This window comes from Streptomyces sp. NPDC060027, assembly GCF_042737005.1.
Lineage (GTDB): Bacteria > Actinomycetota > Actinomycetes > Streptomycetales > Streptomycetaceae > Streptomyces.
Genome location: NZ_JBHWVI010000059.1, coordinates 1 through 41,035, shown reverse-complemented (window position 1 = coordinate 41,035; position 41,035 = coordinate 1). Strand labels below are relative to the sequence as shown.

Sequence of the window (41,035 nt, the reverse complement as noted above, 5' to 3'; positions counted from 1 at the left end):
GCGTTACGATCACGAACGTGACGTGCCCTTCTCCGTGGGCGACCGGATCGCCCGCGGACAGCGGTGTGGTGCGTGTGATGGATCCGATGCGTGACGGTCGCGCCGGGCGAAGTACTCCGAGGGGAGCCGTTCGTGACCACGGCAAGGGACTTGTTCATCGTCACGATGGACAAGGAGCCGGACCGTTCTGTGGGGCAGGGCGACCTGTCGCTCGCCCTCGCCGGAGCCGAGGTGATCGATCTCCTCGCCGACGAGGTCCTCAGGCTGGACGGCGACCGGATGGTGCCGACGCGGCAGCCGACGACGGACGACCGTCTTCTGGGTGAGGCGGCGTCCGCGGTCGTGCGGCAGATCCCGTTCGAGCGGGTCGAGGACTGGCTGTGGCGCAGGGGCCGAGACCTGTCGGCGGCCTATCAGGCCGACCTAGAACAGGCGGGCCAGCTCATCCGGCAGCGGCGTGGCCGGCTGCCCTTCGGCGGCAACCGTATGGAGTTGGTGGACTCACCTGCCCGCAGTCGCGCGATGCACCGCTGGGCGGCGGACGAGCCCGTCCTCGCCGCCCTCGCCGCGGTCGTCGGGATTCCCGCCGAGCAGACCGAGGACACCCCGGCCGTCGACGACGAGGCGGTCACGACCGTCCTGGTCGCCGTGCACGACGCGGTGATGGAGCTGGAAGCCGTCCGCCAGCGCCGGGCCATCGAGAACGCGGCGTTCGCCAACATCTGGCGGGGCGCCTGAGGGAACCCGCGCGAGGGACGGGCCCGGACCGTACGCGGTGATCACCCGGACGACTCGCGGGCCCGCTCCTCGCTCTCGCGTGCCGCCTGGAGGGTGTCGACGCGTGGCGCGCGCCGGGGCAGCAGCGAGTCGGTGACGCGCTGAAGGGTCTTCGTCAGGGGGTGCTTGTCCGGTCCCGGGGCGGAGCCCCGTACGGCGGACGCCGCGTCGCGGTACTCGGCCATGTCGGCGAGCGCCGCGTGGGCGAGTTCGGTCGCCTCGCGGTACAGGTCGCGTGACTTGGTCATGGCGTCGAGGGCTTCGGAGTACGAGGCCACCAGGGCGCGCGCGTGGGCGAGTTCCTCTTCGAGGGTCAGCAGACGCCAGTCCTGCCGGAGCGCGGTGAGGGCCGCCGCCGCCTCGTCGGGCAGCGGCCAGGGCAGTGCCGCGAACTGGACGACCTTGTCCAGGAGTTCCGTCGGTTCGGAGCCGTCGAGGAAGACGCTGCGGACCCTGAAGGCCTGCTCGTCGTACCCGATGCGGGCGGGGGTGCCGGACAGGATGACGGCTCCGCCGCGTGGCACGGACGTCCCGAGGTCGCCGAGCGCCCAGTTGACCGCGTGGAACTGCTCGGGCGTGGCCCGGTGTTCCACGACGCGGTGCCGCAGTGCGGGCGGCAGCAGGCGGGTCAGCGGGAGGCGCCCTTCGGGTTCGGGGGTCATCGCCTCGTGCACGACGACGTTGATGCTCCAGCTGTGCCGTGCGATGTCCTTGACCATACGGCGCAGCGCGGCGTCGTCCTTGGGGAGCGGATTGACGTCCTGGAGCCGCAGCCCGGCCACGCCGTCACGGTCCCAGGAGATGTCGCTCTTCTCCGGCCAGAACATGGTGGCGGGGGAGGGCCACGAGAGGTCCCAGGGCCGTTCCGCCTCCGCCGCCAGCGTCCAGCGCCGCTCGGCGTCCACCTGGTCACGCACGTCGGTGACGAGCCGCGCCCGCACCGTGACGTCGTCGTCGACGAGCCAGCGCGCCTCGAAGACGTGACTGCCCGGCGTCGAGGTGTTCTCGGGCTCCAGGAAGCCCTGGATCGTTTCGCTGTTCTTCAGTTCCCGCAGGTGCTCCCGGAGCACCTGCTGCGGGGCGGGGCCGGTATGGCGTCCGGCGGCCAGCCAGACTGTTTCCGGGGCGGTGGGACGGTCTGTGGAGGACTTCGGCATGAGTCACTTTGCTGGTGGGGTGCGGTGTGCTCTCCCAGTATGGTCGCCTTGGGCCACGAGCCGGGAGGCGAGGCCCCCCGGGATCACGGACCTCCGCCATCGAGTGACTATGGGCATTTCGTTGACGGTCGGGTCGATCGGGGGCATCGCGAGGGATGCGGCTGGTGCGCCGATGGCCGGGACGGTCCGGAATGCCGGGTTTCCCCACGCGCGTGTCGCGGCCGTGAACAGGGGCGCGCCACCGGCCGGGTGACGGCGCGGACCTGCGAGGACGCGGAGTGGATCGGGCCGGCCGGGACCTCCGGTACGGCGTGGGCGCCGGTAGGGTTGCGGTCGGAGAAGGGGCGGACGCGGATGCGGCAGCGGGTGACCATGAGCGATGTGGCGCGGGCCGCGGGTGTCTCGTCCGCGACCGTCTCGTACGTTCTGAGCGGCAAGCGGCCCGTCACCGAGGAAACGCGCAAGTCGGTCGAATCGGCCATCGAGCGTCTCGGGTTCAGTCTCAACCCCGTCGCCCGCAGCCTTCGTACGGGCAAGTCCACGATGGTCGCCCTCGTCGTGCCCGACATCTCCAACCCGTTCTACGCGCTCCTCGCGCGTTCGATCCAGGACGAGCTGCGCGGCCGGGGCTACCACGTGCTGGTGAGCAGTACGGGGGCGCGGCGGGACGAGGAGGAGGCGCTGCTGCGCGAGGCGGTGCAACAGCGGTTCGCCGGTGTGGTGATGACGCCGTTCCGGCTGGCCACCGACGCCTTCGACGTGCTGCGGAGTGCGGCGATCCCGGCGGTGGTGAGCGCGGACGTCTCGTTCGGCGACGTCGATCTGGTGACTCCCGACGCCGACGCCGCGGTCCGCGAGGCGCTGGCGCATGTGGCGGCCACCGGCCGTCGGCGCATCGGCGTGATCGCCGGGCCGCAGGATGCCGCGGGCGGCGATCCACGGCTGGAACGGGTCCGGAAGCACGCGGCCGAGGCGGGGCTGCGCGTCGCGCGGGAGCACATCGTCCACGGCGAGCACACGCGCGAGGCGGGAGCGGAGGGCTTCGAGCGCCTGATGCGCTCCGGGCGCCGGCCCGAAGCGGTGCTGTGCGGCAACGACATCACGGCTGTCGGCGCGATGGACACGGCCGAGCGTCTCGGGCTCGACATCCCCGGCGACGTGTCTCTGGTGGGGCACGACGACATCGAGTTCGCCTCGCTGGTCCGGCCGCGCCTGACGACCATCCGCTACCCGGCGCGCGAAGTCGGCCGCGTCGCGGCCGGGCTCCTCCTGGAGCAGATCGACGGCCGGACGCGGCGGAGGACCGTGCGGGTCGCCGCGGACTTCGTGGCGCGGGCTTCCGTCTGATCTCGGACTGACGTCGCTCCCGTTCCGCCGTCCGTCGGGGGACGCCGTTCCGGAACCCTTTTTCCGTCTCCGCTCTTTGCCGGATCGATGTCGAGGGACCGTAGCGTAATCGATTACGTTGCGCGAGACTGGGCGGCGGGCGAACGCCTGACAGGGGTGGGCGGCCGCGTGAACCGTCAGGACATCTAGGGCATTTGGCATGAAAGAGTCGTGATGTCGGTTTGGGCTGCCTGTAAACACGATCCATCAGCGACTGTTGGCTTTTGGTCATCACTGTTGCAAAATTCGACACCAGTCATGGCGACGGTCCGGCCCGCTTCGGACCGCTCGGTGGCCCGCCCGAAGTGGTGGCGTCGACGGCTCGTGAGAGGCCGCTCCGCCCCTGCCCGTCACCCGTGGGGGGTCGTGAGACCCAGTATCGACCCTTCCTCTGGGCTGCCCAAAACCCCTCTGCGGTACTCGATATGGACGCTGACCTGTGCCCTGGAGGCCGTCGGCGCCCGTGGTGGTGGTCCCTGTGTACGGCCGGCCCCTCGATGTGGCTGGCGTCGCCCCGTGTCGTGTCGGTCACGTTTCGGGTACGTGAGACGTGAGGTCTTGACGTCACGGCGACATCCGGCTGTCATTACGCCCACGTTGTTCGGTCGAGTTGGTTTCTGATCGATTTCCGGCCTCCCCGCCGTCCATCGCTGACCGAACCCTGCCTTCAGGAGCCGTCATGCACCTTCCCCTCTCGGGTCTGTCCGCCCCGACGCCCAGCCGCCGCACCCTGCTTCGCGGAATCGGCGGCGCGGCCGCGCTCGGCGCGGGCATACCCCTGCTGAGCGCCTGCGGCGGCAGTGGCAGCGCCGCGGACCCCAAGACGGTCACCCTCGGCTCCAACGCGTCCGACGCCGTGCCGAAGAAGGCCTTCGTCGACATCTACGCGGCGTTCAAGAAGCAGAACGGCATCGCGGTCGATGTCAACACCAAGGACCACAACACCTTCCAGGAGCAGATCAACTCCTACCTCCAGGGCACGCCCGACGACGTGTTCAACTGGTTCGCGGGCTACCGCATGCAGTTCTTCGCGGCCAAGAAGCTCGCCACCCCGATCGACGACGTGTGGAAGACGATCGGCGGCAACTTCCCCGACGCGATGAAGGCGCTCAGCAAGGGCGAGGACGGCAAGTACTACTTCGTGCCGCTCTACACGTACCCCTGGGCGCTCTTCTACCGGAAGAGCGTCTTCCAGCAGCACGGCTACGAAGTCCCCACCACCTGGTCCCAGTTCATCGCTCTGTGCAAGCAGATGAAGAAGGACAAGCTGGTCCCGATCGCCTTCGGCGACAAGGACGCCTGGCCCGCCCTCGGCACCTTCGACCAGATCAACTTCCGTACCAACGGCTACGACTTCCACGTCGAGCTGATGGCGGGCAAGGCGTCCTGGACCGACGCCAAGGTGCGCGCGGCCTTCGACAACTGGGCCGAGATCCTTCCCTACCACCAGGACGGCGCCGTCGGCCGCACCTGGCAGGACGCGGCGCAGACCCTGGCGTCGAAGAAGGCCGGCATGTATCTGCTGGGCACCTTCGTGGGACAGCAGTTCACCGACGAGGCCGACCGCGAGGACCTCGACTTCTTCGCCTTCCCGGAGATCGACCCCTCGTACGGTCAGGACACCGTCGAGGCCCCCACCGACGGCTTCATGCTCTCCAAGGCCCCGAAGAACCACTCCGGAGCCGTCAAGCTCCTGGAGTACCTCGGCAGTCCGGCCGCCGAGCAGATCTACCTCAAGTCCGACCCGAACGTCGTCGCCGCCTCCACCAAGGCCGACACCTCCTCGTACAGCGCCCTGCAGAAGAAGGCGTACGAGATGATCAGCGGCGCCAAGCACCTCACCCAGTTCATGGACCGCGACAGCCGGCCCGACTTCACCTCGACGGTGATGCAGCCCGCGCTGCAGAAGTTCATCCGCGACCCCAAGGGCATCGACGGTCTCCTGTCGTCCATCGAGCGCCAGAAGAAGACGATCTTCGCCTCCTCATGAGCACCGAGACCACGACCACGAATCCGGAGGCGGCCGTCGTGCCGCCTCCGGGCCCCGCATCGGTCGACAGCCATGTGCCGCACGGGCACAAGCGCCTGTTGACCCGGCGTGACCGGATCACGCTCGGTCTGATGGCGGGCCTGCCCACCATCCTGCACATCGCGCTCGTCTGGGTCACCGCGCTCGCCTCGATCGCGCTGGCCTTCACCACCTGGGACGGCATCGGCTTCGACGCCATCCAATGGGTCGGGCTCCAGAACTTCCGTGAACTCTTCACCCAGAACCCGCAGTTCTGGCCCGCCGTCCAGCACAACATCGTCTGGTTCGTCGTGCTGATCCTCGTCCCGACGCCGCTCGGCCTGTTCCTGGCCGTGCAGTTGGACAAGAAGATCCGCTTCAGCCGGCTCTACCAGACCGCGTTCTTCCTGCCCGTCGTCCTGTCCATGGCGGTCATCGGGTTCGTCTGGCAACTGGTCTACAACCCCGACACCGGCCTCATCAACAGTGTCATCGGGGCCAACACGCCCGGCCACTACATCGACTGGATCGGCGACCCCGACCTCAACCTGTGGGCGATCCTCATCGCCGCCTCCTGGCGCCACACCGGCTACATGATGATCCTCTACCTGGCCGGCCTGAAAGGCGTCGACCCCTCGCTGCGCGAGGCCTCGTCGCTGGACGGCGCCAACGAGTGGCAGACGTTCAAGAACGTCATCTTCCCCGTCCTGCGACCGACCAACACGATCGTCCTGGTCGTCACGATCATCGAGGCGTTGCGCGCCTTCGACCTGGTGTACGTCTTCAACGGCGGTGCCGAGGGAACCGAGTTGCTGTCCATCCTGGTGACCAACAACATCATCGGGGAGTCGAGCCGCATCGGCTACGGATCGGCGATCGCGGTCGTCCTGCTGGTCATCTCGCTCGTCGTGATCGTTCCCTACCTGGTGACCACCTTCCGGAAGGAGCGGCGATCGTGAGCGCCTCCACCCTCGCGCTCAAGAAGCGCGCGCCACTGCGCCCGGCCCGGCTCCTGCTCCACCTCTTCCTCGCCGGGGCGTCCCTTGCCTGGCTCGCGCCGCTGCTCTGGGCGGTCTACGCCGCCCTGCGCCCGTACGGCGAGACCAGCACCAAGGGATATGTGTCCTGGCCCGACAAGCTGAGCCTGGACAACTTCACCGACGCGTTCCAGCAGTCGGACATGACGCACTACTTCGGCAACACCCTGCTCGTCGCGATCCCGGCCGTCCTGCTGACCCTGTTCCTGTCCTCCTGCGTCGCCTTCTACGTCAGCCGCTTCGACTTCCGCGTCAACCTGGCGCTGCTGCTCGTCTTCACGGCGGGCAACCTGCTGCCCCAGCAGGTCATCATCACGCCGCTGTACCGCCTGTACCTCCTGGTCGACCTGCCCGGCATCACCGTCAGCGGCAAGCTGTACGACTCCGCGCTGGGCCTGGTCCTCATCCATGTGGCGTTCCAGTCCGGCTTCTGCGCCTTCGTCCTGAGCAACTACATGCGCTCGCTGCCCCACGAACTCACCGAGGCCGCGCTCGTCGACGGCGCCTCCGCGTGGCGCCTGTACTGGCAGATAACGCTGCCGCTGTGCCGGCCGGCGATGGCCGCGCTCGCGACCCTGCTGTCCATCTGGATCTACAACGACTTCTTCTGGGCCCTGGTGCTGATCTCGACCGGCGAGAACATGCCCGTCACCTCCGCACTGAAGAACCTGTCAGGGCAGTACTTCACCGACCCCAACCTGGTGGCCGCCGGAGCGCTGCTCACCGCGATCCCGACACTGATCGTGTACTTCGTGCTCCAGCGCCAGTTCGTCAGCGGTCTGACCCTCGGCGCCAACAAGGGCTGAGACGGCTCCCCTCGAAAGAGTCAGGCGGCTCCACGTGAAAGAGAACGACGTGCCCCAATACTTCACCACCGTGGCCGGCGTGCCCGTGGACCCGCGCACCGCACGGGTCCACGAGGAGGGCTGGCAGTCCTGGAGCCCCAGCGGCTCCTACGCCCTCGACGACCACACCCATCGCCCGGCCGACACCAACTGGGCGACCGTCTGCTACCGGCCCGGCCGTACCGTGCCCCCCGCCACCTTCCAGGGCGAGGGACTGCTCGCGCTGGACGCGGGCGACGGCTCCCCGGTCCGGCTGTGGGCGGCCACGGACCCGACCACCTCGGTCCCGTCGATCCGGCTGACCGTCCGGGACGGCCGCGCCGAGATCTCCGCCGACGGCCCCGTCACGGAATCGACCCACGCCGGGCCGGACGGCATCCAGGGCGCCCTCGCCGCCTGGGCCGACGGGCTCGCGCTGCCCGCCCCACGGCCCGCGCCGACGGTCTGGTGCTCCTGGTACGAGTACTTCACCGCCGTCACCGAGGACGACATCCACGAGAACCTCCGCGCGATGGACACCCTCGATCTGCCCGTCGACGTCGTCCAGATCGACGACGGCTACCAGAGCGCGCTCGGCGACTGGCTCACCCTCTCCGGCCGCTTCCGCTCCCGCGCCGCCATCGCCGACGCCATCCGCGCCCGCGGTCGGCGGGCGGGCATCTGGACGGCACCGTTCCTCGTCGCCCCGCACAGCGAACTCGCGGCACGGCACCCCGACTGGCTGGTCCGCGACTCCGACGGCGCGCCTCTGCACGCCGGCCACAACTGGGACCACGACCTGTACACGCTCGACACCACTCACCCCGAGGCCGCCGCCCACCTGACCGACGTCTTCGCCACCCTGCGCGCCGAGGGATACGACTACTTCAAGACCGACTTCCTCTACGCGGGCGCCCTGGACGGCGTACGGCACTCGGGAGCCGACGCGCTGACCGCCTACCGCGCCGGTGTCGCCCTGATCCGCGAGGCCATCGGCGCCGACGCCTACCTGCTCGGCTGCGGCGCGCCGGTCCTCCCCTCCATCGGCCTGTTCGACGCGATGCGGGTCAGCCCCGACACGGCGCCGCACCGGCGCCCCGAGGCCGACGACTACAGCCAACCCGGCCAGGATGCCGCCGAGTTCACCGGTTCGGGCCGTCAATGGCAGCACCGGCGCCTATGGATCAACGATCCCGACTGTCTGGTCGCCCGCCCCGCCGTGGAGACCCGCGAGCGCTGGGCGGCGCACGTGGAGGCCACCGGCGGACTGATGGCCTCCAGCGACCGCCTGCTCTCCCTCGACGCCTGGGGCGTGGCCACCACCCGCCGCCTGCTGTCCTCCGGAGGGGCCGCATGACCGCCGACCGCACGCTCTCCGTCCCCGGCATCGTCTACGGCGGCGACTACAACCCCGAGCAGTGGCCCGAGGAGGTCTGGGCCGAGGACATGCGCCTGATGCGCGAGGCCGGCGTGACCATGGTCAGCGTCGGCATTTTCTCCTGGGCGCTTCTGGAACCGTCCGCGGGGCGTTACGACTTCTCGCGCATGGACCGCCTGCTGGACCTCCTGCACGAGAACGGCATCGCCGCCGACCTGGCCACCCCGACGGCCGCGCCGCCCGCGTGGTTCTTCCGGGCGCACCCGGAAGCGCTCCCCGTGGACCGGGACGGGCGTCGGCTGACGTACGGAAGCCGGCAGACGTTCTGCCCGAGCAGCCCCGCCTACCGTGAGGCCGCTGTGCGCATCGCGGGCGCCCTCGCCGAGCGGTACGCCGCTCACCCGGCCGTGGTGATGTGGCACGTCCACAACGAGTACGGCTGCCACAACGCGGCCTGCTACTGCGACACCAGCGCCCGGTCCTTCCGGCGCTGGCTCCGCGAGCGGTACGACGACCTCGCGGCCCTCAACCACGCCTGGGGCACCACCTTCTGGAGCCAGTGGTACTACGACTGGGACGAGATCCTGCCGCCCCGCGCCACCGGCGCCGTCCCCAACCCCACGCACCAGCTCGACTGGCGCCGCTTCTGCTCCGACGAGCTGCTCTCGCTGTACACGGCGGAACGGGACGTGCTGCGGGCCGCCTCCCCGTCGACACCGGCCACCACCAACTTCATGGTGATGCACACCTTCGACGCGCTGGACTACTGGCGGTGGGCCCCGGAGCTGGACGTCGTCTCCAACGACCACTACCTGATGTCCGCCGACCCGGCCTCGGAGATCGACATCGCGCTCTGCGGCGACCTGACGCGGTCGTTGGCGGGCGGACCCTGGCTGCTCATGGAGCACTCCACCGGCGCCGTGAACTGGCAGCCCGTCAACCGGGCCAAGAGCCCTGGCGAGATGCGCCGCAACGCCCTGGCACATGTGGCCCACGGCGCCGACGGCATCGCCTACTTCCAGTGGCGGGCCGCGAAGGCGGGCGCCGAACAGTGGCACTCGGCGATGCTCCCGCACGCGGGCACGGACAGCCGCATCTGGCAGGACGTGGTCCGCCTCGGCGCCGACCTGAGGGCGCTCGCCGAGGTGCGCGGCAGCACCGGCACGGCAGAGGTCGCCATCGTCTGGGACTGGAACGCCCGCTGGGCCCTGGAACTGCCTTCCCAGCCGAGCGGCGAACTCCGGTACCAGGATCTGGTCCGCGCCTGGTACGAGCCACTGTGGCGGTCGGGCGTGGCCGTCGACTTCGTACGCCCCGACGCGGATCTCTCCGCCTACCGTCTGGTGCTGGCCCCGAGCCTCTATCTGGTCGACGAGACGGGCGCGGCGAACCTCGCCGGCCACGTCGAGCGCGGCGGCACCCTCGCGATCGGCTTCCACAGCGGCGCGGTCGACGAGAACTGCCATGTCAGGCTGGGCGGTTACCCGGGGGCGTTCCGGGAGACCCTCGGTGTCCGCAGCGACGAGCTCTTCCCGCTCCTGCCCGGCGAGTCGGCCGGGCTGACCGGCCGGGTGCCCTCCGGCGCCACGGCCACCCTGTGGTCGGAGCGGGTCCGCCTGAACGGCGCCGAGGCGGTCGCCTCGTACACGGACGGGCCGCTGGCCGGTGTCCCGGCGGTGACGAGGAACGGCCACGGGGCGGGCACCGCCTGGTACTTGGCGACGCTCCCCGACCCGGACACCCTCGCCGAGCTGCTGGACCGCATCCGAGCCGAGGCCGGAGTCGCCGCCGCCCGGCACGTGCCACCGGGTGTCGAGGCCGTCCGGCGACGAGGCCGCGACGCCGACTACGTGTTCCTCATCGACCACGCGGGCGAGGGGGCCGAGATACCCGTTCCGGCCGGTGCCACCGAACTCCTGACCGGCAAGACCCTGTCGGGCTCGGTCACGGTCGCGCCCGGGGACATCGCGGTGGTGCGGGAACCGCGGGCGGCGGATTCCTGAGCCGCCGCGGTGGCGGTGCGGATAGTTGACTCTCTCTCAAATACCGTTGTTAGAAAGGGCGTTGACTGCCGTACTCGGGCAGTGAAAGGGCACACACGTTCCTTCCTGCGGTGTAGCTTCTACCCGTCAGTAGGGGCTTGAGCAAGGGTGGGTGTGTGGCTGCCTCTCCGCAAACCGAAAAGTTCGCCGTCTGCCTTCGGAGGCTGAAGGACCGCAGCGGCCGGGGCTACGACCGCCTCGGCAAGGAGGCGGGTGTCAGCGGCTCCAGTCTGCATCGGTACTGCTCCGGCCTCAGCGTCCCGACGGACTACCGGGTGGTGCACTCCTTCGCCAAGGTGTGCGGCGCCAGCACGGAGGAGCTCCGTGAACTCCACCGGCTGTGGGCGCTCGCGGACACCGACCGTGACATACCGGCCGTGACGGCGGAGGATGTCCCGGAACCGGAACCGGAACCGAGGCCGGGACCAGAACCGAGGCCGGAGCCGGAGCCGGACGGTGCCGCCGTGTCCGCGCGGGCGAGCTCCGGACCCGACGACGCCGTTCCGCCGGAGATCACCCCCGACGAGGCCGGGAAGCCGCGGCGGTCCCGGGTGTCCGAGAAGCTGTCCTCCCGCTTCGCGATGCTGGCCGTCGTCGCCGTGGTGGTGCTGGTGGCCGGCTTCGTGTGGATGCCCGCAGACGCCGCGCCGCCGGACGACGACAGACTGCTGTACTCCGCCGCGTGCAAGTCGGTGAGCATGGGACAGCACGACGAGTGCGTGCGTGAGGTCCAGAAACTGCTGGTGCGGGCGAAGGGCAGGCTCGCCGTCGACGGGGACTTCGGGCCGGAGACCCTGCGCAGACTGACCGCGTTCCAGGTGCTGGCGGGAATGCCGGCCAACAACGTGGTCGACGGGCCCACCAAGAAGGCGCTCTACGCGCAGAAGGTGAGCATGGCGACCTGGGCACCGGACCGGGTGGCGAAGCGGATCCGTGAGGTGTTCGCCGAGGATCCCCGCACCGCCGTGGCCATCGCCCACTGCGCCTCGTTCCTCGACCCGCTGTGGACGCTGCCCAACACCAACGGCAGCCGCAACTGGGGCGTGTTCCAGATCTCCGACACCCGCCTGCGGGAACTCGGCGGTACACCGCGGCGGGCGTTCGACCCGGAGTGGAACATCCAGGCGGCCCACCGGCTGTGGAGCGTCCGGCACGACTTCCACGACTGGCCCTCCTGCGAGGCGGCACTGAAGAACGCGCCGAAGAGCTGAAGCCCGGAAGCCCCGGGTACCGCCGCCGCGGTACCCGGGACTTCCGGCCCGGGACTCACCCGGGGCGGCGTCAGACCGTGCCGCTCTCCCACCACCAGTCGCGGCCGAGGTCGGCCCGGCTGTCGACGTGCTGGTGGTCGACGGTGTACCGCTCCAGGCCGGAGAACCCGCAGGTCTCCGCCTTCTGGTAGACGGTCTTGGTGGCCACGCCGGGAACGTCGAGATCCGCCGCGGTGCCGTACAGGTGCATGCTGTCGCTGGCCCCGCCTATGTCGGCGTTGTGCGCGATGCTGCGGAAGCCGGAGTTGACCGTGATCGGCTTGTCGCCGAGCTTCTTGCGCAGTGCCTCCAGTTTGTACATGCAGCGCCGGGCGTTCTCCTTGGCGGCCGCCGCGCTCACCTTGCCGCCGTTGAAGTTGCCGTTCGACTGGTCGACGAACTCGCTCCAGTTGAAGTGGGTCGTGGAGCCGTCCGACTGCTCCAGCGCGTTGAGCTTCGCATGGGTGTTGGGACCGGCGATCCCGTCGTCGTCGAGACCGTACGCCGCCTGGAACCGCTTGACGGCCGCGGCCGTGCCGGGGCCGAAGTCACCGTCGAGGCCGACCCGGGTGTGACTGGCGCTGTCGGCCGCCCAGCCCGCGACCCGGATCTGCAGCTCCAGCACGTCGGCACCGCTGTCGCCCTGCTTCATGGTGCGCGACCACGAGTAGGCCTGCGCGGTACCGGAGAGCAGCAGCGGGCCGAACGCCAGGCCGGCGCCGACAGCCAGCGTGCCGCGCAGCATGCTGCGGCGGTCGAGCGGGCGGCTGCCGACGGAGCGGCCGCCGGCGGAACGGAAGAGGAAGGTCATCGTCGTCCTTTCGGAACGGTGGTGCGAGAAGGAGCGGAAAGAGGTCAGTAGGCGAGCTGGAAGTCCACGTTCTGCGCGTCGGTGTCATAGGGGCCGACGCGCAGGACGAAGCGGGTGCCGTCCTTGACGTCGGTGGCGACGGTCGCCCACGGGGTGCCGTGGAGGGAGTACTTGTTGTCGTGGTTGCACTTGTCGGTGTGGTCGACGAACACCACACAGGCGTACAGGAACCCCCCGTCGTCCGTGGTGAGCCGCATGTTGATGTCACCGCACCGCGAGGACGTGGTGAAGGGGCCGTACTCCTTGGGTCCCACCTGGTAGCGATAGTTCAGGTTCTTCGCGCCGCCGTAGCAGCTGGTCGCCGCGGCCGAGGACTGTGCGGCGGCGGGCGCGGCACCCGCTCCCAGCAATGCGGCCACGGTGACGAGAGCCGAGGCGAGCGCCCTGGTCTTGATCATGGTGGTCTCCGTTCGGTGAGGTGGGTGAGAGGGTCAGAAGGCGATCTGGATGGTGGCGGAACTGCCTTCCAGGTCCACGCCGTTGGGCACCGTGAACTTGGTGCCGTTCAGGACGTCGGTGGCGATGGTCGTCCAGCTCCAGCCGACCTTGGTCCAGCGGTTGCAGACGCCGGTCTTCTCGAACTGCACACAGGCCCAGACGAAGTCCGCGTCGCCGCCGATGACGCGCATGTTGATGTCGGTGCAGCGGCTCGTGGTCCGGTACGGGCCGAAGTCGCGCACCTCCCCGTAGTGCACCGTGACCGCCCCGCCGTAACAGCTCGTGGCGGCGGCGCGGGCCGGTGCGGCCGAGGCGGGCGCCGGAACGGTGAAGCCCAGGGCGACGAGCAGCGCGACCAGGGACGCGCGGGCGAATCGGCCGGTCATGGGGGTCCTCCTCGATACGTACGGGGTCACCGGTTGGCCAGCCGGTCCAGATCGGCCTGGGTGCCGTTGAACACGTCCCCGGTCGCCGGCGCCCGGACGCCCGGGAAGATCGCGGCGTCGGTGTACTGCCACATCGCCCAGGTCGTCGAGCCGTTCGGCAGCGGCGGCTGGGTGATCGACTGGCGGTAGTCCGCGAGTTGCAGCGGATACCGGGCGAAGGCGGTGGTCGAACCCAGACAGTCGTCCAGGAAGGACTTCTGGGTGTAGATCATCGGGACCCGGCCGAAGGCGCTCTCCACCCGGTCGAGCCAGGCCTTGGCGTCGTTCACCGTGCCGTAGGTGGGACAACGCCCGCTGCCGTCGTCCATGCGCTCCAGGTCGAAGATCGGCGGCAGGTCGCCCGCCCGCTTCCCGGTGTAACCGGTCGCCCGCACGGCGGCGATGAACCGGTCGGCCTGCGCGGCACCCGTGTCGGCCGCCGTGCCCGTGTAGAAGTGGTACGGCGCCACGGCCAGCCCCGCCGCCCTGGCCCCCTGAAGGTCGGTGGCGAGGTATTCGTCGGTGACGTTCAGGCCCCGGGTGGCCTTGACCGTCGCGAACTCGGCACCCGAGGCCCGTACGGCCTTCCAGTCGATCGGCGCGCCGCCGGGGTGCTGGTACTTGGCCGTGTCCAGGCCGTCGATCGGGTGGCCGGCGGGGTGGGGTGGAATGCAGTACGTGTTACGGCTGGACCAGTCCACCAGCTTCGCCCAGGTGTTCGGGCCCACGGTGCCGTCGGCACTGAGGTTGGCACAGTGCTGGAGCTCGATGACCCGGTCCTCGGTGCCGCCCCCGAAGTCGCCGTCGATCGTCAGCGGCGGATAGTGGAACGGCTCCATGGCGAGGTTCAGCCGGCACTGCACCTCCTTGACCTCATCGCTCTTCGCACCCTTCTTGAGGGTCGGGCGCGCGTCGGTGTGGCCGCACACGGTCGCCTGCGCCGCGCCCGCCGTGCCCTGGGTCGCGCAGGTGTGCGGCTGCGCGGCCCAGGAGTTCAGCGCCGCCCAGGTCTGCGGGCCGAGCACGCCGTCCGCGTTGAGCCCGGCGCACCGCTGGAACTCCTTGACCCGCGTCTCCGTCCCCGATCCGAACGAGCCGTCCGCCGCGATCGGCGTGTACCGGCTCGGCTTCGTCGCCAGGTCGAGTTCGCACTGCGCCTCGACCGTCGCGTCCCCCGTCGATCCCTGTTGCAGCGTGGGCTGCGCGCTCGTGTGCCCGCAGACCGCGACCGCGGCGGCCGTGACGGGCGCCGCCTGCACCGCCGCGGGCCCGTACAGGGGCAGGGCCGCTGCCACGGCGAGGGTCAGACCCCGCAGAAGCGTCCTTAGTCCCATCTGGTGTTCCCCCTCTGATGAGTGGGCCGGGAACCCCCCGGCCGCTGGTCATCCTGGCAGCGGTTGTTCCGGCACGGATCCTCCTGCTCCGGATCGGGACGCTGGGACAGTCCCGCGCCTTTGACCTGCGAAGACGCGTCACCGCTGGGACGAAAATGGGATACGGACGGTGGAGCCGGAGCTCGACGAGGAGGCCGGCGGGCACACGAGTGCGCGGCGCGAGCTGCCGGTACGGGAGTGGCCCTCGCGGCGGGAAACGGCCCTCTATCGCGGCCTCTTCAGGGACCCGCGCCGCGAACTGACCGCCGCGGGGCGTGAACCCATGACGCAGGCGGCGATCTTCCCGGTCCTGTCCGATCACTCACCGGCGAGACCTGCCCTGCCCCACGCCCCTTACGGCTCCAGCGGGCCCTGGAACCGCCGTGGTTCCGGGGTGCGCGCCCATGGGCGGGTCCTCGGGACGGGCCATCATGCCGACGGCAGTGGCAAAGTCGTGGGGGTCTCGGAGCCGCCAGGACCGTCCGAAGACGTCTCCATCAGCTGAAGCTGTACGGGGGCAGCGGTCCGTCGAGCCGGAAGTCGAAGCCCTCGCCCATCTGGTGGGCGAGACTCAACTCCGTGGTGAGGAACAGCTCGTCCTGTTCGTCGCTCACGAGGAAGGCGACGTCGAGGAAGTCCGTCCCGCCGGGCTGATTGGCGTCGGTCTTCCGGGCGAACGGGCGGAGCGCCTCGATCACTCCTGACGCCAGGGCCTCCTGACGGGCCCGTGTTTCCTGGGCGACCAACTCGCCCAGCCGCGGGGCCGCGTCGGGGTCCGCGGTGCCGTCGTGGATCTTGTCGTTGAGTCGCCGGGCCATCGCCGACTCCGAGAGGATCTCGCGCAGCAGCATCTCCTCGTCCTGAGACGCCAGAAGGCGGTACTCGGCGCAGCCCTCCAACTGGCGCAGCCGGTAGGCGTAGTCGTCCGCGCGCTCCTCCAGCGCGCAGCGGACCGCTTCGTCGTCCGGGGCGGTGCAGCCGAACCGCAGGGGCAGAACGGTACCGTCCGCCATCAGGCGTCGCTGGACCTCCTGATGGGCGTCGATGTCCCCCTGTTCGGGGCGCAGTTCCGCCGGTGCGTCACTCACCACCGCGCAGAGGGGGCCGGCGGTCACCGTGCGCAGTCGGGAGGGCGATGCTCCTACTCCGTCGAGACCGTCCAGCCGTAGCGGATGGTCCTTCGACGTGATCGAGTAGATGTATACGGCCATGGCTCATTTCTCCGCGTGAGACGCGCTTCTCTCCCACCGGGAGGAGTGTCACGCCGCACTCGTACACAAAAGTGCAATACCATCATATAAGGGTACTTGACCTAAGTGGTAAGGATGAGCTGCCCATGAGGTCGCCACCGGTCTCCCGGATCTAGGTCTTGTCCTCCATGCGGATCACCTTCCTGAGATCCTCGTGCGCCTTTCCGGACGCGCCTTCCTGCGCTTCCAGCATCGCCGCGGCGATGGCGTCCAGCTTGCGCTGGACGGCACGCTCCGACCGCAGTTCGGAATTCTTCAACAGGGCGAGAAGCAGCAGCGTCACCGCGGCCATCGCGTCCCCGGCGAGAAGGAGCCACTTCATGCCGGGGTCGGCGATGTGCAGGGCGACGGTGAGCGAGACCAGCCCCACGCAGAACGCGAAGAAGAGCGGCGAGCTGGTGAACCTCGACGCCGATTCGGCGAACCGCTCGAACCTGCCGCGTTCGTCACCACCGCGGTCGGCGGGATGCTGAAGAGTCATGGTCAGTGCTTGGTCCACTGGCGCACGCGGGCCGAGGCCGACTCCGTCATCTCCTGTGCCTTGCCGCGCAGTTGTTCACGGCGCCCCGCCCGCTGGACCGAACTGTCGCCCAGCGCCTTTCCGACGGACTCCTTCACCTTGCCCTTGATCTGTTTCGCCTTCGCGTTGCCCTTGAACTTCATCGTTGCCGTCCTCTCAGGGGCGCCCCGCGCCGCGAACGTGGCCGGTAACCGCCCTCTTTCTCACCGTGTGGCCTCGCGGGCGGCACCGCAAACCGGCGCCGGCGTGTTCGTCCGCGACCGACACCTCGTGGCGTACGGCCGGGTTTCTCCGCGCCACTGAGGGGGACCCGATGCTGACAGCCCGGAGTCGCAGGGACAGCCGGTGCCGACCGGGACCGTACACACAAGGAACCGGGGCCGAAGACAGAAGGAAGTTGAAGAGCCGTGACCGCGGACATCAGTACCAGGACCACCATGCGAACCGAGACGGGATGGGCGAAGGCGCGCCGTCCGCGGAAGAGCGGTCCGCGGACCTGTGTCCCGGCGACGGCCGACCGAACGGCACGCCAGGACCCGTCCGCCCCCGAGTGGAACATCGTCAGGGGCGAGGACTGACCTTCCGTCACCTCGCATCCGCCCGAGTCCGGAGACTCGGTGCGTACGGACGCGAAGAGTCGGTCCGTACGATCCGTACGCGTTCGAGCAGTCGGTCCGTGCGCGTTCGAGGACTCGGTACAGCCGGGTCCGCGCACCGACCGCTAGGGCGCGGCGTCCGTCTCGGAGCGCAGCCGGCGGACCACGTCCTCCGGGGGGCGGCGGACGTCGTCGTCCGGCAGCCGCTCGGGCACCTCGTCCGGAAACAGGTGGACGGCGGCCTCCTCCGCGGACGAGGAGGTGGCACCGTCGATGCCGAGCTCCTCGGCGAGCATGTCGTGCTCGGCGTCCAGATGGGCCCCCTCGTCGAGGGCGCCGGGCCGGTCCGTGCGTTCCGCCCCCTCGTCGTCCAGGGGCTCGTCGTCCTGCCCGTCCTCCAGAGCGCCCTCGCCGTCGTCGGGCTCCTCCAGCGCCGGATCCGTCCGCTCCTCGGCCAGCTTCTCGTCCAGGGTCTCGCCTTCGCGCTGCTCACGCGGCGTGGTTCCCCGATGGTCCACGGCGAGCGGACGCTCGGGCGGCGACCACCCTTCGTCGAAGGGATCCGAGCCCCGGTCCTCCAGGGTGTCCTCCGGGTCGAGGATGCCCTCGTCCTCGCGGACATCAGGGCCTTCCGACTGGTAGACCTCATCACCCATGGCGTCGTCCTCGCTCCGGCTGCCCATGATGTGCGCGACCCTCCAAACGGATCGAACTGTCACGGGCCCATGTATCCAGGCTGGCCCAGCCCATCCATTCCGGCACGCCGGAATGGCGCGGGACCACGGAGAGTGACCGGCCGGCCGGATGTCGATCGGTGATCTTCACGTTTGGCACGGGCGTGAGGGGTCACTCGTCGGTACATCACCCGAAGTCGAGCCTGATGAGGAAGTGAGCAGTCGTGGCTGGAGACCAGAAGGCCAAGGCCAAGATGGAGCAGGCCAAGGGCAAGACGAAGGAAGCGGCCGGGCGCGCGGTGGGCAACGAGCGGATGGCCGCCGAGGGCCGGGCCGAGAAGGCGAAGGGCGACGCGCGGCAGGCCAAGGAGAAGACGAAGGACGTCTTCAAGCCTTGACGGCTCAGGTGCAGGTAGTCGGCGCGGCCGCCCGGCCGAGCCACGTGGGGCCCGTTCTCCGGAACGGGCCCCACGGCTCTGCGCCCACAGCTCCGCGCCTGCGGGTCTGCGCCCAGCTCTCCGCGCCCGCGGCTCCGCGCTCACGGTCCGTCCCGGCGCCCCGCTGCGCGGGGCGAACCGCAGGGTGAAGGCCGGTCCCGTTCCCTCCGGCAGAGCCTGACCACGTTGTCGTGTTGCCGGATGCCGGTACGGGCCGAAGATGGTGGGGGAGCGGTGGAGAGGAGCCCCCGGCGTGGGACGGGACACGCAGGCAGACGGACGTGACGGCAGTACGCGGGGGGCGGCCGAGGGAGCCGATCCGCGACGCTGGCGCGCCCTGTGGGTCACCCTGGCGGCCGGGTTCATGAGCCTGCTCGACGTCACCATCGTCGCGGTGGCCCTGCCCTCCATGCAGCGGGAACTGCACGCCTCCGCACCGTCCATCCAGTGGGTCGTCTCCGGCTACGCGCTCACCTTCGCGCTGGTTCTCGTGACCGCCGGACGGCTGGGCGACGCGATCGGCCGACGGCGGATCTTCCTGCTCGCGCTCGCCGGTTTCGTCCTGTGCAGCGCGGCGGCGGGCGCCGCACCGACCATCACGTTCCTCATCGTGGCCCGACTGGCGCAGGGCGTGGCCGCGGGCTGCCTCGCACCGCAGAACTCCGCCCTCATCCAGCAGATGTTCCGGGGAGCCGAGCGAGGGCGCGCCTTCGGGCTCTTCGGCGCCACCGTCGGCATCTCCAGCGCGGTGGGCCCCGTCGTCGGCGGACTGATCCTGATGCTCGCCGACGGGCCCCAGGGCTGGCGCTGGATCTTCTACGTGAACGTCCCGGTCGGAGCCGTCGCGTTCCTGCTGGGCGTGCGCCTGCTGCCCAAGGTCGCACCGGGCCGCCGGGAGCGACTCGACCTGCGGGGCGTTCTGCTGCTCGGCAGCGGGGTGCTCGCGATGATGCTTCCGCTGGTTCTCGCGGAGTCCGGCGGCGTACGGAAGCTGTGGTGGCTCTTCCCGGTCGGGCTGGGTCTCCTCGTGGCGTTCGCGCGGTGGGAACGGCACCTGGCGGCGGCCGGAGGCCGGCCCCTTCTGGATCCTCGCCTGGTGACGAGCACGCGAGGGTATGCCGCCGGAGCGGTCATCGCCGCCTTGTACTTCGTGGGGTTCAGCGGGGTGTGGCTGGTGTTCGCCCTCTACTACCAGAACGGTCAGGGCTTCTCCCCCCTGCGCTCGGGGCTCGCGGTGACCCCCTTCGCGATCGGTTCGGCCGCGGCCGCCGTGGTGGCCGGGCGGCTGGTGGAGCGGCTCGGCCGACTGCTGACCGTCTGCGGGCTCACCGCCGTCGCCCTCGGTCTGGGCGGAGCCGCGCTGATCCTGAGGCTCGCTCCGGGGGACAGCGCGGTGTGGTTCGCGGCTCCGGCCCTGTTCGTCGGAGGCCTGGGCAGCGGCTGCGTCATCTCGCCCAACGTCACGATGACCCTGCGGGACGTGCCGGTGCGGATGGCGGGTGCGGCCGGTGGCGCGCTGCAGACGGCTCAACGGCTGGGCGGAGCCGTCGGTACGGCCGCGCTGCCGGGGCTGTTCTACGTGGTGCTCGGCACCGGCCGCCACGACTACCGCTCCGCCGTGGCGATCGCCGTCGGCTCCGGGGTCGTGCCCATCCTCTGCGCCCTCGGCCTCGCGGTCCGCGACTGGCTGCGCGACCGCAAGCCCCGGACACCGCCCTGCCTGCCGGAACTGTCCCACGGCCACACCCACGCGAGTCAGCTCTGAGAGGAGAGCCCGCGACGGCCGGGTTCAGGAGAGCGTGCTCCGAAGGCCGCCCACCGGACGTCCGAGCTCAGAGGCCGAGCACGCTTCTCCGCCAGAACGTGTCCCGGAGTCGAACCGGGCGCGTCGACGGTGGCAGCCGTGCTCACAGCCACCTCACTGCGGCCGAAAAGGCCTGACGGAAATGATGAACTCGCTGTAGGCAATGATCAGTTCAAGCCTTTGTCTTGTCGTCTCCATGACAAGACCGCCGGGGTGGTGTCACTCTGCTTTCGAACGTTCACGCTTCGTTCACACCACCCCCGGCGCCCCCCGCGCCCCTCACCCCCCGCCGGGCCCCCGCCCCCTCACGATCCATGCGCCGCCGAGTCCGCGAGCGCGTTCGTGCGGCACTTCGTGCGGTGCTCCTTCCCGCCCCAGCCTCCGCGGACCGGCCGTACCCCGCCGGTCCGGTCGCCCGGACCTCTCCCGGGCCAACCCCCCCGCAGAAGGAGATGACCTTGAACCGGCAACCCCGTTCCGCCCGTCGGCGCAGACACGCCGCTGCCCTCGCCCTCACCACCGCGAGTTCGTTACTGGTCCTCGCTGTCCAGCCGGGCTCCGCGTCCGCCGCGCCCGCGGACCCCGTTCCCGCCAAGACCGTCGCCGAGCCCCGGGCCGGTGCGGCCCAGGTCCCGCTGTCGCCCGCCAAGCGCACCGCCCTCGTCAAGAGCGCCGGAGCGGCGGTGGGCGCCACCGCGAAGCGACTCGGCCTCGGAGCGCGCGAGAAGCTCGTCGTCAAGGACGTCGCCCAGGACGTGGACGGCACGACCCACACGCGGTACGAGCGCACCTACGCGGGGCTTCCGGTGCTCGGTGGCGACCTGGTCGTCCACCTGAAGAACGGCCGGAGCACCGTGTCCGAGGCCGGTCGGGCCACCATCGCGGTCGCGACCACCAAGCCGAGGATCACCGCCGCCGACGCCGCGGCGAAGGCCCTCGGGGTGGGCAAGAAGGCGGCCGTCGAGCGATCCGAGGTCGACGGTGCGCCCCGGCTCGTCGTCTGGGCCGGCGCGGGCACCCGCCCGGTCCTGGCCTGGGAGTCGGTGATCGAGGGCTTCCAGCGCGACGGCACACCGAGCGAGCTGCACGTCGTGACCGACGCGGCCTCGGGCAAGGTCGCCTCCCGGTACGAGGACGTGCACACCGGCACGGGCACGGGCCAGTACAGCGGCACGGTGCAGCTCGGCACCACGCCGTCCGGATCGGCGTACCAACTGGTCGACGGGGACCGCGCGGGCCACCGCACCTACGACCTCAACCAGGGAACGTCCGGCACCGGGACCCTCTTTGCGGATGACAACGATGTCTGGGGCGACGGCACCCAGAGCAACCGGCAGACCGCCGGCGTCGACGTCGCCTACGGCGCTGCCGCGACCTGGGACTACTACAAGGACGTTTTCGGCCGCAACGGCATCCGCAACGACGGCGTGGCCGCCTACAGCCGGGCCCACTACGGAAACAGCTACGTGAACGCCTTCTGGTCCGACAGCTGCTTCTGCATGACCTACGGCGACGGCGCGAGCAACGCCAAGCCGCTGACGGCGCTGGACGTGGCGGCCCACGAGATGAGCCACGGCGTCACCAGCGCCACCGCGAACCTCACGTACTCGGGAGAGTCCGGCGGCCTCAACGAAGCGACGTCGGACATCTTCGCCGCGGCGGTGGAGTTCCACTCCGACCTCGCGGCCGACGTCCCCGACTATCTCGTCGGCGAGAAGATCGACATCCGCGGCAACGGCACGCCCCTGCGCTACATGGACAAGCCCTCCAGGGACGGATCCTCCCGCGACTACTGGGACTCCTCGCTGGGCGGCATAGACGTCCACTACTCCTCGGGGCCCGCGAACCACTTCTTCTACCTGCTCTCCGAGGGGAGCGGCCCCAAGACCGTCAACGGCGTGTCGTACGACAGCCCGACCCATGACGGCCTGGCCGTGACGGGCATCGGCATCGAGAACGCCGCCCGGATCTGGTACCGCGCGCTGACGACGTACATGACGTCCACGACCAACTACGCCGGTGCCAGGGTCGCGACCCTCCAGGCCGCGGCCGATCTCTTCGGGGCCTACAGCGCCACCTACCTCGCCGTCGCGGACGCCTGGGCGGGCATCAACGTCGGCGACCGTATCGCCCTGGGTGTCAACATCGCCCCGGTCGCCGACCAGACCTCCGGGGTCGGCCAGGAAGTATCCCTCCAGGTGAACGCGTACACCACCAACACCGACGCGACCCTGGCCTACGCGGCCACCGGCCTGCCGGACGGCCTGGCCATCAGCGACACGGGCCTGATCTCCGGGGTCCCGACCACCACCGGGACCAGCGACACGACGGTCACGGTGACCGACAGCACCGGCGCGGCCGTGTCGGTGGCCTTCCAGTGGCGGGTCGCGTACGTCTACGCCAACAGCACCCGCGTCGACATCCCCGACGTCGGCGCGGCGGTCGAGTCACCCATCACCATCACGGGCCGGAGCGGCAACGCCTCGGCGACCACCGAGGTCTACGTCAACATCGTCCACACCTACCGGGGTGATCTGACGGTCGATCTGGTCGGCCCCGACGGCACCGCGTACTCGCTGCTGAACCGCGGCGGGGGTTCGGCCGACAACGTGGACCAGACGTTCACGTTGGACGCCTCGGCACAGCCGGTCGACGGCACCTGGAAGCTCCGTGTCAGGGACCTCGCCTCGATCGACGTGGGCTACATCCAGCAGTGGCGGATCACGCCCTGACCCCGCTCTGATCTCGCTCTGATCCGGATTCGACCCGGATCCGACCCGCCCGTCCGGACCGCCGTCGCGGACCGGACGGGCGAGTCGTCGGCTCCGTGATTCCGTGGACGCCCGCCGTTCCGGCGGCGGGTGCCCCTCGGATGCTCGACGATGGAGGGGACAGCACGTGCCCGGTGCGGCGCGTCCACCTCTGGAGCCAGGCGGGACCGGGTCGTTGGCGCCGCCGGGCCGGCCGAAGCGTGCGGGAGAACGGTATGGACTACTACGACCTCGGCACCCACGGCCGCCCCGTGACGACGTCCTCCGCAGAGGCCCAGCTGTGGTTCGACCGCGGTCTTGTCTGGTCGTACGCCTTCCACCACGAGGAGGCCGTCGCCTGTTTCGAGGCCGCCGCAGCGGCCGATCCCGACTGCGCCATGGCGTACTGGGGCATCGCCTACGCCCTGGGCCCCAACTACAACAAGCCCTGGGAGTTCTTCGACGGCGAGGACCTGGCCCGCACGGTCGAGCGCACGCACGCCGCGGTGCGGCTCGCGGGCGAGAAGGCGGCTGCCGCGACCCCGGTCGAACAGGCCCTGATCGGTGCGCTCGCATCCCGGTACCCGCGGGCGGAACCGGTCGAGGACTGCTCGGTGTGGAACGCGCCCTACGCGGACAGCATGCGCACCGCCTACGAACTCGCCCCCGACGACCTCGACCTCGCCGCCCTCTACGCCGACGCGCTGATGAACCTCACCCCGTGGCAGCTGTGGGACCTGCGGTCCGGTGAACCGGCCGAGGGCGCCCGGACACGGGAGGCGCGGGCCGTCCTGGAGCGGGCGCTCGCCGGCGAGGCGGGGGAGCGGCATCCCGGGGTCCTGCACCTGTACATCCACCTGATGGAGATGTCTCCCACCCCCGAGACCGCCCTGCCCGTCGCGGACCGGCTGCGCGGTCTGGTGCCCGACGCCGGGCACCTCCAGCACATGCCCACGCATCTGGACGTGCTGTGCGGCGACTACCGGCGCGTGGTGGCGGACAACAGTGCCGCGATCGTCGCCGACGAGAAGGTCCGCGCGCGGTCGGGCGCGATGAACTTCTACACGCTGTACCGGTCGCACGACTTCCACTTCAAGATCTACGGGGCCATGTTCCTCGGGCAGGCGAAGACCGCGCTGGACACCGCCGCGCAGCTGGAGGCGTCCATCCCCGAGGAACTGCTGCGGGTGCAGAGTCCGCCCATGGCGGACTGGCTGGAGAGCTTCCTCGCGATGCGGGTCCATGTGCTGATCCGCTTCGGACGCTGGGCCGACATCCTGCGACTGCCGCTGCCCGCCGACCCGCGGCTGTACTGCGTGACGACCGCGATGCTCCACTACGCCCGCGGTGTCGCCCTCTCCGCGACCGGCCGGACGGCCGAGGCCGAGGTGGAGCGCGGGCGGTTCCTCGAGGCGGTGTCCCGGGTCCCGGAGACCCGCATGCTGTTCAACAACACCTGCGCCGACATCCTCGCGATCGCGTCGGCGATGCTGGACGGCGAGCTGGAGTACCGCAAGGGCAACCACGACATCGCCTTCGCCGCGCTGGAGCGGTCGATCGCGCTGGACGACGGCCTTCCCTACGACGAGCCGTGGGGATGGATGCAGCCCACCCGCCACGCCTACGGGGCACTGCTCCTGGAACAGGGGCGCGTGGCGGAGGCGGAGGCCGTCTACCGTGCCGACCTCGGACTCGACGACACGCTGCCGCGGGCCTCGCAGCACCCCGGCAACGTCTGGTCCCTGCACGGCTTCCACGAGTGCCTGCTCCGACTCGGCAGGGAGGGAGAGGCGCGGATCGTGGCCCAGCAGCTGAGGATCGCGCTCGCGGTGGCGGACGTACCGATCGAGGCGTCCTGCTACTGCCGTCTCGTCACCGCCGTCGATCCGGCCGCCGGTCCCGCGGAGCGGGTCTGCTGTGACGGTGACGGTCAGTAGCTGACGGAGTGTCACGAGTGGCTGAGAGCCATTGATCCGGCGCTTCGGCTCATGACTCCGTGAGGGTCGGCCGGGGCGACCCGCGCTCTCCCGTGCCTTCAAGCCTTGACGGTTCCGTGCGGTGTCCCGCCCGCCGGCGCCCGCTTCCGTCCAGGTCACACCCCCTGGAGCGGTCCGCCGACTCGCCTCCCCCGCACACGAGTTGAAGAAATCCGCGTCACGGGACTTGCCACCCTGATGGTTCATTACTTAAATCAAATCGTGAACTAAGAGTGCCGTAAGGCCAGTTCACGCCCCTCCCTCACATGGCACAGCTGTTTCCTCAGCTCCGAACCCCAGTGTGTCCGCTCCGCTCGTCACCCCACCCGCATGGAGTAACGGCATGAAACTCAGAACCCTGGGTGTCGCGCTGGCCGCCATGGCCGCGCTCATCACCCTGCCCTTGCAAAGACCGGCCGCCGCGGCAGACCTGCCGCTGTCCCAGGGCAAGACGGCCACGTCCTCGTCGGACGAGAACGGGGGCACTCCCGCCGCCAACGCGGTCGACGGCAACACCGCCACCCGGTGGTCCTCGGCCGCCCTGGACACCCAGTGGCTCCAGGTCGACCTCGGCACCTCGGCCACGGTCACCAAGGTCGTCCTCAACTGGGAGGCGGCGTACGGCAGCGACTACCGCATCCAGACGTCCCCGGACGGGAGCAACTGGACCGACATCAAGACGGTGACCGGCGGCGACGGGGGCACCGACACCCTCGACGTCTCGGGCCAGGGCCGCTACGTACGGATGTACGGCGTCCACCGCGGCACCCAGTACGGCTACTCCCTCTGGGAGTTCCAGGTGTTCGGCACCGGCGGGACGACCCCGCCCGCGACCTGTGACTCGGCCAACGCCGCGCAGGGCAAGACGGCCACCGCCTCCTCCACCGAGAACGCGGGAACCCCGGCCTCGGCCGCCTTCGACGGCAACACCGGCACCCGCTGGTCCAGCGCGGCCTCCGACCCGCAGTGGGTCCAGGTCGACCTGGGAGCCACCCGCGACCTCTGCGGGATCGACCTCAACTGGGAGGCGGCGTACGGCAAGTCCTTCCAGATCCAGGCCTCCGCGGACGGCCAGAGCTGGACCACGCTCAAGACCGTCACCGACGGCACCGGGGGCAAGGCCTCCTACGACGTCTCCGGCCAGGGCCGCTACGTCCGGATCAACGGGACGACCCGCGCCACCGTGTACGGGTACTCCCTGTGGGAGGTCGCCGTTCACACCGGTTCAGGAGGCACCCCGCCCGTGGAGGGCGGCGGCGACCTCGGGCCCAATGTCATCGTCGTGGACCCCTCGACGCCCAATCTGCAGCAGAAGTTCGACCAGGTCTTCGCCCAGCAGGAGTCGAACCAGTTCGGCGCCGGCCGCTACCAGTTCCTCATGAAGCCCGGCACCTACAACGGCATCAACGCCCAACTCGGCTTCTACACCTCGGTCTCGGGCCTCGGCCTCAACCCCGACGACGTCCACATCAACGGTGACATCACCGTGGACGCGGGCTGGTTCAACGGCAACGCCACGCAGAACTTCTGGCGTTCGGCGGAGAACCTGTCGATCACTCCCTCCAACGGCACCGACCGCTGGGCGGTGGCACAGGCGGCCCCCTTCCGCCGTATCCACGTACAGGGCGGCCTCAACCTCGCCCCGAACGGCTACGGTTGGGCGTCCGGCGGCTACATCGCCGACTCCAAGATCGACGGCACGGTCGGCCCGTACTCCCAGCAGCAGTGGTACACCCGGGACAGCTCCGTCGGAGGCTGGACCAACGGTGTGTGGAACATGACCTTCACCGGCGTCCAGGGAGCGCCGGCGACGAACTTCGACTCCGGCCCGTACACCACCTTGGACACCACCCCGGTCTCCCGCGAGAAGCCCTTCCTCTACCTGGACGGCAGCGCGTACAAGGTGTTCGTGCCCGCCAAGCGCACCAACGCCCGCGGTGTCTCGTGGCCCAACACGGCCGGTACGTCGATCCCGCTCGACCAGTTCTACGTCGTCAAGCCCGGCGCGACCGCGGCGACCATCAACGCGGCCCTCGCCCAGGGCCTCAACCTGCTGTTCACCCCGGGCGTCTACCACCTGGACCAGACGATCAACGTGACCCGGGCCAACACCGTCGTCCTCGGACTCGGGCTCGCGACCGTCGTGCCGGACAGCGGCATCGACGCGATGCACGTGGCGGACGTGGTCAGGCTCGCCGGATTCCTCATCGACGCCGGCCGCTCCAAGTCCGACACCCTGCTGCAGATCGGTCCGTCGGGCGCCTCGGCCGATCACTCCGCCAACCCGACCACCATGCAGGACGTGTTCGTGCGGATCGGCGGCGCGGGCCCCGGCCTCGCCACCAACTCGGTCGTGGTCAACAGCGACGACGTCGTGATCGACCACACTTGGCTCTGGCGGGCCGACCACGGTGAAGGGGTCGGCTGGGACACCAACCGCGCCGACTACGGCCTCGTGGTCAACGGCGACGACGTCCTGGCGACCGGTCTGTTCGTGGAGCACTTCAACAAGTACGACGTGCTGTGGAACGGCGAGAACGGGCGCACGATCTTCTTCCAGAACGAGAAGGCGTACGACGTGCCCAACTCCGCCGCCGTCACCCACGACGGCATCGTCGGATACGCGGCCTACAAGGTCGCCGACTCCGTGGCCGTGCACGAGGCATGGGGTCTGGGAAGCTACTGCAACTTCACGTCCGACCCGTCGATCGTGCAGGCCCACGGCTTCCAGGTCCCGGTGAAGACGGGGATCAAGTTGCACGACATCCTGGTGATCTCCCTGGGCGGCAAGGGCCAGTACGCCCACGTCGTCAACAACACCGGCGCACCCACATCGGGGACGGACACCGTCCCGTCGAAGGTCACCCAGTTCCCGTGACCCTGAGAGGAACCGACTGACAGGCACGTGGGTGCCGGTGCTCCCCGAAGAGGCGGAGCACCAGCACCCACGAGCCGTTCGCGCCGGGCCGGACTCCGCCGCCGTCACGTTCTCAGGCGGGGCGGTGTCCTGACCGGGGGCTCATCACGGCCCACTCACGTTCCCATTGCCTGTCGCGGCTCCTGTCCAGCCGGACGCGCACGACCCAGCGGGCCCCGAGCACCACCGCGGCGGTGCCGCCCGCGGCAATGGTGCCGAAGAGGACGCCCTGTGCCACGGCCTCGGCGGCCGTGGCCGGTGCTTCGTGCATCGCGCCGCGCCAGTCCTGCCAGACGGTGGCCGTGGCTCCCGCCTCGGTACCGGCCCGCACGAGCGCCGTACCGGTACGGGGCGACCCGTCGGGAGCCGTCCAGCGCACGGCCGCCCGCACATCCGCGTAGACGCTGCGCGGGGCGTCCACGACCAGCACGGCGGTGGCCCTCTGCCAGTCCTGGCCGTGCCGCAGCGCCGCGTCGTGCACGCTCAGCCCGACGGCCGCACCGACCGCCGGAGCACCCGTGGCCAGCAGTAGGAAGGTGCCGAGCACCACCCACGCCTCGGTCACGTCGGAGCGCCGCCGCAGCGGGTTGCGTCGCCAGCGCCAGAACCTGATCCTCGTACCCATCGCACGCCCCCTTCGCTCACCGGTACACCGACCGTGGCACGCGGGGCGCCGCCGTTGTCAGGGCCGGCCGGGCCGTCGCGCACGGGACGACCGGACCCGGTCCGGCACTTCGTGGCCCGTGCGGGACCCGCGTGGATCGCGTGCGTGACCGGCCGTCAGTGCTCCGGCTTCCCGGAAGCGGGCCGAACCATGCCCCGCGCCGGCCAGGACATCAACCGGCGCCGAGCCACAACCGCCGCCTCCGTCACTCGAGTTGCCCCACGCACCGGCCGGTCGGGTCCGAGAGGCCGGGGGGTGAGCAGGCGAGTAGGTGGGGAGGCGACCATGCGAGGAGTGCGGGCCGATGATGTCGCCGCACCGGGACGGCCGCGGGCAGGTCGGCCCGGTGCGGCGCCGGGTCCTTCAGCGGGAGGTGTCCGCTCGCGTTCCCGCCCGTATACCCGGACGCGTCGTGTCGACGTGTGCGTCGTGAGCGCGGGGTGCTTCCCGGTCGGGCGGCCCCGCCGGTTCCACCAGGGCGGCGTGGGCGAGGAGGCGACGGGCCAGTTCACGTGCCTCGGCGGGAGTGAGGGAGGCCCACACGCCGTGTTCGTCGCCCTGGTCGGGGCCCACGTCCAGGGTGACGCGGCCGATCGGCCGGTCCCGTGTGGCCAGCCGCAGTTCCTTCACGGCGATCCTGCGACCGCAGGACGTCACCAGGGGCAACTCGCCCGCCCCGGACTCCTGTAGCCGCCGCTGTCCGGACGCCATCATCGCTCTCACGCCTCTCCACGAGCAGATCCGCCGGACCGTCCACCGGGCGAGGGGACACCCCGTGCCCCGGTATCTGCCGGGCTATTCAAATCAGCATCACCCGGCTCGGGTTTGTTCCCGGCCTCCCCTTGGCACGCGCCCCCGAGAGCGGTCGCCCCATCGGTGACGGGGGCTCACACGGGCCCCCGTCCGAGCGGCGAGGGATCACGACGGCCCCTGGCCAGGGGCAGCGGTCCGGGAACGAATCGCGGACCGGAGACCATGCGCGCCGTGCGTCGCCTGGGAGGCCGCGGCCCTGCCGCGCTGCTTCCCGCCCTCGTCACCGGGCGCACCGGGCGCACGACGGGTCGCCCGGCACCGGTCAGCGGTGGGTGGAACCCTTGGTGCGCAGGGCGCCGAGACGCTCCAGGAGCAGGCCCTCCCGGGTGGACCAGGGGGAGATTTCGACACTGGTGGCCCGGCAGGCCTCCATCAGGGCTTCCGCGACCAGCGCCCCGGCCAGCGACTGCCCGGCCCGGTGCCGTGAGATACCGGGCAGACGGCCACGCTCCGCGGGCCCGCGCTCGGCCAGCACGCCCACCGCGGCCCGTACCTCTTCGATGGTCAGGCGCTGCGTCTTGCGGGAGCGGCGGCCGCCGGCGGTGGTGTAGCGGGCGAGCTGGGTGAAGGTCTTGGAACAGGCCAGCACGCGCCCGTCCGGCTCGGCCCGCGGCAGGTCGGCCACCTCGGCCAGGCGGTCGCCCAGATGGTCGCGTACCTCGGCCAGTCGCCGTTTCGAGGACACGGCCTCGCCGAGTCTCCAGTCGCGGGTGATCGTGCGGGCGCCCAGCGGCAGGGAGAGGGCGGTTCGGGGCTGCTTGGCCGTGCCGGACGCGATCTCCACGGTCCCGCCCCCGATGTCGAGCACCAGCAGGGAACCGGCCCGCTCGCCCGCCCAACGGCGTGCGGCCACATAGGCCAGGCGGGCCTCCTCCTCACCGGACAGGACCCGCAGCCGGGTGCCGGTGGCGCGCGCCACCTGGGCGAGGACCTCCTCGCGATTGGGCGCGTCGCGGATCACCGACGTGGCGAACGCGTAGACCTCCGGCAGGCACTCCTGGTCGTCGGCGAGCGTCTCGGCCACGGCGAGCTGGACGCTGCGTACACCGGATTTGCCCAGTCGTCCCGTGGCATCGAGTGTCTCGTGCAACTGGAGCCGCACCTTGCGGGACAGCACCTGCTCCATGTCGACCCCGGCGCGCCGGCGCGCCACGGTCAGCAATGCGCTGTGGCACCCGACGTCAAGTACACCTGCCTGCTGCACGGTGTTAACCCCCCGTTTCCCCGGTCGGATGAGACCTGCGAGCTCTCCATTGTCCCGCAAGCCGACCGCGGTGAGGCCACCCGATTTCGTTTCGCCTATTCAGACGCCCCTCGGCAAGATCACGGGGGCTCGGTGTCCGGTCAGGCGAGGGGGTGGGGCACCTCGCCGTCCGGGGTGTCGGCCAGCGTCACCACAGCGGTGATCCGTTTGCCGACGGGTTCCCGGCGGACCTCGAAGGCATGGCAGACGGCCATGACGATCTCCAGCCCGTGCTGTCCGACCCTGCCCGCGTCGGCGGCACGGGCCACCGGAAGGGTCGGGTCGGAATCCCACACGGTGGCCTTCACGGCGCCCTGGTCCACCTCCAGGGACAACAGGCAGGGGCCGCCCGCGTACTTGACCGCGTTGGTCACGAGTTCGCTGACGACCAGGGGCACCATGCCCATCACCCGTCCGGAGACGGGCAGCCCGGCGACCGCCTGCACCCGCGTCAGGAAATCACGGGTGAACGCCCGCGCCTGCGCTATGCACGCGGAGTCACCGTCGTACGCGACGGACGCCTCGATGAGTGCACCCCGCTGTTCCTGCTGTTCTGCTTCGCTCACCGGTTGGCCCATACGATCCGTCCCGCATTCACCGTCTCCGACTTTCCGCGTCTGCCCCGGAAATCTCGCTTCACTCCACCCGGCCGCGCAGGAGTTGCGCGGCACTCGACCGGGGTCGGCGCGGTCACGCGTCGGCCACCGTCGCGGTGACGTGCGTACCGATCTCGACCGTCCGGCTGACCGTGCAGAGCCGGTCGTGGGAGGTCTTGACCGCCCGGGGGAGGATGGCGCGGGCTCGGTCGCCGGGTTCGCCGTCCGGGAACGCCACCGAGAAGGTGACGGCGAGGTCGGTCATCCGGTTTCCGTGCTCGTCGCTGATCTTGTTGCCGGTCACGGTCACGGTGAACCGATCGGGCTCCGCGTGGCGACTGGTAGCGACATCGACATCGGCCGCGCTGCAGCCGCCGATGGCGGCGAGCAGCAACTCGACCGGGGTGAACGTGTCGCCCCCGTCGGGATCGGAACCGGTGCCGAAGGCGATCGTCCCGCCGCGCGCGTTCGTCGCGGTGAAGTGTCCGGTACCGGTCCGCTCCACGGTGACGAGGCGCAGGTTGTTGTCGGTCATACCGCCGACCCTAATGTCGTGCCGCGCCGCCCGCCTCAGGTGCTATCGGCCCGCGCGGGATACGCATCCCTGGGCCGGAGGGGGATCAGCCGCACGGCGTCCCGTGCGGGACCTCCGGCAGTGGCGCGGAGACGGCCCAGTCCTCGTCGAGCTTCTCCGCCAGCGCCGTGGCTGTCGCGGACGGAACGTGCGTCGCGGCCCAGCGGCCGACGCCGACCAGGAAGACGGCCAGATCCTCCCGGACGGAGCCCAGGAGCCGAGGGAACTGCGTCCGGGGAATGTCGATGGAGCGCCCCGTGCCCCGATCCTCGTCGGGCCAGAGCCTGACGATCCCCCCGGCGTGCTCGACCAGTGGCGTGGGATCGTGGCCGAGCCAGGGCTCCTCACCGTTCGCCAGCCCGAGCCAGTCCCGCCAGTCCTCCAGGCCGGCGCAGCATCCGGGCGCCGCCGTGACGCCGGTCGCGGTGTCCGTGAGTCTGAGGCCACCGGGAGCGATGACCCGCTCGGTGGCCGCGAGCCGGCGGATCAGCTCCCCACCGTCCTCGGGATCCGGGGCTCTCCGTCGGCGTTCCCCTTTGTTGTACGTGGCGAGAACCGCCATCGCCGTACCGGTCTCGGACGGGGACAGGCGTCCGGACAGCGGCAGGAGTCCGTCCGCGGGCGGGGCAGCGGTGGGCCAGCGGGTGAAGTCTCCGGCCGCGTAGGTCTCCACGACGGCATCCATGATCAGCACGCCGTCAGTGTGCCTGCCCGGGGGAGTGTGAGGAAGCCCGGCCACCCGCGCCGCCGACCGGGAAGCGTCGATGTCGGGTCCCGCCCTTCGGGTCGTTATCATCCGATAGAACAGTTTTTTTTAATACTTCTTTCATGATGCGGCTTTTCACCCGGGGTGGTCGATGTCCCGCAAGCCCCCGACGGGCGACGACGACGAGCTGCTCGCCAGGCTCGGGTCGCTGACCGCTCAGGCACGTGAACGCGCGGAGTTCCAGCGCTCGCAGGTCGAGCTGGCCATCGCGCTGCAACGCGGCATGCTTCCGGGTGACTTGCCGTCCGCCCCCGGGTTCGACGTCGCCGTCCAGTACGCGCCGGCCTGCTACGGCCTCAACGTGGGCGGGGACTGGTACGACGCCTTCAAGCTGCCCGACGAGCGCATCGGCCTGTCCATAGGTGACGTACAGGGCCACAACATAGAGGCCGCCGCGTTCATGGGGCAGGTCAGGGTCGGCCTGCGGGCACTCGCCTCCGTCACGAGCGATCCGGGAGAACTGCTCGCGCGGACGAACGACCTCATCCTGTCCATCGGCTCCGACCTCTTCGCGACCTGCACCTTCATGCGCCTCGACCCGGCCACCGGCGTCCTGGAGAGCGCACGGGCCGGGCACATACCCTGCGTCTGGGCGACGGCGGACGGGAAGTCCGGCATCGCCGAGGACGAAGGAGGGCCGCCGCTCGGCGTCGAGGCCGGGATGCGGTACCCGGTGACCCGGCACCGGCTCACCATCGGCGGACACTTCGTCCTGCTGACCGACGGTGTCGTCGAGGGCCCGTCGATGAACGTGGACGAGGGGCTGGACCAGGTCGTACGGCTCGCCGGAATCGCCGCCGTCGCGGGCATGTCGGCCGCTTCCCTGGCCGCCGCGGTGATCAGGGGAGCGGAACGCGTGGGACACGAGGACGACGCGGCCGTACTCGTGGTCGGCCACGGCGCGCACACCTTCCGGCCGTAGGGCGGGACGCCCGCCCGCCTCGCCGGACAGGTCCCGGATGCCCACCGGCCCCGTCGGCACGGCCCGAACGCCCGCTCGCCTCGCCGACAGGGCCTCGGCGGTGTCTGATTGCTCCTGTGGTGGGTACACACGAGCTGCCCCGACGAGCCGTCGTCGCTCTTCAGACGCTGGCGGTCGCCGCCTGCTACTACGGGGCAGGCCTGCTGGGACTTCTGCGGCAGCTCTCCGTCGAGGGGGCCGTCTTCACCCCCATCTGGCCACCCACCGGCGTGGCCGTCGCCGCCCTGGTGCTGCTGGGGATCAGCTCGTGGCTCGGTATCGCGCTCGGGGCCCTGCTGGTCGTGCTGTCCCTGTCCTCGTTCTCCTCCTTCCAGCCCTCGGTGATCGGCATCGTCGCGGGCAACACCATCGCGCCGGTCGTCGCGTACCTCCTGCTGCGCCGGGTGCGCTTCCGCCCCGATCTCAGCCGCTTGCGCGACGGCCTCGCGCTGGTCTTCCTGGCCGCCCTGGGCAGCATGATGATCAGCGCGACGGTGGATGTCGGCCTTCTGGTCCTCCAGGACAAACTCGCCGCGGAGGGCTTCTGGGCGGTCTGGCTCGCGTGGTGGGTGGGCGACGCGATGGGAGTCCTCATCGTCACCCCCATCATTCTGATGCTGTACGCCGTACGCGCGCCGGTGGGCCTGTCGCGGTGGAAGGAGGCCGCCGTCCTCCTGGCCGCGGCCTGTGTCATCGTGCCCCTCGCCACGCGCAGTCACATCAGCATGCTGTTCCTCGTCTATCCGCTGCTGATCTGGGCGGCGCTGCGTTTCGAGCTCCCGGGCAGCCTGGTGTGTGCCCTCTTCGCCTCCGTCATGGCCACCGTCGCGGCGACGGACGAGGTCGGTCCGTTCGACGAGCTGAGTCATACCGCGGGCATGATCAAACTCCAGGCGTTCAACGGCTCCATGGCTCTGACCGCACTGCTCCTGTCCGCCGTGATCACCGAGCAGCGCAACACCAGACGCTCCGTGGAGCTGGCCTGCCAGGAACTGGTGCAGGTGCTGGAACACCTGACCGCCGGGAGCTCCCCGCCCAGACCGCCCCCTGCGCAGAACAACGGCCGGGGGTGACAGCGGACGACGGCCGCGACCGGCGGCGGGGGAGGAGCGCGGTCGGGCTTCTCTCGTCTCACGCCGTCCCCGTCCCCATCGCCGTCCCCGTCGCGTCGCCGCCCGAGCCGCCGCCGCCTCGCGCGGGGTCCGGGGCCGCTCTCACCGCAGGAGCCGTGAGGACCGGTGCTGCCTTCAGCCGTCGTGGCGGCACCGTGCCGCTGCGGAGCCCGGTGAGGAAAGATGAGTCCACAAACGAAGAAACCACCGATGTGGAGGTGCGGGCACCATGCAGCACGAGCGAGCGGGCAGTCCGGCCGGTCCCGAGGACCTCGTCGACGTAGCCCGGTTGGTCACCGCGTACTACGCGCTCCACCCCGACCCGGCCGAGCCCGGCCAGCGCGTCGCCTTCGGTACGTCCGGACACCGCGGTTCGTCACTGGCGACCGCGTTCAACGAGGACCACATCGCGGCGACGAGCCAGGCCATCTGCGAATACCGCGACGGCCAGGGCATCGACGGACCGCTGTTCCTGGGCGCCGACAGCCATGCGCTGTCGGAACCCGCGAAGGTCACCGCCCTGGAGGTGTTCGCGGCCAACGACGTGGCGGTGCTCCTCGACAGCGAGGACGGCTACACGCCCACTCCGGCGGTCTCGCACGCCATCCTCACCCACAACCGCGGGCGGTCCTCGGGCCTCGCGGACGGTGTGGTCGTGACCCCGTCCCACAATCCGCCGGCCGACGGCGGCTTCAAGTACAACCCGCCGAACGGCGGCCCGGCGGGCTCCGAGGCGACCTCCTGGATCCAGGACCGGGCCAACGAACTCATCTTGGGCGGCCTCAAGGACGTACGCCGCATCCCGTACGCCAGGGCGCTCGCCGCTCCCGGCACCGGCCGCTACGACTTCCTCGGCACCTATGTGGCGGACCTGCCGCAGGTGCTGGATCTGGACGCGATCCGCACGGCCGGCGTCCGTATCGGCGCCGACCCCCTGGGCGGGGCCTCGGTCGCCTACTGGGGGCGCATCGCCGAGCAGCACGCGCTCGACCTGACCGTGGTCAACCCGCTCACGGACCCCACCTGGCGTTTCATGACGCTGGACTGGGACGGCAAGATCCGGATGGACTGCTCGTCGCCCTACGCGATGGCCTCGCTCATCGAGCAGCGCGACCGTTTCCAGATCGCCACGGGCAACGACGCCGACGCGGACCGCCACGGGATCGTCACCCCGGACGCCGGACTCATGAACCCCAACCACTACCTCGCCGCGGCCATCGCCTACCTCTACTCCCACCGGGAGCGGTGGCCCGCCGGCACCGGGATCGGCAAGACCCTGGTGTCCTCCGGGATGATCGACCGGGTCGCCGCCGATCTGGGCCGTCAGCTGGTCGAGGTGCCCGTCGGATTCAAGTGGTTCGTGGACGGGCTGGTCAGCGGCTCCATCGGATTCGGCGGAGAGGAGTCGGCGGGCGCCTCCTTCCTGCGCCGCGACGGCTCGGTCTGGACCACCGACAAGGACGGCATCATCCTCGCCCTCCTCGCCTCCGAGATCACCGGAGTGACCGGAAAGACGCCCTCCGAGCACTACGCCGGGCTGACCTCCCGCTTCGGCGAGCCGGCCTACGAGCGCATCGACGCCCCGGCGTCCCGCGACGAGAAGGCCCTCCTCGCCAAGCTCTCACCCGCGCAGATCACCACCGACACCCTCGCCGGAGAAGCGGTCACCGCGGTCCTCACCGAGGCACCCGGCAACGGCGCGCCCATCGGCGGTATCAAGGTGACCACCGACAACGCCTGGTTCGCGGCCCGCCCGTCGGGAACCGAGGACGTCTACAAGATCTACGCGGAGTCGTTCCTCGGGACCGATCACCTCCGCCAGGTGCAGGACGAGGCGAAGGCCGTGGTCTCGGCGGCCCTGTCCGGCTGAGGCCGACGGCACCGGCGCCGTGGCCTCGTCGACACGGCGCCGGCACCAACCAGGAGTGTCGTTCGGATCACCCAGGAGCAGGCGATCCGCGGCCGGGGGCCGCGGATCCGGATCAGGGTGTGTCACGAGATGGCCCGGAGCCGGCCGTGGGGTTGGTGGCGGAGTCGGTCGGCTGCCTGGGCCGTCCTCTCGTCGGCAGGGAGGAAGACGACCAGCTGTTGGGCGTCCGAGGAGAGTTCGAACGTCTCGCGAAGCAGCTGAAGTTCATACCCTGACGGGTGGTTGAGACGGAGAGCTCCACGTCGTGGAACCACATGCCGGTTCAGGCGGCGCGTGAACTCCGGGCCGGCGACGGTGGCGAGCTCGGTGGTGAACCACTCGGAGTTCTCGACGGACGGTCCGAGCCACAGGTCGAAGGCAAGCTCGTCCGCCACCTCGTCCCAGTCGGCGAAGAACGTCCGGGCGCGGGGGTCGGTGAAGACGTAGCGGGTGAGGTTCGGGGGGTCGGCGTCGAGCAGTCCGGTATGGCTCGTCACCGACTCGTAGCCGCTGGTGTGGGCGAGGACGTCGCCCAGCCGGTTGGTCACCATGGCGATTCCCGGTTCAAGGAGGCGGAGTGTCTCCAGGACCGACGGGCGGACGTCGCGGCGCGGTGGTGCGGGCTGCGTATGAGCGGAACATACGCCGCCGGTGATCTTCGCGAGGTAGCGCAGGTGGTCACGCTCGGAGCGGTCGAGACTGAGCGCGTCGGCAAGCGCGTGCACGACCGCCACCGACGGATTGCGGTCTCGGCCCTGTTCGATGCGGGTCAGGTATTCGACGCTGATGCCGGCCCGCGCGGCGAGGTCCAGGCGCCGCAGCCCCGGTGACCGGCGGCGGCCGCGATCCGGCAGTCCCAGCGATTCCGGCTGGATGCTGTCGCGCTTGGTCCGGATGAAATCCCCCAACGGCGAACCCATGCCGCGAGCATACGGCGCCGCCCGCTGATCGCGGTCTGCTGAGGCTGGCCCTGCGGGGGCCAGCCTGGGCACGGTCTGGTCGGATCTCCCCAGCGGCCTGATCGTGGTGGGCATGGAGAACAAGGACAAGCTGGTGATCATCGTCGGAAGCGTCCGGGAAGGACGGTTCGGACCTGTTGTGGGGTCGTGGGTGGCCGAACAGGCGGGCCTCCACGGTGGTTTCGATGTGGAAGTGATCGATCTGGCCGAGATCGACATCCCGTTGGCGCTGCCCCCGGCATCGCCGAAGTACGCCGGCGACGGCTACCCCCGTCCGGCGGGAATGGCGGCGCTGACGTCGGCTCTTGAGAGTGCTGACGCGTTCATCGTGGTCACGCCGGAGTACAACCACAGCTATCCCGCCTCGCTGAAGGCCGCCATCGACTGGCACTTCACCCAGTGGACGGCCAAGCCCGTCGCCTTCGTCAGCTACGGCGGTGCGGCAGGCGGCCGGCACGCCGTACTGCACCTGGAGAACGTGCTGACCGAGTTGCACGCGGTGACGATTCGCGATGGTCTCGCCTTCCCGAACTACTTCACCGCGTGGCAGGACGGTCGTCCGCTCGATCCCGCGTCCCCCGGGTACGCCAAGACGGTGCTCGACCAGCTGGCCTGGTGGGCGGCCGCACTCCGGTCGGCGCGCAGCGCCGCTCCCTACCCGGCCTGAGCGGCGACGCCGGAACACCTCCCGCTCGGGCGCACCGATCTGCCGGTCGGCAGGCTCGGGCTTGGGCGCACGAGGTTCGCGACCGCCCTCGCCCGATGCCGGACCGAGGACGGACTGTCGTCGCCGACAGTGGTCGAACTGTCCCGGGAGGCCTCGCGAATCCCGATGCCGGGCGGTTCGGCGGCATGATGGCCCGCATGCGCATCCGTATCGACGCCGTCGACCTGCCCGGCCTCACCTGCCCGGCCCCCGAGGGCCGCGCCGTCTCGGCGTACGACAACATCCACGTGGCGGTGCAACGCCGCGACCGCCCGGCCGAGCTGCTCGATCCGCAGCCGGGCGACGGTGAGTCGGCGACATGGACCCTCGACTGCACCACGGCACCGTCGCCGACGGGTATCGAGATCAAGGGCCCCTATATCCAGGACCGCCTGGGCCACCGCTTCATCTATCTGTCGTGGGGCACCGTCGACGAGGCGGGCGTCTTCAGCATGTTCCGCCGCGCCAAGCTCATGCTCGACGCCGTCCCCTCCGACGTACTCGCCGCGGCCGCGCGCGAGGGACTCCTCGTCGGGCGGCTGGGCCTGACCGACGCATGCGGCAACCCGCGGTGCGCCCGTGTCGTGCCGCCCCAGATCGCCTGGACCGCGGAACCCGCTGTGTAGGCCCTTGGCGTCCCGAGGCGCTGTCGGGGCGGCGGTGACGGCCGAGTCCGGTGCGCGGGACGCGCGCGGCAGCGTGGCCGCGATGATCGAGTTAGACCCTATAACGAAAGTTCTTGACGCCTGCCGCTGTTGAGTTATAGCCTCTAACTAAAGCGAGAGTAGATAACTCAGCGCGGAGCGCAGTGGAGGTCGTCATGAACGCCGAAGGGCTCGTCGAGGTCGTCCTGCCGGGCAAGGTGGAGCCCGAGGGGCTGGAGATCCGGCACGGCGCCGTGCCGGTCGCGGGCCCCGGCCAGGTCGTGATCCGCATGGAGGCGACCGGAGTCTCGTTCGCGGAGCAGCAGATGCGCCGCGGGCGGTACTACGACCAGCCCCCGTTCCCCTTCGTGCCCGGCTACGACCTCGTCGGCACGGTTCTCACCACCGGCCAGGGCGTCGACCCGGGGCTGGCCGGCACGCGGGTGGCCGCTCTGGTCAAGGTCGGCGGCTGGGCCAGCCATGTGCGCGTGGAAGCCGCGGACGTGGTGCCGGTCCCCGACGGCATCGGGGCGGCCGAGGCGGAGACAGTGGTCGTCAACGGCATCACCGCCTGGCAGATGCTGCACCGGAAGGCGCGCGTCCGCACCGGCCAGACCATTCTGGTGCACGGCGCCAACGGCGGCGTCGGCTCGGTCCTCGTCCAACTCGCCCGCGCCGCGGGCGTGAAGGTGATCGGTACGGCCTCCGCACGCCACCACGACGCCCTGCGGGAACGGGGCGTCACCCCCGTCGACTACCGCACCGAGAACGTCGCCGCCCGCGTGCGGGAACTCGCCCCCGGCGGGGTCGACGCCGTCTTCGACCACATCGGAGGCCGCAGCGCCGTCGACTCCTGGAACCTGCTCGCCCCCGGTGGCACGCTCGTCGCCTACGGCAGCGCCTCCACCCGGGACGACACGGGGTCCAAGCAGGGACCCGTGCTCAAGCTCCTCGGCAGGGTCTGGCTGTGGAACAGCCTGCCCAACGGCCGCCGTGCCTACTTCTTCAACGTCTGGGCCGGCCGGGCCCTGTCCAAGAACCGGTTCCGGGCCCGGCTGCGCGCCGACCTCACACAGGTCTTCACCGCCCTCAAACGCGGTGACGTGACCGCCCAGATCGCCGCCCAACTGCCGCTGACCCGGGCCGCCGAGGCCCTGCGGCTGGCCGAGTCCGGCACCGTCGCCGGAAAGGTCGTCCTCAATCCGTAGGACCGCCGGGAGCCCTCTCGCCCGACTTCCACGGGGTCGGGCGCCCTCAACGGCGACAGTGACGGGCACCGAGGTGACCTCAGGCCGCGACGGCTTGGCCGCGCGGGCCCGGCAGCCCCGTGTCAGGGTTGTTGCAGGGCCGCGAGGCCAGGAGACCACCAGGATTCCGGGCCGCCAGGCCTTCATGCAGCCGAGCCGTCGGACCGACGAGGCAGAAAAGGAGACAGCGCGTGGAGGAGAGGGAATTCATCCAAGCGGTGTCGGAGCGCACGGGTCTGTCGCGGCAGGAGTCGGCCGACCTGACCCGTGCCACGCTGGAGACGCTCGCCCATCGACTGAGCGGGAGCAAGGACCGCTCACTGGCGCTGGAGCTCCCGGAAGGCCTGGCCGAGGCCGTTCAGCGAGGGGCCACCTCGGCCATCGAGGTCTTCGGCTACGACGAGACCGTACGGCGCGTCGCCGAGCGCAACGTGCTCAAGAAGGAAGAGGCCGACAGCGGCGTCCGCGCGGTGCTCGTGACCCTGCGCGAGGCGATCAGCGAGCAGGAGTTCGGCAACCTGATGTCGCAACTAGGAGCGGAGTTCTCCAAGCCGGTCGAGGAATTCGTCGGCTGACTCGCCGCGCGTCCTCGCAAGTGCACGATTCGGGCCCTTTCGCTAACGCGCCCGGCGCACGGACACGATGCGGGCGCGGAGGCGAAGGCCGTCCCGCCCGCCCCGCGCAGAGTGCCCTCCACCTGGAAGCCTCGCTACCGCGTCCGGCGCAGGGACATGAGGCGGGCAGTCTCGCTACCGCGTTCGCCAAACAACGCCGTTCGAGGCGGACAGCCCCACAGCACCGCTTTCACCCGCCGTCCCTTCGGGGCCGGGGCGCGCGCCCCGACCCCGGGGCGCGCGCCCGGCCCCCGCCGCCAGGCTCAGGCCAGCCGGACGGTGGCCCGGCTCATGCCGAGCACCTTCTTGCCGTCGCTCATGGCGGTGAGGTCGACGC

At 70.5% G+C, this 41,035-nt stretch carries 37 protein-coding genes and 1 pseudogene; 21 read left to right on the top strand and 17 right to left on the bottom strand.

The annotated features are described in order from the left end of the window. The first annotated feature begins 132 nt into the window (after positions 1–132). Complete coding sequence (locus tag ACFWBT_RS17470) at positions 133–738, top strand: GPP34 family phosphoprotein (RefSeq protein WP_385700986.1); 606 nt, start codon at positions 133–135, stop codon at positions 736–738. Positions 739–779: 41 nt separating this feature from the next. On the opposite strand, the gene ACFWBT_RS17465 is transcribed toward ACFWBT_RS17470, so the two are convergent. Further along, positions 780–1,934, bottom strand: a complete 1,155-nt coding sequence (locus tag ACFWBT_RS17465) for a hypothetical protein (RefSeq protein ID WP_385700984.1) — start codon at positions 1,932–1,934, stop codon at positions 780–782. 354 nt (positions 1,935–2,288) lie between these two features. On the opposite strand from ACFWBT_RS17465, the gene ACFWBT_RS17460 reads away from it, so the two are divergent. The 7 genes from ACFWBT_RS17460 to ACFWBT_RS17430 all read left to right on the top strand — a co-directional run bounded on the left by ACFWBT_RS17460 (position 2,289) and on the right by ACFWBT_RS17430 (position 11,820). Beyond that, a complete protein-coding gene (locus tag ACFWBT_RS17460) occupies positions 2,289–3,281 on the top strand; it encodes a LacI family DNA-binding transcriptional regulator (protein WP_385700981.1) in 993 nt (330 codons plus the stop codon). Positions 3,282–3,999: 718 nt separating this feature from the next. Further along, entirely contained in the window at positions 4,000–5,310 is a 1,311-nt protein-coding gene (locus ACFWBT_RS17455; protein WP_385700979.1) for an ABC transporter substrate-binding protein, read from the top strand. Further along, complete coding sequence (locus ACFWBT_RS17450) at positions 5,307–6,287, top strand: carbohydrate ABC transporter permease (protein ID WP_385700976.1); 981 nt, start codon at positions 5,307–5,309, stop codon at positions 6,285–6,287. The genes ACFWBT_RS17455 and ACFWBT_RS17450 overlap by 4 nt, the downstream gene beginning before the upstream one ends. After that, positions 6,284–7,171, top strand: a complete 888-nt coding sequence (locus ACFWBT_RS17445; RefSeq protein WP_385700973.1) for a carbohydrate ABC transporter permease — start codon at positions 6,284–6,286, stop codon at positions 7,169–7,171. Before ACFWBT_RS17450 ends, ACFWBT_RS17445 begins: the two co-directional genes overlap by 4 nt. 49 nt (positions 7,172–7,220) lie before the next feature. Then, the gene (locus ACFWBT_RS17440) at positions 7,221–8,546 is read left to right on the top strand and encodes a glycoside hydrolase family 36 protein (protein ID WP_385700970.1); all 1,326 of its coding nucleotides are present in this window, start codon (positions 7,221–7,223) and stop codon (positions 8,544–8,546) included. Beyond that, complete coding sequence (locus ACFWBT_RS17435) at positions 8,543–10,570, top strand: beta-galactosidase (RefSeq protein WP_385700968.1); 2,028 nt, start codon at positions 8,543–8,545, stop codon at positions 10,568–10,570. Before ACFWBT_RS17440 ends, ACFWBT_RS17435 begins: the two co-directional genes overlap by 4 nt. A 155-nt stretch (positions 10,571–10,725) precedes the next feature. Next, a complete protein-coding gene (locus ACFWBT_RS17430; RefSeq protein WP_385700964.1) occupies positions 10,726–11,820 on the top strand; it encodes a helix-turn-helix domain-containing protein in 1,095 nt (364 codons plus the stop codon). Between the two features lie 70 nt (positions 11,821–11,890). Here ACFWBT_RS17430 and ACFWBT_RS17425 read toward each other — a convergent pair whose 3' ends face one another. The 7 genes from ACFWBT_RS17425 to ACFWBT_RS17395 all read right to left on the bottom strand — a co-directional run bounded on the left by ACFWBT_RS17425 (position 11,891) and on the right by ACFWBT_RS17395 (position 16,879). After that, complete coding sequence (locus tag ACFWBT_RS17425) at positions 11,891–12,670, bottom strand: D-Ala-D-Ala carboxypeptidase family metallohydrolase (RefSeq protein ID WP_385700961.1); 780 nt, start codon at positions 12,668–12,670, stop codon at positions 11,891–11,893. Between the two features lie 44 nt (positions 12,671–12,714). Next, a complete protein-coding gene (locus ACFWBT_RS17420; protein WP_385700958.1) occupies positions 12,715–13,128 on the bottom strand; it encodes a hypothetical protein in 414 nt (137 codons plus the stop codon). A 33-nt stretch (positions 13,129–13,161) separates the two neighbouring features. Then, entirely contained in the window at positions 13,162–13,554 is a 393-nt protein-coding gene (locus ACFWBT_RS17415) for a hypothetical protein (protein WP_385700955.1), read from the bottom strand. A gap of 26 nt (positions 13,555–13,580) precedes the next feature. Continuing rightward, a complete protein-coding gene (locus tag ACFWBT_RS17410; RefSeq protein ID WP_385700952.1) occupies positions 13,581–14,927 on the bottom strand; it encodes a GH25 family lysozyme in 1,347 nt (448 codons plus the stop codon). A gap of 536 nt (positions 14,928–15,463) precedes the next feature. After that, positions 15,464–16,177: a GvpL/GvpF family gas vesicle protein gene (locus tag ACFWBT_RS17405; protein ID WP_385700950.1), complete on the bottom strand. Its 714-nt coding sequence runs from the start codon at positions 16,175–16,177 to the stop codon at positions 15,464–15,466. A 151-nt stretch (positions 16,178–16,328) separates the two neighbouring features. After that, entirely contained in the window at positions 16,329–16,697 is a 369-nt protein-coding gene (locus ACFWBT_RS17400; RefSeq protein ID WP_385700947.1) for a low affinity iron permease family protein, read from the bottom strand. A 2-nt stretch (positions 16,698–16,699) separates the two neighbouring features. Then, positions 16,700–16,879 (bottom strand): CsbD family protein, encoded by a 180-nt coding sequence (locus ACFWBT_RS17395; protein WP_385700941.1) that lies wholly within the window; start codon positions 16,877–16,879, stop codon positions 16,700–16,702. Positions 16,880–17,173: 294 nt separating this feature from the next. Here ACFWBT_RS17395 and ACFWBT_RS17390 point away from each other — a divergent pair, with 294 nt between their 5' ends. Further along, positions 17,174–17,314, top strand: coding sequence for a hypothetical protein (locus ACFWBT_RS17390; protein WP_385700938.1), 141 nt, complete (start codon positions 17,174–17,176; stop codon positions 17,312–17,314). Positions 17,315–17,457: 143 nt separating this feature from the next. On the opposite strand, the gene ACFWBT_RS17385 is transcribed toward ACFWBT_RS17390, so the two are convergent. Continuing rightward, positions 17,458–18,015 (bottom strand): DUF5709 domain-containing protein, encoded by a 558-nt coding sequence (locus tag ACFWBT_RS17385; RefSeq protein ID WP_385700935.1) that lies wholly within the window; start codon positions 18,013–18,015, stop codon positions 17,458–17,460. A 215-nt stretch (positions 18,016–18,230) separates the two neighbouring features. Here ACFWBT_RS17385 and ACFWBT_RS17380 point away from each other — a divergent pair, with 215 nt between their 5' ends. The 5 genes from ACFWBT_RS17380 to ACFWBT_RS17360 all read left to right on the top strand — a co-directional run bounded on the left by ACFWBT_RS17380 (position 18,231) and on the right by ACFWBT_RS17360 (position 27,851). Continuing rightward, positions 18,231–18,404: a CsbD family protein gene (locus tag ACFWBT_RS17380; RefSeq protein ID WP_266764546.1), complete on the top strand. Its 174-nt coding sequence runs from the start codon at positions 18,231–18,233 to the stop codon at positions 18,402–18,404. A gap of 259 nt (positions 18,405–18,663) precedes the next feature. Beyond that, positions 18,664–20,208, top strand: a complete 1,545-nt coding sequence (locus ACFWBT_RS17375; RefSeq protein ID WP_385700932.1) for an MFS transporter — start codon at positions 18,664–18,666, stop codon at positions 20,206–20,208. A gap of 491 nt (positions 20,209–20,699) precedes the next feature. Next, positions 20,700–22,979: a M4 family metallopeptidase gene (locus tag ACFWBT_RS17370; protein ID WP_385700929.1), complete on the top strand. Its 2,280-nt coding sequence runs from the start codon at positions 20,700–20,702 to the stop codon at positions 22,977–22,979. Between the two features lie 254 nt (positions 22,980–23,233). Continuing rightward, positions 23,234–24,934, top strand: a complete 1,701-nt coding sequence (locus ACFWBT_RS17365) for a hypothetical protein (protein ID WP_385700926.1) — start codon at positions 23,234–23,236, stop codon at positions 24,932–24,934. A gap of 382 nt (positions 24,935–25,316) precedes the next feature. After that, positions 25,317–27,851: a discoidin domain-containing protein gene (locus ACFWBT_RS17360; protein ID WP_385700923.1), complete on the top strand. Its 2,535-nt coding sequence runs from the start codon at positions 25,317–25,319 to the stop codon at positions 27,849–27,851. 112 nt (positions 27,852–27,963) lie between these two features. Here the strand turns inward: ACFWBT_RS17360 and ACFWBT_RS17355 are convergent, their stop codons facing one another. The 6 genes from ACFWBT_RS17355 to ACFWBT_RS17330 form a co-directional block, all read right to left on the bottom strand. After that, on the bottom strand, positions 27,964–28,515 hold the full coding sequence (locus tag ACFWBT_RS17355) for a hypothetical protein (protein WP_385700919.1): 552 nt from the start codon (positions 28,513–28,515) through the stop codon (positions 27,964–27,966). A 402-nt stretch (positions 28,516–28,917) separates the two neighbouring features. Next, positions 28,918–29,277 carry a hypothetical protein gene (locus ACFWBT_RS17350; RefSeq protein WP_385700917.1) on the bottom strand — a complete coding sequence of 120 codons (360 nt, stop codon included), beginning with the start codon at positions 29,275–29,277 and terminating at the stop codon, positions 28,918–28,920. A 352-nt stretch (positions 29,278–29,629) separates the two neighbouring features. Beyond that, on the bottom strand, positions 29,630–30,571 hold the full coding sequence (locus ACFWBT_RS17345) for a Ppx/GppA phosphatase family protein (protein ID WP_385700914.1): 942 nt from the start codon (positions 30,569–30,571) through the stop codon (positions 29,630–29,632). A 140-nt stretch (positions 30,572–30,711) separates the two neighbouring features. Continuing rightward, positions 30,712–31,188 carry an ATP-binding protein gene (locus ACFWBT_RS17340; RefSeq protein WP_385700911.1) on the bottom strand — a complete coding sequence of 159 codons (477 nt, stop codon included), beginning with the start codon at positions 31,186–31,188 and terminating at the stop codon, positions 30,712–30,714. 112 nt (positions 31,189–31,300) lie between these two features. Continuing rightward, the gene (locus ACFWBT_RS17335) at positions 31,301–31,741 is read right to left on the bottom strand and encodes an OsmC family protein (protein ID WP_385700908.1); all 441 of its coding nucleotides are present in this window, start codon (positions 31,739–31,741) and stop codon (positions 31,301–31,303) included. 85 nt (positions 31,742–31,826) lie between these two features. Continuing rightward, positions 31,827–32,465 (bottom strand): hypothetical protein, encoded by a 639-nt coding sequence (locus ACFWBT_RS17330; protein ID WP_385700989.1) that lies wholly within the window; start codon positions 32,463–32,465, stop codon positions 31,827–31,829. A 172-nt stretch (positions 32,466–32,637) separates the two neighbouring features. Between ACFWBT_RS17330 and ACFWBT_RS17325 the strand changes: the two genes are divergently transcribed. The 3 genes from ACFWBT_RS17325 to pgm all read left to right on the top strand — a co-directional run bounded on the left by ACFWBT_RS17325 (position 32,638) and on the right by pgm (position 36,489). Further along, positions 32,638–33,468 carry a PP2C family protein-serine/threonine phosphatase gene (locus ACFWBT_RS17325; RefSeq protein WP_385700906.1) on the top strand — a complete coding sequence of 277 codons (831 nt, stop codon included), beginning with the start codon at positions 32,638–32,640 and terminating at the stop codon, positions 33,466–33,468. A 116-nt stretch (positions 33,469–33,584) separates the two neighbouring features. Further along, entirely contained in the window at positions 33,585–34,580 is a 996-nt protein-coding gene (locus ACFWBT_RS17320) for an MASE1 domain-containing protein (protein WP_385700904.1), read from the top strand. Between the two features lie 268 nt (positions 34,581–34,848). Continuing rightward, positions 34,849–36,489: a phosphoglucomutase (alpha-D-glucose-1,6-bisphosphate-dependent) gene (pgm, locus tag ACFWBT_RS17315; protein WP_385700901.1), complete on the top strand. Its 1,641-nt coding sequence runs from the start codon at positions 34,849–34,851 to the stop codon at positions 36,487–36,489. 122 nt (positions 36,490–36,611) lie between these two features. On the opposite strand, the gene ACFWBT_RS17310 is transcribed toward pgm, so the two are convergent. Beyond that, positions 36,612–37,448, bottom strand: a complete 837-nt coding sequence (locus ACFWBT_RS17310; RefSeq protein ID WP_385700898.1) for a helix-turn-helix transcriptional regulator — start codon at positions 37,446–37,448, stop codon at positions 36,612–36,614. A 112-nt stretch (positions 37,449–37,560) separates the two neighbouring features. On the opposite strand from ACFWBT_RS17310, the gene ACFWBT_RS17305 reads away from it, so the two are divergent. From ACFWBT_RS17305 to ACFWBT_RS17290, 4 genes are all read left to right on the top strand, one after another. Beyond that, positions 37,561–38,154: an NADPH-dependent FMN reductase gene (locus ACFWBT_RS17305; RefSeq protein ID WP_385700895.1), complete on the top strand. Its 594-nt coding sequence runs from the start codon at positions 37,561–37,563 to the stop codon at positions 38,152–38,154. Positions 38,155–38,351: 197 nt separating this feature from the next. After that, positions 38,352–38,819, top strand: a complete 468-nt coding sequence (locus ACFWBT_RS17300; protein WP_385700892.1) for a DUF5990 family protein — start codon at positions 38,352–38,354, stop codon at positions 38,817–38,819. Positions 38,820–39,013: 194 nt separating this feature from the next. After that, a complete protein-coding gene (locus tag ACFWBT_RS17295; protein WP_385700889.1) occupies positions 39,014–40,045 on the top strand; it encodes a medium chain dehydrogenase/reductase family protein in 1,032 nt (343 codons plus the stop codon). 230 nt (positions 40,046–40,275) lie between these two features. After that, positions 40,276–40,659 (top strand): DUF2267 domain-containing protein, encoded by a 384-nt coding sequence (locus ACFWBT_RS17290; protein WP_266764567.1) that lies wholly within the window; start codon positions 40,276–40,278, stop codon positions 40,657–40,659. A 302-nt stretch (positions 40,660–40,961) separates the two neighbouring features. Here ACFWBT_RS17290 and ACFWBT_RS17285 read toward each other — a convergent pair. Continuing rightward, positions 40,962–41,035 (bottom strand): annotated as a pseudogene (locus tag ACFWBT_RS17285) (dehydratase); the annotation flags it as partial.

Excerpts from the sequence above, each read along its gene's own strand:
- ACFWBT_RS17465 (WP_385700984.1), bottom strand. The coding sequence starts at position 1,934 with ATGCCGAAGTCCTCCACAGACCGTCCCACCGCCCCGGAAACAGTCTGG.
- ACFWBT_RS17460 (WP_385700981.1), top strand. The coding sequence starts at position 2,289 with ATGCGGCAGCGGGTGACCATGAGCGATGTGGCGCGGGCCGCGGGTGTC.
- ACFWBT_RS17455 (WP_385700979.1), top strand. The coding sequence starts at position 4,000 with ATGCACCTTCCCCTCTCGGGTCTGTCCGCCCCGACGCCCAGCCGCCGC.
- ACFWBT_RS17450 (WP_385700976.1), top strand. The coding sequence starts at position 5,307 with ATGAGCACCGAGACCACGACCACGAATCCGGAGGCGGCCGTCGTGCCG.
- ACFWBT_RS17435 (WP_385700968.1), top strand. The coding sequence starts at position 8,543 with ATGACCGCCGACCGCACGCTCTCCGTCCCCGGCATCGTCTACGGCGGC.
- ACFWBT_RS17425 (WP_385700961.1), bottom strand. The coding sequence starts at position 12,670 with ATGACCTTCCTCTTCCGTTCCGCCGGCGGCCGCTCCGTCGGCAGCCGC.
- ACFWBT_RS17420 (WP_385700958.1), bottom strand. The coding sequence starts at position 13,128 with ATGATCAAGACCAGGGCGCTCGCCTCGGCTCTCGTCACCGTGGCCGCA.
- ACFWBT_RS17415 (WP_385700955.1), bottom strand. The coding sequence starts at position 13,554 with ATGACCGGCCGATTCGCCCGCGCGTCCCTGGTCGCGCTGCTCGTCGCC.
- ACFWBT_RS17410 (WP_385700952.1), bottom strand. The coding sequence starts at position 14,927 with ATGGGACTAAGGACGCTTCTGCGGGGTCTGACCCTCGCCGTGGCAGCG.
- ACFWBT_RS17405 (WP_385700950.1), bottom strand. The coding sequence starts at position 16,177 with ATGGCCGTATACATCTACTCGATCACGTCGAAGGACCATCCGCTACGG.
- ACFWBT_RS17400 (WP_385700947.1), bottom strand. The coding sequence starts at position 16,697 with ATGACTCTTCAGCATCCCGCCGACCGCGGTGGTGACGAACGCGGCAGG.
- ACFWBT_RS17395 (WP_385700941.1), bottom strand. The coding sequence starts at position 16,879 with ATGAAGTTCAAGGGCAACGCGAAGGCGAAACAGATCAAGGGCAAGGTG.
- ACFWBT_RS17390 (WP_385700938.1), top strand. The coding sequence starts at position 17,174 with ATGCGAACCGAGACGGGATGGGCGAAGGCGCGCCGTCCGCGGAAGAGC.
- ACFWBT_RS17385 (WP_385700935.1), bottom strand. The coding sequence starts at position 18,015 with ATGGGCAGCCGGAGCGAGGACGACGCCATGGGTGATGAGGTCTACCAG.
- ACFWBT_RS17375 (WP_385700932.1), top strand. The coding sequence starts at position 18,664 with ATGGTGGGGGAGCGGTGGAGAGGAGCCCCCGGCGTGGGACGGGACACG.
- ACFWBT_RS17370 (WP_385700929.1), top strand. The coding sequence starts at position 20,700 with ATGACCTTGAACCGGCAACCCCGTTCCGCCCGTCGGCGCAGACACGCC.
- ACFWBT_RS17365 (WP_385700926.1), top strand. The coding sequence starts at position 23,234 with ATGGACTACTACGACCTCGGCACCCACGGCCGCCCCGTGACGACGTCC.
- ACFWBT_RS17360 (WP_385700923.1), top strand. The coding sequence starts at position 25,317 with ATGAAACTCAGAACCCTGGGTGTCGCGCTGGCCGCCATGGCCGCGCTC.
- ACFWBT_RS17355 (WP_385700919.1), bottom strand. The coding sequence starts at position 28,515 with ATGGGTACGAGGATCAGGTTCTGGCGCTGGCGACGCAACCCGCTGCGG.
- ACFWBT_RS17340 (WP_385700911.1), bottom strand. The coding sequence starts at position 31,188 with ATGGGCCAACCGGTGAGCGAAGCAGAACAGCAGGAACAGCGGGGTGCA.
- ACFWBT_RS17335 (WP_385700908.1), bottom strand. The coding sequence starts at position 31,741 with ATGACCGACAACAACCTGCGCCTCGTCACCGTGGAGCGGACCGGTACC.
- ACFWBT_RS17330 (WP_385700989.1), bottom strand. The coding sequence starts at position 32,465 with ATGGATGCCGTCGTGGAGACCTACGCGGCCGGAGACTTCACCCGCTGG.
- ACFWBT_RS17325 (WP_385700906.1), top strand. The coding sequence starts at position 32,638 with ATGTCCCGCAAGCCCCCGACGGGCGACGACGACGAGCTGCTCGCCAGG.
- pgm (WP_385700901.1), top strand. The coding sequence starts at position 34,849 with ATGCAGCACGAGCGAGCGGGCAGTCCGGCCGGTCCCGAGGACCTCGTC.
- ACFWBT_RS17310 (WP_385700898.1), bottom strand. The coding sequence starts at position 37,448 with ATGGGTTCGCCGTTGGGGGATTTCATCCGGACCAAGCGCGACAGCATC.
- ACFWBT_RS17305 (WP_385700895.1), top strand. The coding sequence starts at position 37,561 with ATGGAGAACAAGGACAAGCTGGTGATCATCGTCGGAAGCGTCCGGGAA.
- ACFWBT_RS17300 (WP_385700892.1), top strand. The coding sequence starts at position 38,352 with ATGCGCATCCGTATCGACGCCGTCGACCTGCCCGGCCTCACCTGCCCG.
- ACFWBT_RS17295 (WP_385700889.1), top strand. The coding sequence starts at position 39,014 with ATGAACGCCGAAGGGCTCGTCGAGGTCGTCCTGCCGGGCAAGGTGGAG.